The sequence below is a fragment of the Methylobacterium isbiliense genome, from assembly GCF_022179325.1.
GTDB classification, from domain to species: domain Bacteria; phylum Pseudomonadota; class Alphaproteobacteria; order Rhizobiales; family Beijerinckiaceae; genus Methylobacterium; species Methylobacterium isbiliense.
The window spans coordinates 1-48,191 of the sequence record NZ_BPQQ01000057.1 but is presented as its reverse complement, the minus strand read 5'-3'; the positions used below and the strand labels follow the sequence as shown (position 1 = coordinate 48,191).

The window sequence follows — 48,191 nt, the reverse complement described above, 5'->3', positions numbered from 1 at the left end:
CCTGCCGCCCCGCCTGCATCGCAAGCCGATCCCGCAGCGACGGTAGGCTTCGATGCGCTGTTGCAGGCAGGCATTGTACAGACCGAAGAAATCGCGCAGCATTTTGTCAAGCATCTCTGCTTGTACTTTGCTCGGCCTGAGCCGGTATTTGTAGCTGCGGACGGACGCGCGATGATTGTAGGACAGTATCCTTGTCTTGCAAGCCTCACATCACGTCTGGCCCGCATTCCCCCGCCGTCTGAAGGCGACGGCTCCCTGCCGAGGTGATTATGGAGGGGTAAATGCGGCAGCCCCACGCAATGCCCACATGGTCACGTGGAAAAATTTCGGGGCTGATGTAACGGCTCGCGCGGCAGATCCGAAATCAAGAACGGGAGCAGCAAGCTTGAACCTCACCGAAAGGATTTCATCATGAGCGGCGAGATGATCCCCGTCGTCTCCGGCATTGCCATGATCGACGGACTTGCGGGTTGCGCCCTCGCCGGGCGGTTCTACAATGTTCCGCTGCGCTTCCGACCTGGGGTGCGCCCGACGCCGCACCGCAATCTGGAAGCACCCGACACCGTCCAGAGCGCCAGGTCGGTCGACGTCGCGCCTCGCCGTCCTGCACTCGTCGGCCGGAACGGCCAGGCGCGCACTCCTGACGCGACGATCGGGACCGAGCTGAGCCGCCGGAGCCGGCTCCGGCGAGGCTGAGCGTACGAGAGCCGGGCCCGCCCGCCATCATGGTTCGAGAGAGCCGTCGCTGTGCCACGCCGTGACAACTGTCGCCCGAGAAGTATTCACAAATGTGGAGGGCTCGCCGTGCAGCTCGAATGCTCAAGACGATACATGAAATAGCCTTACAATAAGGATGAGCAGATATGAGACATCCAGTGACATCGCTCGTCGTTGCCGCAGCAATCACGGCAATAACGCCATATGCCGCCTCCGCCGGCCCGAACGGTATAGACAACATCAAGCTTTACCAGTTGAACATGGGGCATTCCGTTGCCCCGCGGCCCAACGTCAACCTGGACAGGAATTCGACGGGTTCGGTCAGCCGCATCCCTTGCAGTGAGAGCACGAAGCGTCGGGGTCGAGGCCGACAGTGATCCGGCCTCGACCGACCCCGCTTCTTGGCCGATGAACATCGGCGGTCACCATCATGGGGAACACCTCCTTGTCGGCCTCGCCTGAGTTCGGGATCCCGCCTCGCTATCTCGACGAGATCCGCCGGTTTCCGATGCTGGAGCCGACGGAGGAGTACATGCTCGCCAAGAGCTGGCGCGAGCATGGCGATCGCGACGCCGCCCACAAGCTCGTCACGTCCCACCTGCGGCTCGTGGCCAAGATCGCCATGGGCTATCGCGGCTACGGCCTGCCGATCGGCGAGGTGGTGTCCGAAGGCAATGTCGGCCTGATGCAGGCCGTCAAGCGCTTCGACCCCGACAAGGGCTTCCGCCTCGCCACCTACGCCATGTGGTGGATCAAGGCGGCGATTCAAGAATACATCCTGCGCTCGTGGTCGCTCGTGAAGATGGGCACCACCGCCAACCAGAAGAAGCTCTTCTTCAACCTGCGCAAGGCGAAGGGCCGCATCTCGGCCCTCGACGAGGGCGACCTCAAGCCCGATCAGGTCAAGCAGATCGCCACCCGCCTGGGCGTGCCCGAGCAGGACGTGATCGACATGAACCGCCGCCTCAGCGGCGACGCCTCGCTCAACGCCCCCCTGCGCGAGGAGGGCGAGGGCGAGTGGCAGGACTGGCTCGTGGACGACAGCCCGACCCAGGAGACCGTGCTCGCCCGCGAGGAGGAGGGGCAGAACCGCCTCGCCGCCCTGCGGGACGCCCTCGACGTCCTCAACCCGCGCGAGCGGCGCATCTTCGAGGCGCGGCGCCTCGCCGAGGATCCGATCACCCTGGAGGATCTGTCGAGCGAGTTCGGGGTCTCGCGCGAGCGCGTGCGCCAGATCGAGGTGCGCGCCTTCGAGAAGGTCCAGGACGCGGTGCTGGCCGAGGTGTCGCAACGCGAGGTGCTGAGGAACCGGCTGCAGATAGCCTGACTGCCGGCCTTTGGCGTGCACGAACTAGCCTCGATCCGGGTGGCCTGTCGCCTGGACGCTTGATCCGAGCCCACAAAACCGGTTCGTTCGGAGCTAGAGGCTGTTACGGACCGGCGGGTGCGCCATTTTTGGAGGGATGCAGTCGCGCCGCTCCTACCCCTCCGATGTCAGCGATGAAGAATGGGCGCTGGTCGCGCCCTACCTAACGCTGCTGCCCGAGACCGCTGCCCAGCGCGAGCACAGCTTGCGGGAGGTGTTCAACGGGCTGCGCTACGTGGTTCGCTACGGCGTGGCGTGGCGCGCCATGCCCCACGACCTGCCGCCCTGGCACGCCGTCTGTGACCAAGCTCAACGCTGGCTGCGGGCCGGCTGCTTTGACAGCCTGGTCCACGATCTGCGCGCCGTGTTGCGCCTGGCTACGGGCCGGGCCGAGGAGCCCTCCGCCGTCGTGCTCGACAGCCGCACCCTGCGCTCGACGCCCGAGAGTGGGGCTCGCGCTGCCTGGGACGGACACAAGCGCACGCGCGGCTCGAAGCTGCACGCGGCGGTCGATACGCTCGGCCAGGTGCTGGCGCTGCACGTCACGCCCGCGGATGCAGATGACCGCTCCGCCGTCGCTGTGCTGGCTGACGCCGTGCAGGAGGCGACCGGTGACAGCGTGGACCTCGCCTATGTCGATCAGGGCTACACGGGCGAGCGCGCCGCGAAGGCGGCGGCCGACCACGGCATCGCCCTGGAGGTGGTGAAGCTGCCCGAGGCCAAGCGCGGCTTTGTCCTGCTGCCACGCCGATGGGTGGTGGAGCGTGCCTTCGCCTGGATGGCGCGCTTCCGCCGCCTGGCCCGCGACTACGAACGCCTGCCCACCACCCTCGCCGGACTGCACCTCGTCGCCTTCAGCGTCCTCCTCCTCCGCAGGGCCGCAGACTTCGCTGCAGTCCGTAACAGCCTCTAGAGTTTTCCGCGCCCGAAGCCCTCGGCTGGGAGGAGCGGAAGACGATGAAGACATCCAAGTTCTCGGACGCCCAGAAGGCGTTCATCCTGAAGCAGGGTGCCGACGGCGTGCCGGTCGCGGAGATCTGCCGTAAGGCCGGCATCAGCCAGGCGACCTACTTCGGCTGGAAGAAGCGCTACGATGTTCTCGTTCCTGACGCTTGCCGACGCCGCGGAAAAGATGGAGGACTGGCTCAGGTACGACAACACGGAGCGGCCGCACGGCGCGATCGGCCATAAGGTGCCGGCCGCGTTGCTGAACCGCGGTGGCGGCCCAGCCCGCCACCCTGATCGAAGGCCGGAAACTCCAGCTTCCGGCGGTCCAGCGTTGGGGCTCGGATCACAGGATGCCGAACTCTACTCTCCGCTGGCTGAGATCACGGGGGGCACGTCAATCCCATCGCGAGGCCGACATCCGCCGCGGCGAGCGCCGGGGCGTCGTTGACGCCGTCACTGGTCATGGTGATCACCTGCCCCGCCGTCTTGTGGCGCTCGACCAGGGAGGGCTTTTGTCGGGCAATGGCTTCGCCTCGATCTCCTCGATGCCGAGCCGGTGGGGCTCCAGCGGTCCGTCGTTCGGAAACCCGGTCCCGTGAAATCTTCGTCCTCGAACGGCACCGAAGCCATGGACGCCTCCGTGGCTTCGTTTCTCTCGCCCCTGAAGACGAAATCGCCACTCCTTTGCGCGACATCGCAGCCCGACGGACCGGCCTTGTGCACCTCAGCCGGAATCGGCATAAACACCGCAATGGACTTCAGGGGTCGGCATAGCCGTCGCTTCGCGGCGCAGGAGTGGTGGGCGCTCGGTGCCCGCGCGCTCGTGCTCGCCTTGGCACTGTTCATGGTCGCCCCGGCCGCAGGAGTCGGGGAGGACCTCGCGTTCCATGCCTCCCGCCCCCACGGCCTGACCGAGATGGCGGCCCTGGACGCGACCGCACCCGCCGAGGCCGCCGGCCCGGGCCTGGCCTGCCACTTCCATTGCGGCTGCCACCAGGTGGCGCCGCTTCAGGTATCTGCCGACGTCACGCCGACGCCGGAGTTCGCAGGCCTGGTCTATGCCCGGGTCGCCGAGATTCCGACCCCCATCGCTTCCGACCGCTTGGCACGACCGCCCCGCGCGTGAGGTGACCGCGCGCCCGCTTCGGCGCGTTCGTCCGGCTGCCGAACCCGGCGCCGGGCCCGTCCCTCCACCTGAACCTACGGGATCGACTGCGGCCGCCCAGCAAGGCCGTCCGGCATCCCGGTCGAGCGGTCACCATGCGTATCCTCCTGTTCGCGGTCCTCCTGGCCGCCGGCATCGCCATCGGCGCCGCCGTCCCCGCCGTCACCGGCTTCGTGCAGGGCAGCCTTTACGCTGCCGGCCTGCCGAAAGACCTGTTCGCGTTCACCGCGGGCCCCGTTCCCGCCAAGCCCGAGCCCGCGGAGGCCGAGGCCGCGCACGACGACGACCACGGCAAGAAGCCCGAACCTTCCACGGCCGCATACGGCCGCGGGAACGGGAAGCACGGGCATGAGGCGGGCGAGGAGCACGCCGGGAAGGGAGTGATCAGGATGAGTCCCGAGCAGGTTTCGGGGCAGGACATCTCCGTCGTGAAGGTCGAGGGCGGCACGCTTGCTCGGCACCTTCTGGTACCTGGCACCATCACCCCCGACACCGACCGGATCGCCCGCGTCCCGGCCCGGGTCGTCGGCACGGTCGCGGAGATGCGCAAGAGGCTCGGAGACCGGGTCGCGAAGGACGAGGTCGTCGCCGTCCTCGAAAGCCGTGAGGTCGCCGACGCCAAGAGCGAGTACCTCACCGCCTCCGTGCGGTCCGAGCTCGAGAGGACGAACTACGACCGGCAGCAGGCGCTCTGGGACAAGCGGGTTTCGGCCGAGCAGGCTTACCTGCAGGCCAAGGCGGCCTACACGGAGGCCACCCTGCGCGTCGACCTCGCCCGCCAGAAGCTCTCCGCCCTCGGTCTGAGCGCGACCGAGGTCGCGGCCGCGCAGAAGCGCGACGAGGCGACGCCGAACCAATCCACCCTGCGCCGCTACGAACTCCGCTCGTCGCTCGCCGGCCGCATCGTCGAACGCAAGGTCGACGTCGGGACGAAGGTCGGCGGCGAGGGGGACCCTGCCGACGTCTACACCGTCGCCGACCTCTCGACCGTGTGGATCGAGCTCTCGGTGCCGACCACCGAACTCGCCAAGGTGCGTGAGGGCGCGCCGGTCGCCGTCACCCCGGCACAGGAGGGCGGGGGCCGTCACGCCGACGGCAAGGTCGTCTTCGTCAGCCCCTTCCTGAACCCGGACACCCGCTCGGCCCGGGTCATCGTCGCCCTGCCGAACCCCGATCTTGCCTGGCGCCCCGGCACCTTCGTCACCGCGGAGGTCGAGATCGCGCATGACGCGGTCGAAGTACGCGTCCCGAAGGCCGCCCTGCAGACCGTCGAGGGCAAACGGGTGGTCTTCGTGCGGACCGAGGAGGGCTTCGAGAAGCGCGAGGTCGAGCTCGGGCGCTCCGACGACGATTCCTACGAGGTCGTCTCCGGGCTGAAGCCGGGCGAGGAGATCGCGGTCGCCAACTCCTTTCTTCTCAAGGCTGAGCTCGGCAAGGGCGAAGCCGAGCACGAGCACTGAGGGGAACGGACATGATCAGCCGCATCCTCGACTTCTCGGTCCGCCAGCGCTGGCTGGTGCTGCTCCTCTCGCTGTTGGCGGCCGGCTTCGGTGGCTACGCCCTGACCAGGCTGCCCATCGACGCGGTGCCCGACATCACCAACAACCAGGTGCAGATCAACACGGTCGCGCCCTCGCTCTCGCCGGTCGACATCGAGAAGCAGGTCACCTACCCGGTCGAGACTGCGCTCGCCGGCATCAAGGGCCTGGAATACACCCGCTCGCTCTCGCGCAACGGCTTCTCGCAGGTCACCGCCGTTTTCGCGGAGAAGCTCGACATCTACTTCGCCCGCCAGCAGGTCGCCGAGCGCCTGTCCCAGGTGAAGGGCGAGTTGCCCCTCGGGGCCGAGCCGCAGATGGGCCCGATCTCGACCGGTCTCGGCGAGATCTACATGTGGTCGGTCCACTACGCCAAGCCGGGCGAGCGCAAGGTCTCCGACCGGGGCAAGCCTGGCTGGCAGCCCGACGGCAGCTACCTGACGCCCGAGGGCCAGCGGCTGCGTACCGAGCTGGAACAGACCGCCTACCTGCGCACGGTCCAGGACTGGATCATCCGGCCTCAGATCAAGACCGTCCGCGGCGTGGCCGGGGTCGACGGCATCGGCGGCTTCGAGAAGCAGTACCACGTCCAGCCGGACCCCACGAAGCTCACCGCGCTGGACCTGTCCTTCGGCGACGTCGCCCGCGCACTCCAGGCCAACAACGCCAACCAGGGCGCCCGCTACCTGGAGGACAACGGCGAGGGTTACGTCGTGCGCGCCGCCGGCCGGTTGGAGAGCATGGAGGAGATCGAGAACGTCCTCGTCACCACCCGGGGCGGCGTTCCGGTTCGCATCCGAGACATCGCCGAGGTCCGCATCGGCCGCGACCTGCGCACCGGCTCCGGCAGCGAGGACGGGCAGGAGGTCGTGGTCGGCACCGCCCTGATGCTCATCGGCGAGAACAGTCGCACCGTCTCGGCCGCGGTCGACGCCAAGATGGACCAGATCCGGCGCTCCCTTCCGCCAGGCGTCGAGGTGCAGACCGTCCTCAACCGGATGCTGCTCGTCGAGGCGACCATCCGCACGGTCGCCAAGAACCTGTCCGAGGGCGCGGCCCTCGTCATCGTCATCCTGTTCCTGCTGCTCGGCAACATCCGGGCCGCCATCATCACGGCGCTCGTCATCCCGGTCGCCATGCTGATGACCATGACGGGCATGGTCGAGGCGCGGATCTCGGCCAACCTGATGAGCCTGGGCGCCCTCGACTTCGGCCTCGTCGTCGACGGTGCGGTCATCATCACCGAGAACGCCCTGCGCCACCTCGCCGAGCGCCAGCACGCGCTCGGGCGCACGCTCGCCTTGGAGGAGCGCCTGCAGACGGTGCGGGCCTCGGCCGAGGAGATGATCAAGCCGTCGCTCTACGGGCAGGCCATCATCATCCTGGTCTACGTGCCGCTCCTCACCTTCACGGGCGTCGAGGGCAAGATGTTCGAGCCCATGGCGCTGACAGTCATCATCGCCTTGGCGGCCGCCTTCATGCTGTCGCTGACCTTCGTGCCGGCGCTCATCGCCATCGTCATCACCGGCAGGGTGACAGAGAAGGACAACCTCATCATCCGCGCCCTCAAGGCGGCCTACCGGCCGGTCCTCGCCGCCGCGGTCCGGGTGCCGTTCGCCTTCGTCGGCGCGGCCCTGCTGCTGCTGGTCGGGGCGGGCATCCTGTTCACCCGGCTCGGGACGGAGTTCATCCCGCAACTCGATGAGAAGAGCATCGCGCTCAACGCCACGCGCATTCCCTCGACCTCGCTGACGCAGTCGCAGGCCATGCAGCTCAAGGTCGAGGAGGTCGTCTCGAAGTTCCCGCAGGTGGCCTACGTCTTCTCGAAGACCGGCACCGCGGAGGTCGCCACCGACCCGATGCCGCCGAACTCGTCGGACACCTTTGTCATCCTCAAACCCCAGGAGGAGTGGCCCGACCCGGGGCTTTCGAAGGCCGAGCTCCAGGAGCAGATCGAGAAGGCGGTGGGCGAGCTCGCCGGCAACGTCTACGAGTTCTCGCAGCCCATCCAGCTGCGCTTCAACGAGTTGCTCGCCGGCACCCGCGGCGACCTCGCCGTGAAGGTCTTCGGCGAGGAGTTCGAGCCGATGCTGAAGGCCGCCAACCAGGTCGCCGCCATCCTACGCGGCATCTCGGGGGCCGAGGACGTGAAGGTCGAGCAGACCGCGGGCCTGCCCTTCCTGGAGATCGAGATCAACAAGACCGAGGCCGCCCGTCTGGGGCTCAGCACCGGGGCCATCCAGGAGGTCGTCGGGGCGGCCATCGGCGGCAAGGAGGCGGGTGTCGTCTTCGAAGGCGACCGGCGCTTCCCCATCGTGGTGCGCCTCACCGACAAGGTGCGCGAGGACCGGGAGGCTCTGGAGAACATCCCGGTACCACTGCCGCCGGGTCCGAACGGTCGGGCGAGTTCGGTGCTCCTGAAGCAGGTGGCGAGCTTCTCCGTCACCGAGGGCCCGAATCAGATCTCCCGCGAGAACGGCAGGCGCCGCGTCGTGGTCACGGCCAACGTGCGCGGCCGAGACATCGGCTCGCTCGTCGCCGAGGCTCAGGCGAAGGTCGGATCGCAGGTGCAGCTCCCGCCGGGCTACTACGTGACCTGGGGCGGGCAGTTCGAGAACCTCGCCTCGGCCAAGCGGCGGCTGATGGTCGTGGTGCCGGTCTGCTTCTTCATGATCTTCCTGCTGCTCTACTCGGCCCTGGGCTCGCCGCGGGACGCTCTCCTGGTGTTCAGCGCCGTGCCGCTGGCGCTGACCGGCGGCATCGCCGCCCTGTGGCTCCGTGACATGCCCGTCTCGGTGCCTGCCGCGGTCGGCTTCATCGCGCTCTCGGGCGTGGCGGTGCTCAACGGCCTCGTGATGCTGACCTTCATCAAGCAGCTCATGGCTGAGGGGCGGCCGCGGCGCGAGGCCATCCTGGAGGGGGCGATGACCCGGCTGCGGCCAGTGGCGATGACGGCGCTGGTTGCCTCGCTCGGCTTCGTGCCGATGGCTCTCGCGACGGAGACCGGCGCCGAGGTGCAGCGGCCCCTGGCGACCGTGGTCATCGGCGGCCTGATCAGCGCCACACTCCTGACTCTGGTGGTGCTGCCGGCCCTCTACGCCCGTTTCGGCGGGAAGGACGTCGCGGCGCCGGGTGACACGCCGTCGTCCGAGGCCGGAGGGCGCGAGCCGCTCCGGCAGGCCGCCGAGTAGCGGCAATGCCGCGGAGCATCCCGGTGGCGCTTTTCTGGCTCGGCCTCCTGTCCGCGACGACGGCGCAGGAGGCTCCCTTCGGCCTCGCGTGGGGACCGGTCGCCGTGGTGCCGCGCCCCCTCAAGGCCGAGCGCGAGGCGAACCTGACCGCGCTGTTCTATCCCCGTGGCTGGGGGCCGGCCAACGGTTCCGGAACGGCCGAAGTGTTCCTGATCGTATGCCGGGAGCAGGGGCTGCAGCAGGTGGTCTGGGTGGGCCTGCCCCTGTCCGGGGAGGCCCTGGCGAGGGCGCGCCGGGCCATACGCGAAGAAGGAGTCCGCCGTTACGGCGAGCCCGACCCGGGGCCTGCGGACGATTCCGAGGTCTGGCGCGGCGGACGGGCCCTCCTGGCGAGCCGGGATGCCGGGGACGGGCGGCGCGAGCTGGTCATGACCGCGTTCGGCCCCGGCTACGCGGCCTGCTCCGAGACCCACCGCGCCGAGACCGGTCATCCGGCTGGCGGGCACGTCGCCGACCTGATCGGCACCGGCGGCCCCTGAGGCCGCGCAACCGCCCAAGCGTCACGCCACACAGGAAGCAAATCATGGGACACGGACACTCGCACGGGAGCGGCCTCGGGCATTCGCACGGACGCGGCATCCCGACGGGTTCGGCGGCGGCCAGGAACAAGGGCCGCTTGGCCTGGGCGCTCGCACTGACGCTGGCCTACATGCTGGCGGAGATCATCGGCGGCCTCCTCACCGGCAGCCTCGCCCTGCTGGCCGACGCCGCGCACATGGTCACCGACGCCGGCGGCCTCGCGCTCTCGCTGCTCGCCATCCACTACGCGGGCAAGGCGCCGACGCCGGGCAAGAGCTTCGGCTACATGCGCTTCGAGATCCTGGCGGCGCTCGCCAACGCCGTCGTGCTGCTCGGGGTGACGGCCTACATCCTCTACGAGGCCTACCGCCGGTTCGTGGAGCCGACTGAGATCCTCGGCTGGCCGATGATGCTGGTCGCGGTGGTCGGCCTCGGCGTGAACCTCGCCAGCATGAGGCTGCTGGCCGGCGGCTCGTCCGAGAGCCTGAACGTCAGGGGCGCCTATTTCGAGGTGTTCTCCGACATGCTGGGCTCGCTCGGCGTCATCGTCGCCGCCCTCGTGGTGATGGCGACCGGGTGGCGCTGGGTCGACCCACTCGTCGGGGCCGGCATCGGCCTGTTCATCGTGCCGCGCACCTGGCGCCTGCTGAGCGAGGCGCTCCACATCCTGCTGGAGGGCACGCCCCCGGGGGTCGACCTCGGCAGGCTGAAGGCGGAGATCGAGGCGATGCCCGGCGTGCGGCGCGCCTACGACCTGCATGCCTGGACGCTGACCTCGGGCTTCGACGCGCTGAGCGGGCACGTGGTCGTGGACGACGTTTCCGCGGGCCCCGGCCTCATCCGGACGGTCCGTCGCCTGGTGAAGGAGCGCTACGGCATCGAGCACGTCACCGTCCAGGTGGAGGACGAGGCGCTCGCGGCCGAGGCCGCCCGCCTTCCGGTCTGAGGGGGCGCGGTCATGGCAGGCAAGAAGCTGGCGCGCCTGACGGAGCAGTGGGGAAGCAACCCGCGCGGCCGAAGGCGCGCCCGCCCGCATGTCAGGAGGAGGGCGGGCCGTGACCTCCTGAAGGTGGCGATGCTGGTTCTCCTGGCAATCGGGCTGCTCGTGCTCCTGGGCCGCCTCACCTGATCAGGGGCGCCGGGTCCAGCGGTCGAAATTCGATATCCTGATACCTGCCGCGAGGGGCTGCTTTCGGCCTCGCTCGGCTCTTTTCGCTGACAAGCTGCAACGACCAGAGCTGGCGACAACTCCGCCCGCTGAAGCAGGCGGCTTCCCGGTGCAGCTACGCGGCAACCCGCCCGCTGACGCACCGAAGGCCGTGTCCCGACCCGAGGCCGAAGGCCCGGTGATGCACGACCATCGCCGCCGCCACGTCGCGATCCAGCACGCACCCGCAGGCGCAGGCGTGTACTCGGGTCGAGAGCGTCTTGGCCTCGAGCGTCCCGCACTCGGGGCAGGTCTGGCTCGTTCCGCGCGGATCGACCAGCACGACCTCGGCACCGCCACTCCCAGCCATGTGTAGGCTTCGATGCGCTGTTGCAGGCAGGCGTCGTAGAGACTGCAGAAGTCGCGCGGCATTGCATCAAGGGCGGCGGTCTGCGCTCGGTTCGGTCGAAGCCGATACTTGTAGGAGCGGACCTGCATGGTCTTGGTGTGCTCGGTACGTTCCACGGGTCAAGCGAGCATCACCAGACCTCCGCATTTCTCCGTCGCCTGATGGCGACGGTCCCCTGCGAAAACCAATTTATGGAGAGTGGGGTATGCGCCCGTTCGGCAGGGCTCCTCCACCGTCCAGACATCTTCTGCTGGACGCTTCGGGGGAGCGCGCGCCGCGGCGCCGGCCGGCCCGGACAGGGCTGCGGAAGGTGGCCCCGCGCCGTTCCGGCAGGACGCCTAGTAGTCGCGCTGGCTCAGGCGTCCGGGGCCGCTTCATACCCCCCGGATGCCGCCGGCTTTCAGCCGATCCGGCCGAGCGCCGGGAAGGTCTCCAAGATGAGCGAGGCCATGTCGGTCATACGGCCGGTCACCATCAGCAGGCCCATGGCCACCATGACGCCCCCGCCGGCCACCTGAAGCGCCCGTCCGACCCAGCGCAGGATGCGAAGGCGCGCGACGAAGCCGGACAGGAACAGGGCCGCGGCCATGAACGGCACGCCGAGGCCGAGCGAGTAGACGGTGAGGAGGATGACGCCCTTGCCCGAGGCCGACGACGCCGTGACCGCCAGGATGGCACCGAGAACGGGGCCGATGCACGGGGTCCATCCGAAGGCGAACGCCGTCCCAAGGAGGTAGGCGGCGACGGGGCCCCGACCCGGCGGGTCGCCGTGCCAGCGCAGCTCGCGCTGCAGCCAGGCCGGCCGCAGCAGACCGGCCATGAACAGGCCGAACAGGATCACCAGCAAGCCGGAGGCGAGGTTCAGCGCCTCGCGGTGGGCGAGCAGGGCGAAGCCGACGGCGCTCGCTCCCGCGCCGAACGCGACGAAGACGGTCGTGAACCCGAGCACGAAGCAGAGGCTCAGGCCGAGCGTGCGCAGGCTGCCGCGCTCGCCGGCGGCGGACTGGCCGGCCACGTAGGACACGTAGCCCGGGACCAGGGGCAGCACGCAGGGTGAGAGGAAGGACGCGGCTCCGGCGGCGAAAGCCGCCAGGAGGCCGACGCTGGCGGCATCTATGGCCATCGGCGTCAGACCTGACTGGAAGGATGTAGGCCGCTCATTCCCGTCCCTCGCCGGCCGTGGCGAATGTCTTGGGAAGGCGCCGCTCCGTCTCGGCTACTGCGGGCCGTGGCGACGCCCCCGCCTTCAGCGCAGCCCCGACGCGAGTGGGCTCCCGCCTGTCGGTGGCGGCGACCGGACCGGCGGCCGGCATCGCGATCTCGCGCGGGCCTGCGGCCAGGGCCTCGGGACGGCTCACCTCGCCTAGCCCGCCTCCGGCCGCCATCAAGGTCTCGCGGAACGACCGGTGCTGTCCACCATCCTCGTACACCAGCCGGATGGCCGGCGTGCCGGCCGCCACGAGGGCGGCGACCTGCCGCTCGTCTTCCGCCTGCTTCCGGGCGACCGCGCCGGCCGTGGCGCCGTCGGCGTCCGCGTCGAACACGTAGCGGCCGCCCGCCACGCCGACGACCGGTTCGGCTTTCGTGATCTCGAACCGGTCGGACCCTTCCTTGATGTTCCTCCAGAACGCGATGTTCGGATCCTGCCGATGCCGGGCCAGGTTCTCCGGGGTCATGCGGAACGGGTAGGACTGGAACTGGACGGCGCGCTGCCCGCCCGCGAACGCCTCGCGCACCACGGCGTAGAGCTCCGAGATCGCCTCGTCCGTCATCGCGAAGCAGCCCCGCGACGAGCAGGAGCCGTGCACCATCAGGTGCGCGCCCGTGCGTCCCAGGGAGCGGTCGTAATCGTTCGGGTACCCGAGGTTGAACGAGAGGTAGAGGCTCGAATTCGGGTTCATGGACGCAGGCGTGACTGAGTAGAAGCCCTCCGGGGCCTGCCGGTCCCCTTCCCGGGTCTTGGGCCCGAGCTGGCCCGACCAGCGGCACATCGGATACGTCTTCAGGAGCGCGTACCTGCCGTCCGCGCCGCGCTTCCAGAGCTCGATCTCGGACTCCTTCTTGTAGGCGCGCATGAGGATCGGGTCGGCGGGCGACACCCCCTTGGCCGACATCAGGGCCAGGGTCGCGGGCGGAATGGGCGCCAGGTGCCGAGTCGAGGCCGCGTACTGTCCGTCCTGGCAGGCGGACAGCGCCAGGAGGAGGGCCAAGCCGAGCGTCGTCTTCTTCAGCATGTCGGCCTCGCTGGTGTCGGCGTTCGAGCCTGGACCCGAAGGGTTGATGCCATGTTGTCGTGGCTGAGGTTCGGCGGAATCTGGACTCTCATGGGACCGGCTCCCCGGCACCGGGGTGGCTCCGCCGCAGCGGAAGTCCTTCGAGGAGCAGCAGGACGACGCCCGCGGAAATCCAGACGTCCGCCAGGTTGAAGGTGAACCAGCGGATGCCGCCCGTGTGCAGGTCGAGGTAGTCGGTGACCGCCCCGTCCATGAGCCGGTCGAGGAAATTGCCCGCGGCCCCGCCCGCTATGGCGGCGAGGCCGAGGCGTTCGAGCCCGCCTTTCGCGGCCAAGGCCCAACCGACGACAAGGCAGGTGAGCGTGCCTTGGATGCCGAGGAGAAGCGCCAGGGAAGAGGGATCGTACGCCGGGAACAGGCTGAAGCTGATGCCGTGGTTGAACGACAGGCTCAGGTCGACGAAGGGCACCCGGCCCCGGACGGCACCCTCGACCAGCCACGCCTCGGCCACCGCCTTCGCGCCGAGGTCGACGGCCGCGGCGGCCCCCGCCACCGCGGCCACGGTCCCGACCCGGGCCCACCCTGACCGGGAGATCATCAGGCCCTCAGGAGACGGAGCGCGTTGGCCGTCACCAGGACGGTCGCGCCGGTGTCGGCCAGGATGGCGGGCCACAGGCCGGTGATGCCGGCGATGGTCGTCACCAGGAACACCGCCTTGAGGCCGAGCGCGATGGCAACGTTCTGACGGATGTTCCCCAACGTCGCCCGGGACAGGGCGACGAGGGCGGCCACGTCTCCCACGCGGTCGTTCAGCACCGCGGCGTCCGCCGTCTCCAGGGCCGCGTCCGTGCCGCCGCCCATCGCGATGCCGACGCTGGCGGAGGCCAGGGCAGGCGCGTCGTTGATGCCGTCGCCGACCATGGCGACCGGACCCATCTCCTTCAAGGCCGCGATCTCGGCGAGCTTGTCTTGCGGCAGGAGCTCGGCCTTCACGTCGAGGCCGAGTTCGGACGCGACCGCCTCGCCCGTGCGGCGATTGTCGCCGGTCAGCATCACGCTGCGCACGCCCAGCTTCCGCAGGGCCGCGATGCCGGCCGCCGCGTCGGCGCGGGGTTCGTCCCGGACCGCGATGGCGCCCAGCGCCTCGGTGCCGCGGACGACGATGACCACCGTCTTGCCGCCGGCCTCCAGGTCCGCGACCGCGCGGTCCGCCTGCGGGCCGAGCCGGACGCTCTCCGCGGCATGGCGCGGCGAGGCGACGAGCACCGTCTGGCCCATGACCGTGGCCTGAACCGCCTTGCCGGGGATGGCGCGGGCGTCGTGCGTCGGCCGCAGCGGCACCCCGTCCTCGTTCGCCCGGTCCAGGATGGCGCGGGCGATCGGGTGGCTGGACCCGTTCTCGACTGCGGCGGCCAACCCGAGGACCGACCGTTCGGACGCGTCCGGCGCGAGGGCCAGGATGTCGGTGACCCGCGGCCGTCCGGCCGTCAGGGTCCCCGTCTTGTCGAACGCCACCGTGCGCACCCGCCCGATGACCTCCAGCGCCGCGCCGCCCTTCACGAGTAGCCCGCGCCGGGCTCCGGCGGCCAGTCCCGATGCGATCGCGGCCGGCGTCGAGAGCACGAGGGCGCAGGGGCAGGCGATGAGGAGGAGCGCGAGCCCCCGGTAGATCCAGGTGCCCCAGTCGGCACCGAGCAGGAGTGGCGGCAGGACCGCGACCGCGGCCGAGAACGCGAAGGCGATCGGCGTATAGACCGCGCTGAACCGGTCGATGAAGCGCGCCGTGGGCGACTTCGATGCCTGCGCCTCCTCGACCAGGTGCAGGATGCGGGCGACCATGTTGTCCGCCGCCGTCCTGGTGACGCGGATCTGCAGCGCGCCGTCGGCGTTGACGCTGCCCGCGTAGACCGTGTCATCGACCTTCTTGGGCTTCGGGACCGACTCGCCGGTGATGGGGGACTCGTCGAGGCTCGACGAGCCATCCGTGATCACCCCGTCGGCGGGCACGCGGTCGCCCGGCCTCACCACGACGACCTGCCCGACCGCGAGCGACGCCGCGGGCACCTCCCGGATGCTGCCGTCGGCTTCGACGAGGCGGGCGGTCTTCGGCACCAGGGCCGCGAGCGCCTTGATGCCCGCGCGTGCCCGCCCCGCCGCCACGACCTCCAGCATCTCGCCGACCGTGAAGAGCAGCACGACGATGGCGGCCTCCTCGGCCGCGTGGATGGCGAGCGCCCCCGCGGTCGCCACCGACATCAGCATCTCAATGGAGAAGGGCGTGCCGGAGAGCGCCGCCGAGACCGCGCGGCGGCCGTAGTACGCGAGCCCCACGAGGGCGCCCGGCCAGTAGGCGTACTCGCCCGCCATGCCCGGCGCGACGCGCTCGACGAGGAAGCCGGCGACGAACAGGACGCCGATGAGGATGCCCAGCAGCGCCTTGCGGCTCCGCCAGAGCGGCGGCTCGGCATCCTCCACGGTCTCGGTCGCCAGGGCGGCACCCTCGGCCTGCGCCTTGGCCAGGTCCGCGGCCGTGGGCAGCGGCGCGACGCCGTATCCGAGGCGCTCGATGCGGCCCTCCAACTCCGCCCTCGGGGTCGCGGCCTCGTCGAGCGCCAGGTCGAGGACTTGGCTGCCGTAGTTCACGCGCACGTCCGCGACGCCCGGCAGCCGCGAGACGGCGGTCTCGATCTTCCCGGCGCAGGTCGGGCAGTCCATGCCCTTGACCTTGTAGCGAAGGACCTGGGCACCGCTCGTGGGAGAAGATGGCGCGTCCGTGGGGGCGGCTAGGTTCATGCTGCGCTCCGTCCGCCCGGCTCCTGGTCCGGACTGGGAAGGCCACCTACATGCACCCTGTAGTCACTATAGGGTCAAGGCCATGGCACGTATCTCTTCCATGACCATCGGCAGCCTCGCGGAGGCGACGGGGACGCGCGTCGAGACGGTGCGATGGTACGAGAAGATCGGGCTTCTTCCTTCGCCGGCACGGTCGAGCGGGAACTACCGGCTCTACGGTCCCGAGCACCTGCGCCGGCTGAGCTTCGTCCGGCGGAGCCGCGCCCTCGGATTCACGGTGGAGCAGATCCGGGATCTCCTCGCATTGGCCGACGACCGGGAGCGCTCCTGCGCCGAGGTCGACACCATCGCCCGCGCTCATCTCGCCGACGTGGAGCGCAAGCTGGCCGACCTGACCAGGCTCGCCTCGGAACTGCGCGAGGTCATCGGGCAGTGCGGCTGCGGGTCGGTCGCCGATTGCCGCATCATCGAGTCCCTCTCCCCTTTGGGCGGGCCAGCGTAGGGGACATGCCGCCGCTTCAGTGTGCGACGTACGGGGCCATCAGCACGCGGCTCTCGACTGCCTATTGGCCACGAACCCGCAGCACGCCACGGCGTGGATGGCGGCCGTGGCCATGACGAAGGCGCGACGCGCTGCAGCCCGGACGGCAGGCTTGACCCAGCGTCACCGCCCGGCGAACCTCTGGCCCCAGGAATGGTGTTCCGACCGCGCCATCCGGTCCCTCTCGCTCCTTGCGCCTGCGAGATCGCATCGAGGCTACCGGAAGTCGCGGTCGAGGTTGGAGCCGCCGTGGCACGGCCTGAGCCGCGCTCAGGTCTCAGGCCAACTCAGCACCGCGGTACCGGGCGAAGACGCTTCTGGTTTCCGGCCCGAAGAGGACGACGTCGTAGGTGTCGGGCTCCATGCCCTCGACCTCCATGCCGGGCGAGCCGACCGGCATGCCGGGGACCGCCAGCCCGGCGCCCTTGGGCTTCTCCGCGAGCAGGCGCTTGATCGCCCCGGCCGGCACGTGCCCTTCGACCACGTAGCCCCCAACCTGGGCCGTGTGGCAGGAGGCGAGCTCCCGCCGCACCCCGAGGCGTGCCTTGAGCGGGTTCACGGGCGCCTCGGTGACGGTCACGGTGAAGCCGGCCTCGCGCAGATGGTCGACCCACCTCTGGCAGCAGCCGCAGCTCGGGTCCTTGGTCACGGCCACTTCCGGCAGGCCGGCGGCGAACGCCTGTCGCCCCATGGCCAGCCCGGCCGCCAGCCCCGCGAGCATGGTCCGGCGCGATGGCATCCTGTCAGCCTTCATCGTTCGCTCCTGTCGGTTTCTCATTCGGCGGCCAGAGGCGTCCTCGTGGTCCCCTCGGCCACCGCGGTCGTGGGCGGCAGCCCGCGGCCCTTCACCAGGGCGTAGACTGCCGGGATCACGACCAGAGTCAGCACCGTCGAGGAGACCATCCCGCCGATCATGGGCACCGCGATCCGCTGCATGACCTCGGAACCGGCACCCGTGCTCCAGAGGATCGGGACGAGCCCGGCCATGATGGCCGTCACGGTCATGATCTTGGGGCGCACCCGCTCCACCGCGCCGACCATGATGGCCCGCCGCAGGTCCTCGCGCGCGAGCGGTCGGCCTGCACGGGCGCACCCGGCCCGGACCTCGTCGAGAGCGTGGTCGAGGTAGACCAGCATGGTCACGCCGGTCTCCGCGGCGACGCCGGCGAGCGCGATGAACCCGACCGCCACCGCGACCGACATGTTGAAGCCCATCCACCCACCGGCCTGCCGGTGCGTTTGCCGACGAGGCGCACGGCGACGATGGCCTCACCGACCTTCGCCTCCTGCTGCACGAGCTGGAACTGGTAGTCTTTGATGTCCGCCAGGGCGGGGACGGCGAACGCCGATGCCGACAGGACGGCGCCGAGCAGCGCGGCCGACACGGCGCGCGCGAAAGAGTTCTTGCTCACGGGTGTTGTCTCCTGAACACGATGGTTGGCCACGCGCGGGCGCGCAGCATCGAGCCGGCGCTCACGCCGGCGGCATCGGTTTCAGGCTCGGGGAAGGCTCAGGCAGCGGGGGCCCGTGCACGCTGGCGAAGGACGCCGCAGAGGGCCCAGGCCGGGGCGGCGCGCATGGCTGTCGGCGCTGGAACGGATACCGCAGCCGGAAGCAGGGAGGCGATGCTGGCGAGGCAAAGCACCATCAAGGGGCAGCCCGCCTTGGCGCAGTCCGGCTTCGCCGCCTTCTCGGGCGGGCAGCAGGGCATGTCGTCCATGTCCATCCCGGCCATGTCCATGCCGGTGTGGTCCATGGCGGGCATCGAATCCTGCGAGCCGTGTGCCTGCGCCGTCATGGAGGCGTGCATGCCCGCGGCGGCGGCGGAAGCGGTCGCCGGCGTAACGGCGAGGCTGAGAACCGCCAGGAGCGGAGCAACCGCCGGAGGGCGAGCCAGAACGTCACGAAGCAAGGATGCCAGTTTTCCGGGTCGTGCGGAAGGTCGATGGATGCAAGGGTGCACTTTCCCACCGCGGGAAGGTCATGGGCACACGACCTCCGAGATCGGGTTGGACGGCCTCGAACGGTCCGCCGCGGCCGTCAGTAGCCGTGATGGTGGTGGCCCCGGTCGAAGTGGACTGGGCGGTCGTAGGCGTGGCGGTGGTGCCGCTCGTAGCCGTGGCGGTGGCCGTAGCCATGATGACGATGGTCCCAGTGATGGTGGTGGCGATGGCGCGGGCCGTGCTCGTACCACTGCGCGGAGGCCGCGCCGGGGAGCAGCACGAGGGCGACGGCCATCAGACCTGCGATGGGAAGCTTCATGGGAGGACCCTCCTCGTTCGAGACGTCCCCAGACTGCGCGGGCCGCGTTGAACCGGTTCTGAAGCCGGCGCGCAGCCTCCCTTCAGCCGACGGCGCCGGTCCCGCCGGCACCGTCTTGTCGCGTGCCCCACAAAGCGCATGCCAGGCCGAGGTTCGCCAGGGCGAGCGCCACCAGGAGGCCGTACGCCGCGTCGGCGCCGCCATAGGTGAGGGCCAGGGCTCCGAGCGAGGGTGCCACCGCCTGGGCGGCGAGACCCGGCCGCGCCAAGCGTCCCACGAGCACCGGGTATCGCTCCGGCCCGAACAGGGCGAGCGGCACCGTGCCCCGGGCGATGGAGTAGATGCCGTTGCCCGCCCCGTAGAGCACCAGGGCGAGGCCGACCGCCGGCACGCCCGCGGCCAGGATGGCTAGCCCCAGGGCCACCAGCGCCATGGCCGCGGTCAGGGTCCAGAGCGGGTGATGCCTGCCCTTGTTCGCCATCTCGACGACACGGGCCCCGACCTGGGCGGGGCCGATCAAGGCGCCGTAGGACACGGCCGCGGCGAGCGCGACGCCACGGGCCTGCAGCAACGCGATCAGGTGCACCGAGACCAGCGTCATGACGGTTCCGCCCAGCACCAGGACACCGGCCATCAGCAGGAAGGCACGGCGCTCGCGGAGCGTCAGCGTCCCGTCCGCATAGTGCGCCTCGCCCCCGGCGATCTCGACGCTGGGTGCTCTCGGGATCAGACCGAGCACGAGCGGCAGCGTGACCAGCACATGCAACCCGGCGTAGGCGAAGCAAGCCGACCGCCAGCCGACCTGCTCGACGAGGAAGGCCGAGAGCGGCCAGCAGACGGTGCTGGCGAACCCGCCCCACAGCGTCAGGGTGGCGATGGCCGGGCGCGCCTCGGCACCGTAGAGCCGGCCGAGGGTGGCGAAGGCCGGGTCGTAGAGCCCGCAGCCCATCCCGAGCCCGAGCAGGAGCCAGCCGGCGAGGAAGGCCGGCAGGCCCGGCGCCAACCCCAGCACGACGTGACCCGCCGCCAGCAGCAGGGCCGCCAGGGCCAGCACCGGTCGGCCTCCGTGCCGGTGGATTGCAAGTCCCACGCGCGGCGAGGCGAAGGCTGCCACCAGGAGGCCGATGGAGAGGCCTCCGACCACCCAGGTCAGCGACCAGCCCGTGTCCGCCGCGATGGGGCCGGCAAGCACCGCGGGCAGGTAGAACGACGAGCCCCAGGCGAGGATCTCCACCACGCCCAGGGCGGAGACGACGACGAGGCGGCCGCGCGCCTCAGACCTCACGGGAAGCGGGCTTCAGGGCCGCTCCCTTGCCTGCCGCCCCGCGCTCGTACCAGCCTTGGCTGCGGTTCACGATCCATACGACCGAGAGCATGACCGGTACTTCGATCAGCACGCCGACGACGGTGGCGAGCGCCGCGCCCGAGTCGAAGCCGAACAGGCTGATGGCCGCCGCCACCGCGAGCTCGAAGAAGTTCGAGGCGCCGATCAGCGCCGAGGGACCGGCGACGCAGTGCTGCTCGCCGGTCATGCGGTTCAGGAGGTAGGCCAGCCCCGAGTTGAAGTAGACCTGGATCAGGATGGGCACCGCCAGCAGCCCGATGACCGCGGGCTGCGCCAGGATCTGCTCGCCCTGGAAGCCGAACAGCAGCATCAGCGTGGCAAGCAGGGCGAAGAGCGACGCCGGACCCAGTCTGGAGAGCAGGCGGTCGAGGGCGGCTTGGCCGCCAGATGCCAGCAGGCTGCGGCGGACCACCTGCGCGATCAAGACCGGTATGACGATGTAGAGAACGACGGAGAGGACCAGCGTGCCCCAGGGCACGGTGATGGCCGAGAGCCCGAGCAGCAGGCCGACGATGGGTGCGAAGGCCACCACCATGATCGCGTCGTTGAGCGCCACCTGGCTCAGCGTGAAGTGCGGCTCGCCCCGCGTCAGGTTCGACCACACGAACACCATCGCGGTGCAAGGGGCCGCCGCCAGGATGATGAGCCCGGCGATGTAGCTGTCGATCTGGTCGGCCGGCAGGTAGGGCCGGAACAGGTAGCCGATGAACAGCCAGCCCAGCAGCACCATCGAGAACGGCTTGACGGCCCAGTTGATGAACAGCGTCACGCCGATGCCGCGCCAGTGCCGGCCCACATGGCGCAGCGAGGCGAAATCGATCTTGAGCAGCATGGGAATGACCATGAGCCAGATCAGGGCCGCGACCGGCAGGTTCACCTTGGCGACCTCGGCCTCGCCCACGGCGTGGAAGAAGCCCGGCATGACGTGGCCGAGCGCGATGCCGGCCACGATGCAGAGGGCCACCCAGAGGGTCAGGTAGCGTTCGAAGGTGCTCATGGTGCCTCAAGCGGTGGCGACGCGGCGGCCGCTCTCGTCGACGACGCGCTCGCCGTCCTCCTTCACGAACTCACCCTGCTGCTCGGGCAGGACGTCGAGCACCACCTCGGATGGGCGGCACAGGCGCACGCCCTTCGGGCTGACCACGAACGGCCGGTTCAGCAGGATCGGGTGCGCCTCGACGGCGTCGAGGAGCTGCTCCTCGGTAAGCGCCGGGTCGCCGAGCCCAAGTTCGGCGTAGGGCGTGCCCTTCTCGCGCAGGGCGTCACGGACCGAGAGGCCGGCGCGGGCCAGGATCTGCCGGATGAGAGTTCGGCTCGGCGGCGTCTTCAGGTACTCGACCACGTGGGGCTCGACGCCGGCGTTGCGGATCATCGCGAGCGTGTTCCGGGACGTGCCGCAGGCCGGGTTGTGGTAGATGACGACGTCCATCACGCGACCTCCGGGCGGGCCGAGGTCGCGCCGGCCAACTGGCCGATTTCGCGGATCTTGGACGAGAGGGCGACCTGGTCGAGGCTGCCGAGCGGCAGGGCGACGAAGGCCGCGATGCGGTTCTTGAGGTAGCGCTGGGCGGTGACGAAGGCGCGCTTGCGCTCCATCTCGGAGCCCTCCGCCGCGGCGGGGTCCTCGATGCCCCAGTGGGCGGTCACCGGCTGGCCGGGCCAGTACGGGCAGGCCTCGCCGGCGGCGTTGTCACAGACGGTGAAGACGAAATCCATCACCGGCGCGTCGGCCCCGGCGAACTCGTCCCAGGACTTCGAGCGCAGGCCCTCGGTCGGGTAGTCGCTCTCGCGCAGGACCTGCAGCGCCAGCGGGTGCGGCTCGCCCTTCGGCTGGCTGCCGGCCGAGAAGGCGCGGAAGCGACCGCCTCCCTCCTTGTCGAGCATTGCCTCGGCCAAGATCGAGCGGGCCGAGTTGCCGGTGCAGAGGAACAGGACGTTGTAGGCGGGATCAGGCATGGAGGGCGTCCACGGTGGTGCAATCGCAAGCGGCGAGCGCAGCGGCGGCCGGATTGCACACCTCGGGGTGGCCCTGGCAGCAGTCGCGCATGAGGAACTGGACGAGGTCGGACAGGCCGGCGTAGGCGGCGTTGTAGATGACCGACTTGCCCTCGCGCCGGGAGGTGATCAGCCCGGCATGGGAGAGTTCCTTCAGGTGGAAGGACAGGTTGTTGCCAGCCACGCCGACTGTTTCGGCGAGCACGCCCGCGGCGAGGCCGTCCGGCCCGGCGGTGACCAGGGCGCGCACGACCCGGAGGCGATGCTCCTGACCGAGAGCCGCGAAGGCGGCGAGGGCTTGTCGTTCGTCCATCCAATGGCCTACATATCAACTACTGTTGAAATGTAGAGGAATGAAGCGCCTTGGACAAGCCCCAGCAGCCGTTCTTGGACGGGATGCCGAACCTGAGCGAGGCGCACTTCGAGGTGCCGAAGGCGGAGCGGGTGCAGGCGTCGACGCCGCTCGACCATGCGCCCCGCTTTCTCATCCTCTACGGCTCGCTGCGTGAGCGATCGTTCAGCCGATTCCTCGCCAACGAGGCGGCGCGGCTTCTCGAGGCGATGGGCGGGGAGGTGCGCTTCTACCACGCGCACGGCCTGCCGCTGCCCGACGACGCGGCCGCCGACCATCCGAAGGTGCAGGAGCTCCGCCAGCTCTCGCTTTGGTCCGAGGGCCAGGTATGGGTCTCGCCGGAGCGCCACGGCAACCTGACGGGCGTGATGAAGAGCCAGATCGACTGGCTGCCCCTGAGCGAGGGATCCGTGCGGCCGACGCAGGGGCGGACGCTCGCGGTGATGCAGGTCTCGGGCGGCTCGCAGAGCTTCAACGCCGTGAACAGCCTGCGCGTGCTCGGCCGCTGGATGCGGATGATCACCATCCCGAACCAGTCCTCGGTGCCGATGGCCTACAAGGAATTCGACGACGCTGGCCGCATGAAGCCGGGACTGCTCTACGACCGAGTGGTGGATGTGTGCGAGGAGCTGATGAAGTTCACCCAGCTGACCCGCGGGAGAGCGGACTACCTCGTCGACCGCTACTCCGAGCGCAAGGAGCTTGAGCCTGAGCGGCTCAGGGCAGTCGCAGCGGATGTGGGCTTCGTGAAACGCTGACTGACCGCATCGCCCGCTCCCACGGCGGTCGGCCCGACAGCACCATCCGATGGAAGTGCGCGTTCATGGCCACGGTGCCGCTCGGGCCGCCCTTCAGTGGCGAGAGGATCCTGGTGCACCGGACGCCGCCGCGTTCGGCCACGACGTCGATGACGCGTGCAGCCGTCACCTTCTGGCTGCATTCGACCAGCGAGACGCCGCCGGCCGACGGGTCGAACCTCGGGAGGTCCGGGCAGCGGCCGGCGCGGATGGCCTGCGCGACGACGGGAATGCCGGACGCCTCCGTCTGCCGCCTGATCGTCTTCAGCGCGTCCTTCGGAACGGCGGAGACCTCGACGGGAGCGTGCAGGGTGAGGCCGAACCCGATCGGCGGCAGCTGCGCCGCGTCGCCCACGAGCAGGAGTCGTCCGCTCTCCGGCATCGCCCGCAGGATCCGGTAGAAGGTCGGCAGGTCGAGCATCGAGCTCTCGTCGACGACGACCAGCGCTTCGGGCCCGATGACGATGTGTCTGGCCTCGGCTGCCTTCAGGAAGGCCGCGATCGTGGAGGCCTTCCGGCCGGTCGCCTCCGTCATCCTGACAGCGCGCCGGCGGACGCCGGACATGCCACCCATGCTGCCGGCTTCGATCCGGCGCGCGGCGGAAACAGGCCTTGGCGTCCGCCGCCCGCATTCGGAGCTTGCTCCGGGTCACGGTCCTCTGCAGGCCGCGCGTTCAGCAGGGTACGCGGTGGGTCGTCTGGGTCTGCGTCGTCGGCCGGGGCTCGTCGCCCGGCCGATCGCGGAGCCCGGAACGAGGCGAGCAGTCCGGTGCGGGGCGTGGAGCTGACACGCAATTCCACGCCACGATCCGGATAGCCTCATATTCGACGCCGAGACAGGGCGCGAACTCGGGCACGATCTGGTGGCGCAGGCGCAATCCCGCCCGGAGCGTCGAGAGGCCCGAGCCGATCCCGAGCTCGGGCATGTTCCGGACGGCGAGGTTGAACCCGACCGCCGGCTGGAGGATCGGCTGGTTGGTGATGCGCCGATAGCATTCGGCTTCCTGCCTCGCCGTTACGACGCCCTTGTCCGACAGGAACAGCGCGCCGTCGACCTCGAACCAGTATCGCGCGAGCCCGTGGACGCCGACGACGAGGTGCGTGCGCTCGGGATCGGGCCGGAAGTCGTGGCGGGCTCCGACCTGGACGTTGAGCCACGGATCGATCGCCCGGCTATGGAGCGCCTGCAGCTCGGCCGGCTCAGGGCTCTCGCCGAAGACGCTCTTTCCCCTCGGACTCGAGTCGAAGCTCTTGAGATGAACGCCTCCTGCGCCTGCCCGCACGCTTCGACTCGCAACGCCGCTGGCGGATGCCTCCCGCCGAGAGGCCGGCAAACCGCGTGTCCGCCACCCGAACCCCCAGGGTGACCCGTGTACGGCCAGTCAAGATGTGGTAGGTTGGGTTCGTGAAGTGGTTTGCTCGCCATATCTGCAGGCTCTTGGTTGCGGCCTTTATGGTCACAGCCCTGGCGTTGCCTGCTGCGGCACATGTCCAACGCGGGCATGCGCACGGCGCCAGGCAGACGACTTGGGAGCGGCTCGCCAGCACAGTCACTCGCGGCGCCGTGGCGCGGGTCCCCCACTGCGCGGGCAAGCGAGCATCGGACGCCGCCCACCGCACTGGCTGCTGCACGGGCTGCCTCTGTCACGCGCCCCTGTTGGTACCCGAGACCGAGCCGGTCTCCCAGTCCTGGCGCTACTCGCGGCCGGTCGCTTGGTCAGCGGACGACGGCCACCCAGACGCAGTCCTCGAAGCGTTGCGGAAACCTCCGAAATCCTTCGCGTAGCATGCGCTTGCGCGCTCGAAGCGGCTTCGTGCCGACGAGGGCGTGGAGTGTAGAGTGTAGACCTGCGAGGGGAAATATTGCCAAGCGCTTTCACACTGTCGCTGCGGCAGCCGCCGCGCCGATGCCGCCATGCATCCAATTCGGCGGCCCCTCGCCCATAAGCATAGCAATCATGGATGTCGTCCTGGCTCCGCCAACGCTGGTTTCGGGGCGACGGAACCTGATCCACTCGCTCGCCCCGGGCCACGCACGCCTGCGGCGCAGCTTCGACATAGGAAGATTCCATCATGGCAAGTGCACGTTCGAACGACGATGTCCTGACACTGACGGCTGAGGTCGTCTCCGCCTACGTGCGGGGCAATGCCATACGTGCGGCGGACGTCCTCGACCTGATCAGGCTCGTGGAAGGAGCCCTTCGGGCCATCGTGGCCGGCCCGGCGGCCAACCAGCCGGCTGCGTCCGCGACGGCGCCGACGCCGCCCGTCGCGATCAAGAAGACGGTGACGCCCGAATACATCGTCAGCTTGGAGGACGGCAGGCCCTACAGATCACTCAGGCGGCATCTGGGCACGCGCGGGCTGACGCCTGAGCAGTACCGTCAGAAGTGGGGCCTCCCGCCAGATTATCCGATGGTGGCGCCAAGTTACTCCGCGCGGCGCTCCGAGATCGCCCTGCGCATCGGACTCGGCAGCCGCGCTGGCCAAGAGGCGGTCGCGAAGGCTTGAGCGCATCCGTCGCACGGACGGCCTTTCCGCTGAGCCCGCCCTGGCGCCGGCCCCGACGGCCTGGGCGGGCCCAGGCGTGAGGGAGCAGCGTGCCTCCGACCCGGTTCTCCAGGCCCGCCGCTCAGGGGCTCGGAGCGTACCCGGCCTCGGGAGGAGCTGCCAGGGCCGCCTCGGCGTCCCGCCCGATGGCGATCAGGGTCCGAGGCCGCAGTTCCGAGACCAGCCACTCGAGCAGGTGGCGGGCCGCCTGCCGCTCCCGACAGGTATGGCAGCGATTGGGTAGCGGGTCGCCGGACGCGTGCGGGTGGAGCGGGAAGACGTTCCAGAGGACCGTCGGGCGTTGCAGGTCCCCTGCGGAACCTGGTGCGCGACACCGAGCGGACGGACAAGGTCCTTCTCGGGCGTGAGTGCCCCTACTGGGGCGGGTCGGGCCCGCTCGTTCCCCGGGAATTGCGGGATCTCGTCCACGGTACGCAAGGGCACCGGTACCAATTCGCACCTGACCGGGTGGACGCTTTCGTGGCTTGGCTTCGCGGCGTGCCAAGCCGTGGCTTGCTGGGACGGCCGGCGAGCTGGTGTGCCTGATATCGGATGCCGCGGCGTGGCGCCCGCCGAGAGCCATCCGCCCGCGGGCGATGGCGCGCACGGTGCGGCGGATTACCCGGCGCCCCGTAGATGAGGGTCGGCCTCACCATCACGCCGCGGTGCTGCTCGTCACCTTGGCGGCCTTCGCCCTGTGGCGCCCCATCCTCAGTGCACGATGCCGGACGGCGTCGCCTGCTGCCCGCGCCGGTGGCGGGACAGGTTTCGTACCCGTTCCTGGGGAGTAGTTCGGGACGAGGCCGTGGAAGCCATTCCGCAGGCGTTCCTGCCGCCGGCAGCGGCCCTTGTCTGTTCTCGCCTAAAGGTCGGGACAGACGCCACGTCGGCCCTGCTCGTTGTCCTCGCGATCACGCCCGTCGCGCTCGTCGGGCTGCCCTGGCAAAAGGTCGGGACGGCGCGCCACGCCACCGCGGCTCACAAGAGACGCGGACATCCCGGCGCGTGTCAGTACGTCCGCTTCGGTCCCGGGCGTGATCCGCGAGGGCCAAGCAGGCCTCTTCCTGTGAGGCCGAGGCTCATGTCAGGCCTCGGCGCCGCCGGCGAGCGCTTCCAGCGCGCACAGGAGGTGCTCGGCCGCGCCGAGCTCCCCTGGCGGCAGGCCTGCCGAAAGGCGGCGAGGATCAGGGCATCGATGACTTCCGCCCGACCTTGGAGCGGTCGCGATCTCATCGGTGTCCTCCTCCGGCCGGCGGAACCTCGGACCGGAAGAGACGGACCGCCGCCAAGGCCAGCGCCAGTTCCGCAGCCGCGAACACAGCGAGGACGGGCCCGTAGTCGAGGCGGAGCATCGACCCGAACAGCAGGCTTCCCAGTCCGAACCCGGTGAACAGGAGGCAGACGTTCAGGCCCATGGCCTGGCCTGGACGTTGGCCGCCGAGTGCAGTGACGATGCCGGCGAACAACGGTTGGGTCATGTCGTAGCCGAGGGACAGCACCGTGACCGCCACCGCCGCCAGGAGCAGGGGGCCGTCGAGGGTCAGGGCCGCCGCCGCTAGGGCACCCAGGAGCAGCCCGAGAGGCAGGAGGCGCCCGCGACCGTGCCTGTCCGCAACCCGACCGATGACCGGACCGAGCAGGAATCCGGGGATGCCATAGCCCAGGAGGGCGAGGCCGACGCCGACGGGTCCGAGGCCGTAGCGCCGCTCGAAGTACAGACCCAGCCAGGTGAACACGCCGGAGTGAAACATCGAATTCAGCAGGACGTAGGCGTAGGTGCGGCGTCCGCGGGGAGAGATCAGCAGGTCCCGATAGCCGCGGAACAGGGTGCCCAGGTCTGCTCCGGCTGCCGTAGCGCCCGGGATGATCCCGCGGGAGGGCATGAGAACGAGCAGGATCGCCGCCCCGGCCGCGCCGACCGCCAGGAAGAGGCCGCGCCATCCGATGGACGGTTCGAGCAGGCCCCCGAAGGTCGACCCGAAGGCCATGCCGCCCGCCATGGCGCCGAAGAGCCACCCGAGCGGGCGCCCGCGTCGCTCGTACGGAAAAAGCCTGCCGACGAGGACGAGACCGAGCGGCACGACTCCGCTCGCCCCGAGCCCGGTCAGCAGACGCCAGAGCGCGAGCTGCTCCACGGACCCTGCCGTGGCGGTGAGGGCCGTCAGCACGGCGAAGGCGGTCAGCGATCCCGACATGACGCGCCAGATGCCGAGCCGGTCCGCCAGAAGCCCGTAGACCAGCGTCGCCACCCCGTACGGGATCAGGTAGGCCGGCACGATCAGGCCGACCCGCTCCGGCGAGGTGCCGAACGCCTCTCCGAGTTGCGGAAGGACCGGCGCGACCATGAACGCCTGGAAGAAGATGATGAAGGTGGCGGCCGCAAGCACCCGGAGCAAGCGCTCCCGCGAGGCATCCGGCAGGTCCGGCGTCACCGGCGTCATGCCCGGACCTCGACGGTCTCGAATCCGCTGCTCGCCAGCGCCGCCCGGATTTCCACGGGTCCGGCCCGGGACGGCTCGAAGCGCACGGTGACACGCCTGCGCCAAGCGCTGGATCTCGCCTGCCGGACGCCTGGCACGGCCATCGCCGCGTTGCGGACACTCTCGGCGCAGCCGTCGCACATCATGCCTGGCACGGAGAAGGAAACTTCCGCGAGAGGAGGCGGTGTCTTGTCGCTCATGAGCTCTCCGAGGTTCAAAGTAGGTCCGCGTAGACCCGCGCGTAGTAGGCACTGACCAGCAGGAGGGTGCCGCCGCCGAGAACCTGGAGCGCGCGGCTCCACAGGCCGAGGCGCGCCAGGCGCGTGACCGCGCTCGCGGCCGCACCGGCGGCGAGGAACGGCAGGCCCCGCCCGATACCGAACGCCAGGGCGAGAAGGACGCCACGGTCGGTATCGCCGTCCGCTGCGGCGACCGTCAGCAGCAGCAGCGGGGCAACCGACGTGCCGACGCTGAAGACGAGCCCGTAGGCGAAGGCCCCGAGGATGCCGGGCCGGCGCCCGGTTGTGAGGTTGGCTGGGCGCATGCGCGGCCACCGGAAGGCCAGGAGCGCCGCGGCAAGCGAGACGACAGCCATGACAAGCGCCCAGGTCCGGCCGAACGATTCGGTCGCGAGGGCGCCGAGGTGGCCGGCGGCGCCAAGTGCGGCAAGGCTCAGGACGATGCCGGCGAAGAAGGCACCCGCGACGTGCAGCCCGGCGCGGCGCGATTCCGCCTCGGATGCGCCGGCGACGCTGGCGATGCCGAGCCCGACCGGCAGGGTGCAGGGGCAGACCGCGCTGGCCAGGACGCCGGCGAGGAACGTGATCCAGAGTGCGGCCGGGCCGCTTGCGCCGGTGGCGAGCGGCTGGATCAGGTGTTCGAGCGTCACGGCGCGATCACCGGGATGCCCGCCTTGTAGCCGAGGCCGTCGATGGTCGTCGCCACCCGGCCGAGCAGGAGGGCTCGGCCGGGAGAATAGGAGACGTGGAGGGACCGCCGCACGAAGTCGACCTCGGCGTCGGACACCCCCTCGATCTTCTTGACGGCGCGCTTGATCGACGCGGCGCAGGAGAGGCAGGCCATGCCCTCGACCGGAATGGTCGCGACCCTCAGGTCGGACGACCGCCCCGACGGGACCCGCCCATCCTCGGCAGCCCGTGCCGGGTCGAGGGACACGAGCAGGACCACGGAGGCGACGAGCGCGGCGACGACGCCCGGACGACGATGCGGTCTCATCGCAAGGCTCCCTCAGGCCGGGTTCGGTCGGGACGCCGCGGGCGGGTTGCCGACGCTCATGATCGCGCCCAGGAAGAGGCCGGGCTGCCCCCAGAGCGAGTTGAGGAAGATCGCGGTGACGCTGACCGCCATGGCGACCATGGCCCAGATCGGGTTGATCAGCCCGGTCGCGGCGACCGGGATGCCGATGCCGTTGAAGGCGAAGGCCAGCCAGACGTTCTGGAGCATCTTGGCGTAGCTGCGCCGGCTGATCCCGCGGGCGAGCGGCAGGGCGGCGAGGCGGTTCGAGAGGATGATGATGTCGGCGGCCTCGATGGCGATGTCGGTGCCGCCCCCCATGGCGACGCCGACGTTGGCCTGCATCAGCGCAGGTGCATCGTTGATGCCGTCGCCGACCATCGCGACCGGGCCGGCGGCCTGGAGCCGCCGCACGGTCTCGGCCTTGCCGTCGGGCAGCACCCCGGCATGGACCTCGTCGATGCCCGCTTCCGCGGCGATCCGGCGTGCGGCCCGCTCGTTGTCCCCGGTGAGCAGGACCGTGCGAAGGCCCTCCTTGCGCAGAGCCGCGACGGCCTGCGCGGCATCGGCCCGCAGCCTGTCGTCGAGGGCGAGCAGGCCCAGCGCGCGACCGTTGCGGCCGACGACGACGACGGTGCGCCCGGCCTCCTCCAGGGCCGCGATCCGGGCCCGGGCCGGCGAGAGGTCGATGCCTTGGCCTTCCAGGAAGGCCGGGCTGCCGACCAGGACCTCGCCGTCCGCGATCCGGGCCGTGACGCCCTTGCCGGGACTGGCCTCGAACGCGGTGACCTCCGGGGGCACGGCCCCGCGCGCGAAGGCGGCCCTGACCACGGCTTGCGCGAGCGGGTGCTCGGACGAGGCCTCCGCCGCCGCGGCCAGTGCGACGAGCTCGGCCTCGCTTCCCGAGAACACCTCGATCTCGCGAACCACGGGCCGGCCCTCGGTCAGCGTCCCGGTCTTGTCGAGGACGACCGTGTCGACGAGGCGGTAGCCCTGGAAGGCCTCGCCGGTCCGCATCAGGATGCCGTGCTCGGCCGCCTCGCCGGCGCCGCGCACGATGGAAAGCGGGGCCGAGATGCCGACGGCGCAAGGATAGCCCATGACGAGGACGCTCAGGCCCGCGAACACGGCCCGCTCGATGTCCGGCTCGCCGCCGAGGAGCCAGGAGCCGGCGAGCCAGCCCGCGAAGGCGAGCGCGGCCACCGCGAGCACGGTGGGCGTGTAGACCTGCAGCACGCGGTCGACGAGGTGGAGCAGGCCTGGCTTGAGGGCGCGGGCGTCCTCGACTTCGCGGATCACCTTCTGCAGGAAGCTGCCGGCGCCCACCGCGGTCACCCGCACGAGCAGGGTGCCGGTGCCGTTGATCGAGCCGCCGATGACGGCATCCCCGTGCGCGCGCTCGACCGGGATCGGCTCGCCGGTGACGAGGGCCTGGTCGACGGCGGAGCGGCCGCCCTCGACCGTGCCGTCGACGGGCACGCGCTCGCCGGGGCGGATGCGGACGCGGTCGCCGACCGCCACGAGTTCCAGCGGAAGGTCACGCTCCTGCCCGTCTCGGACCACGCGGGCGGTCTCGGGCTGAAGGTCGAGCAGGCGCTTCACGGCCTGGGAGCTGCGCGTCTTGACGATGAGCGAGAGCCACTCGGAGAAGATGTGGTAGGTGGCGACCATGACCGAGACGGCGAAGAACGGCGCCGTCGGGTAGTCCGGGCGGTCCAGGATCAGTCCGATGACGCCGCCCGCCATGCCGGCGAAGGCGCCGATCTCCAGCAGTACGTGCTGGTTCAGGATGCCTCGGCGCAGGGCCTGGAAGGCCATGTTCAGGATATGGCGCCCGACCCCGAACACGAGCACGACCGCGAGGGCGGCCACGAGCCAGGGGGCGGAGGTCGCAAGGTATCCCTGCAGGTTCAGGTAGAGCAGCCCGAGCGCCAAGGCGGCGAGGCCGCCGGTGCTGGCGACCGCGACCTGGAGGCTGGTCTTCCTCAGGACGAGGAACACCATGGCGCCGAGGCTGATGCAGACCAGGGCAGGCAGGTAGCCGATCCAGCCGAGCGTCGGATCTGCGATGATCGGGATGGAGGCGACGCTGAGGGCGACCGCGACGACGAAGCGGCGGCTCTCGCGCGCGAGGTCCCGCTCCTCCTCCTCGAAGGGCCTGACCTTGCGCGGGTCCGAGATCGTGTAGCCGATGTCGCGCAGGATCCCGAGCAGCGCCGCGGGTCGGGCGACGGCCGGATCGTACTCGACGAGCGCCTGCTCGTGGGTCAGGCTGACGGCGACCTTGTCGACGCCGGGCTGGCTGCCGAGCGCCTTCTCGATGGTGCCGGTGCAGAGCGAGCAGTGCAGGCCGCCGATCCGGGCGCGGATGCGGGCCCGGTCGGGTCGGCTGGCCGGCTCCTCGCTCCAAAGCGGGATATCCGTGTCGAGTGTCGCTGAGGCCATCGGGCTGTCTCCGGACTGGGCCGAACGGTCGGGTCAGGCCAGGTCGCGGGCCACGACGCGAAAGCCACGCTTCTCGACTGCCTCGACGAGGCTGTCCTCACTGGTGGTCGCCGGGTCGTAGAGGACGCGGGCGCGGCCCTCCTCGAAGGAGACGTCGGCGCCGCGGACGCCGGCATGGGCGCCGAGCAGCGAGCCGACCGAGGCGGCGCAGGAGGCGCACCGCAAGCCCTCGACCTTCAGGGTAACGGTCTTCATCGTGTCTTCCTCATCGGTTCGTCGCACCCGCACGGGGCTGACCCTCTTGGCATGTCCTCCAGGGCTTTCAGGATGGTGCAGTCCTCCAGCCCACCGCGTCCTGGGCAGGAGGCGACCACGGCCTCCAGGGCCGCTCGCACCCGGAGGAGCTCGGCAATCTTCTCGTCCACCTCGGCGATCTTGTGCCGGGCCTGTTCCCGCAGGACGGCGCAATCGGCGCCAGGCTTGGCGCGCAGGGCGAGAAGCTCCAGCGTCTCCTTCAGCGAGAACCCGATCCTCTGGGCCTGCCGGATGAAGCGGATGCGGGCGACCACCTCGGGCGAATAGGTCCGGTAGCCGGCCCCCTTGGACGGCTGCTCGATCAAGCCTTGTCGCTCGTAGAAGCGAATGGTCTCCACGCCGACGCCGGCGACCTGCGCCGCCTTTCCGATCGTCAGATCCCCCATCGTCGGTCCCAGCCTCATCGATTCCCTTCGAGCCTACAGTCCGTACCGTAGTACGGAGTCAACAGGTCCGTTGACGGCGAGCGGGAGCCCGGTGAAGGGCCGCCTTTCGCTGCCACGGATGGGACCTCCCGCGACACGGCCCCGGTCGGCAGCTGAGCAGTCGAGTGGCGTGTGCCGGGAGGGGTGAGCAAGCTCCTGCCGGCGGAGAGGCCCCAGTGTGCCGGGCCGACCGTCCCGGGCCCACCGGTGGACTCGCCGGCCAGGAGGTGGAAGGCATGGAGCCGGACACCTGCGAGGTAGTCCTTTCTGGGCCGAACGGGCGGAGCACCTGCGCGCGATATCGGGGCGGCGAGATGGCCTGAAAGGCTGTCGCCGCGGCATACTGGGCTCGCGCACCTGACGGGAGACCGGCCCATGGGCTTCTACGGCGACCGCATCCTGCCCTGGCTCGTCGACCGGGTCATGGCGAACAAGGACCTGCTCGGATACCGGACCCGGGTCGTCGGGGCGGCCCGCGGCCGCGTGCTGGAGATCGGCATCGGCTCAGGCCTCAACCTGCCGTTCTACGGTCCGGATGTGACAGACGTCCTTGGCATCGAACCCTCCCAGGGGCTCATCGACAAGGCTGCAAGCCGGGCGAGCAGGTCCCGCCGGCGCATCAGCTTCCTTCATGCCTCCGCCGAAGTGATTCCCCTGGAGACCGGAAGCGTGGACACGGTCGTGACGACGTGGACCCTTTGCTCGATCCCCGACATCGAGGGTGCCCTCAGGGAGATGCGGCGCGTGCTCAAGCCCGGGGGCGAGCTCCTGTTCGCGGAGCATGGTCAAGCGCCGGACCGCTGGGTTGCCCGATGGCAGGATTGGCTTACGCCAGGCTGGAAGCCCATTTCAGGTGGCTGTCACCTGAACCGCCCCATCGTCGGCCTCATCCAGAAAGCGGGGTTCAGAACCACGGACCTCAGGACCGGCTATGCCCCCGGTCCGCGACCCTTCACGTTCATGTACGAGGGACGAGCCGTTCCCGCCTGACTGTCAGGGGAAACCGGCCACGGTGCCTTGGCGAAGCTTTCGCACGGGACAGTCCAACGGGCTGTCGTTCGGCGTCAAGTTCCCGGCTCCGAGGAGCGAGACGGATTGCAGGCTTCGAGCAACCGGAAGCGGCACTGGTTTCGAGCGGGAGGACCAAATCCTGCGGGATGGCCGGGGGCTGCCGGGAGGATGCTTGTTCACACCCGAGCATTTCCAGGTCTCACGGGCTCAGAGAAGATCGGCCCGAAGATGGCCCCAGCGACTTCCAACGCCTCGTTCAAGGTCAAAGCGAGACCGTCGTGGCGTTGCGACCGGCCGGTGAGCCAGCGCCGAAGGTGCCCGTGCGAGCAGAAGAACGCGGTCGTCCGGCAGCACGAGGCGGCGGCTCCCCCCTCGTAAGCGAAGTCGTACCAGACGACGGCTTCGCTCGGCGTCGCGCTCCGCACCTTGCGGCCTTCGGACGTGGTGGCCACCCGAACCGGTTCCCCGCATGCACGGCAAGACGACTCGATCTCGACATCCATCCCGTACATCGCCCCCGCGCCGAGCGCGTCGATGGCGCAGAGGGCGTCGAGGGACCGGCGCCTGAGAAAAACCCGGTGGCCTGTCGCGGATTGCGAGAATGGGTACGCATATCGAATGGTCTCGGTTGCCGGCTCCAAGCCGAGGAGGTCTCGGAATTGCAGGCTCTGCAACACGGCGCGGACGGGGCCTTCGGCGATACCCGTCGTGGCGGCGATGTCGCCGGGCAACGGCGGGCACCCCTGTTCCGCGTAGAGCCGGAGGACGGACTGCCAGACTTGATCCTCGTCCCTGCTCAGAGGATGCGCCCACGCTTCGAGCAGGCCTGACCGCGCGGCCATCCGCCCGGCGAGCGCATCCCTTGCGGCCGGTGAGTTCACGCTCGACCAGTCCGGGCGGAACACGCCCGGCCTGATCTCGGCGGCAGGGTGGTCCGGCCCTGCGGTCCTGACGGCAGACATCGGCATCGACGTTTGCTCCCTGATCAACCGGCGCAGCAGGATAGTTTCTTGATGTCCCGGTCGAAGGTCTGGGCCGCGAGCTTGAGGCCCTCGACGGTGGTCAGGTACGGGAAGATCGTCTCGGAAAGGTCGTCGATGGTCAGGTCGCAGCGGATCGCCATCGCGGCCGTCTGGATGCTGTCCGCGCCCTCGGGTGCCAGGATGTGCGCGCCCAACAGCCTACGGGTGCTCCGGTCCGCCACGAGCTTGATCAGACCGCGCGTGTCGCGAGCCGCGAGCGCGCGGGGCACGTTGTCGAGCGTGAGCACCGAGGTTCGAACGTCGTGCCCGGCCGCCCGTGCCCGGGCTTCGGTCAGGCCGACACTCCCGACCTGGGGGTCGGTGAACACCACGCCCGGCATCGTCCTGTTGTCGTAGCGCAGGCTGTCCCCGTTGAGCGCGTTCCTGGCGGCCAGTCTCGCGCCGTAGGCCGCCATGTAGACGAACTGATCCCTCCCGGTCACGTCACCCGCCGCGTACACGCCCGGCCTCGACGTGCGCATGCGGTCGTCGACCGCGATGGCGCCCGTCGGCGTCTGGGCGATCCCAGCCTCCGCGAGGCCGAGCCCCTCTGTGTTGGCCGTACGCCCGGTCGCGACGAGGATCTGCTCGGCCGTGACCGTCTCATCGCGTCCGTTTCGCCGGACCGTGAGGCTCACGCCGCCCGCCGTTCGGCGCACGGCGTCGTAGGCGAGGTCGCCCAGGACGGCGATGCCCTCGTCCGCCAGGTAGCCGGCGAGCGCCTCGCCGATCTCCGGCTCCGCCTCAGGCAGGAGACGGCTGCGGAAGACGAGGGTCACGGCGACTCCGACCCGCGCGAACGTCTGCGCAAGCTCCGCACCGACATAGCCGCCGCCGAGCACGATCATCGAGCCCGGGAGCTCGGTCAGGGCGAGCGCCCCTGTGCTGTCGAGCGCTGAGATCGCCGCCATGCCCGGGATGGCCGGCATGGCCGGGCGCGTCCCCGTGGCGATGATGATGCGGTCCGCGTTGAACCGCTTCCCGCCCGCCTCGACGCCGCCCGCGACGAGGCGCGCCCGCCCCTCGTGGTGGACAACGTTGTCGTAGGCTGGCAGGAGATCTTCGTATTTCGCCTGCCGCAGGGAATCGACCAAGGCATCCTTCTGGGCGGCCTGGGCACGCCAGTCGACCACCCGCGCCTCACCCTGGATGCCCGCGAAGCGGCCAGCCGCCCCGTTGGCGTGATGCACGGCCTCCGCGGCCCGGATCAGGGCTTTCGACGGAACGCAGCCCACGTTCACGCAGGTGCCGCCGATCGTTCCGTGCCCGATCAGGGCGACCCGGGCCCCCTGCTCGGCCGCCGTGATGGTGGCCGAAAATCCGGCCGACCCGGCGCCGAGCACCACGAGGTCGAACCGCTCGTCGCCGCTTCTCGCGCGCCGGGCGCTGCAGCAATCGCTCATGAGATGACTTTCCAAGTGTGTTCGTGTGTTCGTCTGCGTCGCGGCATCCGGATGCCGCCGGACCCTTGGGTTCTCTTGGCCGATGGAGCCCGCCTGCGGCCAGGTTCACCGGAACGAGAAGCACCGGGATCAGGACGTAATCGGCCTTGACTGCCCAGGCCGCCGGCCCGACCGCCCCCGGACGGTCCCGAGGATGGCCGTCGCGCAACAGGGCGAGGCCACGACGGCGACCGCGGTGCCGGTTCGAACGAGGATGCGGTCCGTCGTCGCGATGCACCGCCTCTTCAGCGAGCCTGGGCGGTGCCGCCCGTGCCGTCCGCGGCCGCGCTCCTCACCTCCTTCACGGAGGACGGGTACCCGGCGTCGGTGGTCGCCTGGAAGAGCGCCTCGGCCGCGACCTTGTCGTCATCGAAGGTGACGGCCGCCGTGGCCACGCCACCGTGTTCGATGGCGGTTACCTGAACGACGCCGGTCAGACGCGCCAGCGTCCGTTTGACGATGGGAGCGCAGGTGACGCAGCTGACGTTCTGGACTTCGAGGATGGCCGTCCGAGGAGCGGCGAAGGCATCACCGGCCGACATCAGGACCGATGCGGCAATCGCGGTGCGTAGGAAGGTCTTCATGGGTGATCTCCCGGAGTTCGTTGCAGGTCAGAGGAACAACAGGTCTCATGACACCGAGGGATGGCGCTCATGCAGCAGAGCCCTCTCGGAGGGTGGGCGTTCGGCCCGCCTCCGGCGCCGCATGGCGCGAACGGCTCTCACGGTGGTAGGTCCGGGGTGCTCCGGAGGTGCGCGTCCAAGGCGCTTCCGAACACGAGGGGAAAGCCTTGGGACCTGTCGAGCATGGCGCACCCCGAGAGCAGCAGGCCCACGGCGACCGGGTACACGACGGCGAAGTATTCACGGTGTCGCGCGTCATGGGCCAGGACTAGCGCGGCGAAGGGGATGCTCTGGAGGGCGAGTGCGGCGGCGATGCTCATCGTCTGATACCTGGTCGGCCCTTGAGATCCCGACTCGCACGCCCCCGCTCGGCCCGCAGGGGCCGCATCCGGCCCGTTCATCCGCCCTGCCGGGCGGCCGCTTCGGCAGCCCTCACGTTGCTTCGAGGAGGGGCCTAGTCCCTCGACGCGCGAGCCCGCCGGGAGCGACCGGAGCCCGCGACCGAAAAGGAGGGATTACTCCCGAAACAGGGTCTCGCCCGCCAGCAGACCGACCGCCAGGGCTGCGAAGGCCGCCATGACGAGCAGGCCGAGCAGAACCCTGAAGAGGCCAGTGGCGCGTGCCGTGACCCTGCCGAGCGCCAGGGGACTCACGGCCGTGGCGGTCACGAGGAGGATCGCGGCGAGCCGAAGCATGTGGAGACCTCAGGTATGGTGGGCGGTGGATCAATGGCACATCCCTCCCATCATCCCGCCGGGCTTGACCTCGCCGAAGCGGGGCGGAAGAGACTTCAGGTAGACCGCCATCGCGGTCCGGTCGGCCTCTGAGAGCCGGGACGTGTTCCGCACCACCTCGCGCATGGGGCCGCCGACGTGCATGGCCCGCATTCCGCGGCCGGCCAGCAGGCCGGTGACGTCCCCGACGCTCCACCGGCCGATGCCGGTTTGGATGTCGGGCGTGATGTTCGGGACCTCGTAGCCCTCCAGGCGCTCGCGCGTGCCCGACATCGTGCGGCCCCGGTCAACGGCTCCGAGGAAATTGCGCGGCGCGTGGCAATCGGCGCAGTGCGCGACCGCATTCACGAGGTACCGACCCCGGTTCCATTCCGGGGGCCTGCCCGGCTCCGGCTTCAAGGGACCCTGGTCCAGGAAGAGGACCTTCCAGGGGGCCATTGCGAGCCGTAGGCTGTAGGGAAAGCCGAGCTCGTGAGGACGGTTCGGCTGGGACACCGGGGGTACCGAGCCGAGATAGGCCCAGAGGTCCTCGATGTCGCTGTCCGACATCCCCGTGTAGGAGGTGTAGGGGAAGACCGGATAGTAGTGGGTGTTGCTTGGCGAGACGCCGCGGCGCAGCGCGCGCTTGAAGTCGCCGAAAGTCCATCCTCCGATCCCGTGGATGGGATCCGGGGTGATATTGGGCGAGAAGAACACGCCGAAGGGAGTTGGCAGCGCCCGTCCGCCGGCGAGCTGATGCGCGCTGCCGCTCCCGGGTAGGGTGTGGCAACTGGCGCAGTTGGCAGCCGTCAGGAGGTAAGCGCCGCGCTGGACCGCCGCCGGGTCCGGCGGCTGTGCGGACTGCTTGGCCTGTGCATGGGCTGACAGAGTGCCGACCACGACGAGTGCGGCGGCACCGGGCAGCCGCCACGCCGAGCGGATCCAGGGTCCGCCCGTGCCGGACGCCCCGACACGCCCCGTCGAGTCAACGGCCGGCGCCACCTTCGATCCGGGGGGAGCCGCGGGTCCGGATATGCCCGGAAGCGCGTCGCGCGCGTCCGCAGGGGTTCGATTCCGCGCGACCGATGCGGGCCGGTCCAGCCATCGAGGGCGCGCAAAGGCGGGCTCCATCGGCGTGCGCTCCTTCGGAAGACGTGTTGAGGGCCGGTTCCCGCTCGAAGAAACCGGCAGGGATGGTCCGGCCCCGGCGGGCGTCAGGGCCGCTTCTGCTTGTCGGATCCGCCGCCCATCATCATCATCGCCCCGGCCATCAGCAGGCACGGGAGCAGGAACAACAGAATCGTCCAGCTTCCGACCTGGGTGGCGCTCGTCAGCCCTCCCCCTCCGCCGAAGAGCAGCGCACCGAGGACGACGCCGACCAGGACGGCCAACATCATGGACATCGGCCCGCCGCCCATGCCGCAGCTGATGCCGCCGCGGGAGCGGGCTGACGGAACAGGCGACGGCGGAGTCGGGCCCGGCCCTTCGTTCCGCCGGGGAGCGAGCTTCGGCCCGTCGCCAGGATGGTGAGCACTCATCTTGAACTCCTTGGTTCGCGGACGCGCCCCTCGAACGACATGCCCCGCCGGCTCCGGCGTCCTCCCGGCATGTCCAAAAAGGCCTCGACCGGCGGAGGTCAGGCCGGCCGAGGCAAGAGAGCGGGGCTGGCCGCTGGGCCAGCCCCGCGCGGAGACCTCCCGGGAAGCCTCCGTCGCGACCCGCCGGGGCGTGCCGGGCGGCGAACTCGTCTGCGGGTGCAACAAGAACGTGCAGCACTTCTGTGCCCGCTGTTCCTGGATCTCAGCCTGCCGCCGAACCAGACGGTTCAGACAGGCCTCAAGGACCTCAGCCGCGCTTGTCCGGGGAGGGCTGGCCGGGTCCGCCCTGGTTCTGCCGGTCCATTGTGGTCTGCATCATCTTGTTGCAGTTCTCCATCATCTTCGACATCTCCTGCATCATCGGCATGTTGCCGCCCTGCATCATGCCGCCCATCATACCCTTGTCCGAGTTGGTGGACGGGGACGTGTCAGTCTCGGCCGAGACGCCGGCGATGCCGGCAACAAGGGCCGCGCCGAGTACGGCGGCGGGCGCGAGCTTCGAGATCTTCGACATGGGTTCTCCTGTCGTCGGTGAATTTCGGGTGGTTCCACCCTCGCGCTACTCGCGCGCGAAGGCCTTCGGGTCGCCGTCGTCGATCCCGTAGACCGTGAACGGCTCCGTCTTCTCACCGTCCATGCCGGGCGAGCCTGGGGGCATGCCGGGCAGCGAGATGCCCTTGATGGCCGGGCGCACCGCCAGCACCGCCTCGCCCTGCTTGGCTCGTTTCCCGACGAATTCGAAGGCGTAGTCCTCGAGCGCGGCCGGCGCACCCGCCGCTTCGGGCTGCGTCCCCCCGCGCGGCAGCCAGCCGGTCGGGGCGGCCGGAAGGTGGCCGGAGATCGCGCTTGGGACCGTCCAGGTCCCGCGCCCGAGCCCGTAGCCGAAACCGAGGGCGGCCACGAGCATGATGACGAAGACAAGGATACCCACGATCCACGTGATCCGACCGCCGGAGGGGGCGGTCTCGAACTCCCCGAAGTCACGGAACGGTGTGTTCTGATGCATCATGGCACTGCCTGCAGGACGAGCCTGCGCTGGATCGGGTTCGGAAGCCCTGGGATCTTGGCCGCGAGCGTGAGCGCCCAAGCCCCCTCCATCGAGAGGTCAGCCTCGAAACGGTAGTAGCCGGGCATCGTATCGGCCTGGAGTTCCAGCGGAGCCGTCATCGCGGCCATCCCGTGAGGCGACATGTCGATGCGGCTGATGAACAGGACCGCATCCGGAACCACCTTGCCGGTCCGCTCGTCGACGAGCCGGACCAGGATGGTCGTGCCGTACCCCTGTTTCACCTCGCGCTCGACGAGCTCGAAGACGTAAGGGTCCGAAGAGCCGCGGCTGAAGGACGATGCAAGGGCGACGCCGGTGCCCACGAGAAGCAGAACCACGGCGAGAGCGCGCAAAAATCGGAGGTGCCGCCGCGCGGGTGCGGCCGCGGCGCGCGCTTCGGCCAGCGGAGGCGTGCGAGGTGGGACGCTCAAAACTCAGGCCCACCTGCAGTGCCGCCGAGGTTTTGCTGAGCCGGCAGGCGCTCCGGGAATCGGGCGTTGCCGCGTGTGCTGCTGCGGAAGTCTCGTCCCTGCAGGTCGCGCAGGCCGCGCGTGCGGTTCAGGCTGCCTGCGAGGGTTCCGGTCGTCTCCGGATCACGCAAGGCGGGAGCGGGATACGGGGCGTGGAGGCGCGGGCCAGTCCGCGACTGCCAGGTGGGCGCGGCCGATGCGGTGCCGACGAAGGCCAGCGTCGCGAGAGCGATACCGACGAGGGGCTTCATGATCTTGTCCACCGTTCTCCGAGGGAGCGCCATGGCTTCGGCGCCATTGCTCATCAGTTCGGGAGGCAAAATCCTTTCGTTACATCAGGAGGTGCGGGATGCCCGGCGCCTTCCCGTCGGCGCCGGAATGAACATCGGCACGCGCTGCCTCACCCTGGGCGGGCCCGTGCGCACCCGAACCACTCCGCTCATGTCCGGCCCGATACTGTCAGCCCTCGGCGAGAGTGCCTGGGCGGCGTTTGTCCTTTGGCGGCCCGGAGCGCGCCGGGGTCGTGACGCCCGTACCGCCCCGACGGCCAACCCGCCGCAATGCCCCTCGCGAACCGCCGGCGCCATCCGGTCCATGCTGCCTAGTTCGGAGGCGGCGAACCCTTCGTTGCAACGTGGGCTGCACGGGCAACGCCCGCTGTCCGTCACATCTCACTTAACCATCCGCGGCAAACCGGTCGCCCAGCCGGTGCACGCCCTTTCGGGGCGTCCCGCGACCTGTCATGCTGGGGCGAATGTCCTGGCTTCGGTCCCGTTCCGTCTGCGCGTGGTTCCTGACCCTCGCCTTTGTGGCCGGGTTCGCGCCGCATGGCGTCCAGGCCGCGCACATGAAAGCATCCCTGCCCGTGGCGGCGATGCAGGTGCCGATGCCCGACGGCTGCGACGGATGTGACGAGGGAGGGAAGGCCGCCGCGGCCTGCTCACTGCTGTGCGCCGGTTTCGTCGCCATCGCTCCGGCGGCGTTCGGCTCCCGGAGCGCCGGGGCCTCGTTCGGGTATGCGCTCGCGGATGTCGCGGGCGCGAGCCTGCAAGGACCGCCCGATCCCTTGCCGCCAAAGAGCTCCGTCCTGAACTAGGCGCGGCGGCCAACTGGCGCGCGCGTAGCCGCGCTTCCGGCGACGACAGCCGCGGCAGGCTTGTGCCTGGACCCCTCGGCGAGGGGCCGGCCCCTACAATCTTCCAGGACGAGATTAGATGTCATCCCACGGTGACCCGGCCCATTGCCGGCTGCCCTCGGCGCGCACCTGCGCGGTCAACCTCTCCCTTCGTGGCCCGGCGCCCGACCCGAGCCATCAGACGGTGGTCCGGGCCGGAAGCCGCCATGCCTTGGCCCCGCCGCCATCGCGCCGGCAGGCAACTGTAACCGTTCAGGCAGGCCTCCCGAACTTCCTGGGGAGTGCACGATGATTGCCAGTGAACCAGAACTCAGGGGTCTGATGAGGGCCAGCCTGGATGGCGATGCGGCCGCGTACCGGGTGGTTCTCGACCGACTCAGCCGGCATCTGCGCGCCTATTACCGTAGTAGGCTTGCCCGCATCGGGCGCAGCCAGTCCGAGGCGGAGGACCTCGTGCAGGACACGCTGATGGCGATCCATACGCGTCGGCATACCTACGACGTGGGCCAGCCGTTCACCCCGTGGGTGCAGGCCATCGCCCGCTACAAGCTGATCGACCACCTGCGCCATACGCGCGCCTCGATGGCCGACGTGCCCATCGAGGATGCAAGCGACTTCGCGGCGCAGGACGACCATACCGGTGCGGAGAGCGCGCATGACTTGGATCGGCTTCTGGCCAAGCTGCCCGAGAAGATGCGGCGCGCGATCCGCTACGTGAAGCTCGACGGGTTGAGCGTCGCCGAGGCTGCCAGCCGAACCGGCATGTCGGAATCCGCCATCAAGGTCAGCGTCCACCGTGGCCTCAAGGCCATGGCGTCCGCGATCAGCCAAGGAAGGGCACGATGAGAACGAGCGAGCTGATCGAGATGCTCAGCACGAACATCGAGCCGACCGACCGCCGTCGGCTCAAGCGCGGCCTCGGCCTCGCCGCGGCGCTCGGCGCGGGGGCGGCGCTCTGCGTCGCGCTTCTGTCGCTCGGGGTGCGGCCGGACCTCCACCATCCCGGAGTGCTCGGGTTCCTGCTCCTGAAGGTCGCCTTCGGCGCCGGCACCGTCGTCCTGGCCTGTTGGCTGTTGACGAAGGTCGCGCGCCCGGGCGGCGAGACCAGGATCCGGACCTGGGTCGCCGCGGCGCCATTCTTCGGCGTCATGCTGCTGGCCGCGCTCAGCCTGGCCTCGGCGCCGAGCTCGCACTGGGACAGGATGCTCGTCGGACACATGTGGCTGGAGTGCCTCGTGTCGATCCCGATCATCGCCGTGCTGCCCTTCGCCGCCCTGGTCTGGGCCGTCCGCCGGTTCGCCGCCCCGACCGACCTCGTGCGGACGGGCGCGCTCGCCGGGCTGGCCGCCGGGGGGATCAGCGCGATGGGGTACGCCCTTCACTGCATGGACGACTCGGTCCCGTTCGTGGCGCTCTGGTACGGCGGCACCATCGCGTTCTGCACCCTCGCCGGCGGCCTGCTCGGCCCGCGACTGCTGCGCTGGTGATCCGCGCGGCCGGACGGTCACGCGAGCGTGGGTTCGGGAACAGGGTCCTTCGACGAGGTCGCCATGGCTGATCCGGGGCCCGCGCCTGCCGACCTCTTGAGCCGTCCTGCACCGGCCGTGCGGATCACGGGCACGTTCGCCCATGCTCCCTTTTCCGGAAGGGCGGCCTGCGCGCCCGTGATCATCTCATCGGGACAGAGGCGGTTGCCCGCTCCCGCCCCGACGAAACGCCTGATCCACCGACCTGGGATGCCGTCCCTGCACCGGCATCGATGATGGAGGTTCGGATGCCGCCACGTGCGCTGTCGAGACGTTCGGCGAGGAGGGCCTTGGTCGCGGCCCCGGTGGCCGCCGTCCTCGGCCTACCCGCGCTCGCCCACGACTACAAGGTCGGGATGCTCGCCGGCGCGAGCCCTTGGGCTCGGGCGACACCGCCGGGGGGCACGGTCGGCGCCGGCCATCTCTCCATCGAGAGCCGGGGTGCGCGAGCCGAACGCCTCGTCGGAGCGACCTCGCCGGTCGCGGGGCATGTCGAGCTCCACGCCATGACGGTGGAGAACGGCGCCATGCGCATGCGTCCTCTCGACGACGGTCTGGAGGTCGCGCCGGGGGGACATGTCGAGATCAAGCCGCGAGGCTATCACCTCATGTTCGTGGACCGGAAGCAGCCGCTGCGCGAGGGCGAGCACGTGCCGCTGACGCTGGAGATCCGCAAGGCGGGCAAGGTCGACGTGGAACCCGTCGTCGAGCGGGTCGAGGCCTCGGCGCCCACCGGCCGCGGACGCCAGGCCGGCCCCGATGGGGACCGGACGCGGTGAGCGCCTTCAAGGTCATCCGCTATGGTGCCCTGGCGGTCGGGGCCGCGCTCCTGATCGGTCGTCCCGTGGAACCCCGGGTGACGGCAATCGGGCGGCCGGAGATCGGCGGCCCCTTCCGGCTGGTCGCGCACACGGGGGCGGTGTTCGAGTCGGGCGACCTGAGGGGCAAGCCCCTGGTCGTCTTCTTCGGCTTCACTCACTGTCCGGACGTCCGCCCAACGGCGCTGGCCACCTTGTCCCAGGACCTGCGGGACCTCGGGCCCGATGCGGACCTCCTGCAGGCGGTGTTCGTCACCCTGGATCCCGAGCGGGACACAGGGGAGGCGCTCGCCCAGTACATGCAGGCCTTCGACCCTCGCATCCTGGCGTTGACCGGGACGCCGGAGGAGGTCAAGGCCGTCGCGAAGGCCTACAAGGTCCATTCGGAGAAGGTGCCGACGGCCGCCGGCGACTACGCGATGAACCACACGGCCAGCGTGTTCCTGATGGGTCGCGAGCACCGCTTCAAGGGCACGATTGCCCAGGGCGAGTCCCGGGAAGCCGCGATGATGAAGCTGCGCCTCCTGCTCGGGCTGAAGGCTGCCTGAGTCGTGCGCCGTTCACGCGTGCTTGCCTTGATCGTGGTCGGTTGCCTGGGCGCCGGCCTGACCGCCTACTCCCTGTCGGGACCAGACTTGCCTCCGTCCGCGCGTCCCGGTCTTGCCGACCCTGCGGCCGTCGACGTTCCTGCAGCGACGTTCGAGCCCGACTTCAGGCCCTGCGCGCATTGCCATCAGATCGGAGCGGGAGCGCGGCACACGACGGGTCCTGCGCTGACGCATGTGTTCGGCCGCGCCGCCGGCGCGGTGCCGGGCTATCCCTTCTCGAAGGCGATGCGGCAGAGCGGTTTGGTCTGGAACGCGCCTACCCTCGCGCGCTTCCTGAAAGATCCCCAGTCCGTTGTGCCCGGCACCCGCATGGTGTTCGGCGGCATCACCGACGCCGCGCAGCTCGAACGGGCAGTCGAGTTCCTCCGGCAGGCCGGGGCCGAGGCCGGCAACGGGCGAGCGGCGCGTCCGTCCGCCGGTCGCCGGCCCTGAGCGCAATCCATCCCGGGCATTTCCGCCGGCTAGAGCATTTTCCGACGAAGTGGTCGCCGGTTCGTCTCAGAAAATGCGACCGTATCAAAGACTTAGCCCAGGATCCGATTGCAGCGCGATCGGATCCTGGTCGAGCGCCGGCGCGCGACCTTCCCGCCCCGTAACCGTCGACGTCGAAGGCTCGAGATGGCAGCGGCGCAGGTATGGGTGTGACCGGGGCGGCTCTTCGGTTCCACGCCGAGGCGATAGGCCCGTCCTACCGGGAGGGAGCCGGACAGCCGGCTGCTCCTTGAGCAGTTGGCCTGACAGCCCCGACGCCCGTCGATGTCTCGGAGCGGCAGGTGCTGCCGTAGATGGACGTGATGCCGCAGGATCCCGGCGAGCTCGAAGGACTGTTCGTTCGGGCTCTCCGCCGTACCGTCGCGGACCGGCAGATGGCCGCCGCGGCGTACCTACTGCAAGCGCTGGAGGCGCTCGATCCCGCGCTGAACGGTACCGCCTTGCAGGAGGCTTGCCGGTCGCTTCCGGACAGGGCCGAGGCCTGCCCGCGGCGGCGGCACTCGTGACATGGCCGGCATGCCTCCCGCAACGGGCCACCGGTTTGGCTATCATGGCCGGGGTGCCCGCACGCTTCCGCCTGAGCGAGCCACGCGCTATCCCGAGAGGCGGCCAGGTTGCCGATGGGGAGCCCGGTGACCGCATCCCCGGAAGTCACCCGATCCGGGCGAGTGCGGGAAAGGCGTCGAGGAGCCAAGCCGCGAGCCCGGCGAGGTCGCCCGTGAGCATCGCGGCTCCCATCGCGATCATGGTCATGCCGCTGAGGACCTGCAGGACGCGGCCGGCGACCCGGAGCGTGCGGAGCCGCGCGACGAACCCGCCCATGAACATCGCGGCCAGCACGAACGGCACGCCCAAGCCTGCCGAGTACACCGCGAGGAGTGCGATCCCGCTCGTGCTGGCCGAGGACGCCGCCAGAGCCAGGATCGTGCCAAGCACCGGGCCGATGCAGGGCGTCCAGCCGAAGGCGAAGGCCATGCCGAGCAGGAACGCCGACGCCGGGTTTCCGCCGGGCGTGCGGCCATGCCAGCGAAACTCGCGTTCGAGGATGCGCAGGCGGAACAGGCCCGTGGTGAACAGGCCGAACAGGATGACGGTGATGCCGCTTGCAAGCCCGACCTCGTAGAGGTGGGCTCGCAGCAGCGCGCTGAGGGTGTTCGCCCCCGCGCCCAGGCCGACGAACACGGTCGAGAAGCCGAGGACGAAACAGAGGCTCAGCCCGAGTGTGCGCCCGCGGTGCGAGGAGCCCGCTCCCGGCAAGGTTCTGCCCGGCCACGTACGACACGTAGCCCGGCACGAGCGGCAGAACGCATGGCGAGAGGAAGGAGATTGCGCCGGCGGCGAAGGCCGCCGCCAAACCAATTTCCGACGCGCCTGCCATCGTGGGTCGCCGTCCTGGGATGAGAGTTGCGGGGCGCCGTCGGGCGAGACGCCGCCGTCGCACTCCGGCGCGCCCGAAGGCGGCGGACGGCCGCGCCCGGCTGAAGGCGCCGGACGGGACCGTGCCGACCGGGCGGGGCAGAAAACTCGCGAGGTCGAGGCTCGCGGGTCAACGATCCGACTACTGGGGCTTGGCCGGGTTCGGCGGCTGGGTCGCGTTGAGACGCTGCTCCAGCCGGTCCACCCGGTCCTGCAGCGCGCTCATCTTCTTCATCATGCCGCAGCCGCCCTGCTTCGCGTCGCCGGGGCCCGATCCCTCCGACTTGCCGCCCATCATGTCCTTCGTCATGCCCATGCCGCCCTGCTGGCTCGGCTGGTCGCCTCCCGGGGAGGACGCCGGCCCGCCCATGCCCTGGGCGAGCGCGACGCTTGCCGTCAGCGCGAGCCCGAGCAGGGCCGAGGTCGGGATGATCGTCGAGCGTGTCATCGTTGAACTCCGATGTTTGTGCTTGGGAACGAGTGCCGCGACCCGGAAGCGGTTTACGGCAAGGGCCGGCCGCGGAAGTTTCAGTCCGAGCCAGCCTTCGGGTCACGCCAGGGCCCCTGGCGGACAGTGGCGGGAGCCCGAGGACCCCGTGAAGCCGTGCGGCGTGAACAAGACCACGCGACCGCCGGACAGGGCCCCTGCAGGTACCTGCCGTTGGGCGAGGTCTTCCTGAGTCGTGAGCGGCACGGGGCCTGCTCCGGTCGGTTCACGCAGATCGAGCTCGGCGAGTTCGGTCAGGCGGCGCAAGACCGGCGATGGGCCTCCGGGCCACTGCCCGGACGGTGGACTTCGTCCTTCCGAGGCTTTGGCGGTTCAGCGCGACGGCCGAATATTCACGATCCGCACCACACCGCCCTGATTGGCCGCCTGCACCTCCACCGCGTCCCCGGTCCTGACCTTATCGAGCAGGGCCATGTAGGCGACCGGGAAGGTCATGGTCATCGCCGGCATATCGACGGCCGGGATGGCTTCATGTGCAAGGGTCAGCTTCGCCCCGCGCGGATGCACGGCCACGATCTTGCCGGTGACCCCAGGGAGCTTGGTCCGTGGATGACCGCCGTGACTGGGCGACTCGGTTCAGCCAATCGACTGCGCTCTCGCTGGCCAAGGCAGGCGCGGCGGGCAACGCTCCTGCGAGGGAAAGTCCAAGCATTGCCACCAGCATCGGTTTCGAACGAACGGCCACCATCGCCTCCATCGTGTCTCAGTGGACAAGAGTTCGGGGCTGCGTGGATATCCGTTACATACCCGCATTCGAGACGGGGTCGGTGCAGTGACAACTCCGCCCGCTGAAGCAGGCGGCTTCCCGGTGCAGCTACGCGGCAACCCGCCCGCTGACGCACCGAAGGCCGTGTCCCGACCCGAGGCCGAAGGCCCGGTGATGCACGACCATCGCCGCCACGTCGCGATCCAG

The 48,191-nt window shown here is 70.0% G+C and carries 55 protein-coding genes and 5 pseudogenes; 22 read left to right on the top strand and 38 right to left on the bottom strand.

Annotation, left to right across the window (positions count from 1 at the left end; translation table 11 throughout):
• Window positions 1-102: hypothetical protein (locus tag MFF61_RS22470; RefSeq protein ID WP_238239021.1), on the bottom strand; the 102-nt coding region annotated here is incomplete at its 3' end.
• A gap of 309 nt (window positions 103-411) precedes the next feature.
• Here MFF61_RS22470 and MFF61_RS22465 point away from each other — a divergent pair.
• The 10 genes and pseudogenes from MFF61_RS22465 to MFF61_RS22420 all read left to right on the top strand — a co-directional run bounded on the left by MFF61_RS22465 (window position 412) and on the right by MFF61_RS22420 (window position 10,633).
• Window positions 412-696, top strand: a complete 285-nt coding sequence (locus MFF61_RS22465) for a hypothetical protein (protein WP_238239015.1) — start codon at window positions 412-414, stop codon at window positions 694-696.
• Window positions 697-1,147: 451 nt separating this feature from the next.
• On the top strand, window positions 1,148-2,044 hold the full coding sequence (gene rpoH, locus MFF61_RS22460) for an RNA polymerase sigma factor RpoH (protein WP_373324784.1): 897 nt from the start codon (window positions 1,148-1,150) through the stop codon (window positions 2,042-2,044).
• A 136-nt stretch (window positions 2,045-2,180) separates the two neighbouring features.
• A complete protein-coding gene (locus MFF61_RS22455) occupies window positions 2,181-2,996 on the top strand; it encodes an IS5 family transposase (RefSeq protein ID WP_238239013.1) in 816 nt (271 codons plus the stop codon).
• 44 nt (window positions 2,997-3,040) lie between these two features.
• Window positions 3,041-3,205, top strand: a pseudogene (locus tag MFF61_RS22450) (transposase); the annotation flags it as partial.
• Between the two features lie 577 nt (window positions 3,206-3,782).
• Window positions 3,783-4,157, top strand: coding sequence for a hypothetical protein (locus MFF61_RS22445; protein WP_238239011.1), 375 nt, complete (start codon window positions 3,783-3,785; stop codon window positions 4,155-4,157).
• A gap of 134 nt (window positions 4,158-4,291) precedes the next feature.
• Window positions 4,292-5,656: an efflux RND transporter periplasmic adaptor subunit gene (locus MFF61_RS22440; RefSeq protein ID WP_238239009.1), complete on the top strand. Its 1,365-nt coding sequence runs from the start codon at window positions 4,292-4,294 to the stop codon at window positions 5,654-5,656.
• A gap of 11 nt (window positions 5,657-5,667) precedes the next feature.
• A complete protein-coding gene (locus MFF61_RS22435) occupies window positions 5,668-8,925 on the top strand; it encodes an efflux RND transporter permease subunit (protein ID WP_238239007.1) in 3,258 nt (1,085 codons plus the stop codon).
• A gap of 5 nt (window positions 8,926-8,930) precedes the next feature.
• Complete coding sequence (locus MFF61_RS22430) at window positions 8,931-9,464, top strand: threonyl-trna synthetase (protein WP_238238987.1); 534 nt, start codon at window positions 8,931-8,933, stop codon at window positions 9,462-9,464.
• 44 nt (window positions 9,465-9,508) lie between these two features.
• Window positions 9,509-10,450 (top strand): cation diffusion facilitator family transporter, encoded by a 942-nt coding sequence (locus MFF61_RS22425; protein ID WP_238238985.1) that lies wholly within the window; start codon window positions 9,509-9,511, stop codon window positions 10,448-10,450.
• Between the two features lie 12 nt (window positions 10,451-10,462).
• Window positions 10,463-10,633, top strand: a complete 171-nt coding sequence (locus tag MFF61_RS22420; protein WP_167350692.1) for a hypothetical protein — start codon at window positions 10,463-10,465, stop codon at window positions 10,631-10,633.
• A 154-nt stretch (window positions 10,634-10,787) separates the two neighbouring features.
• On the opposite strand, the gene MFF61_RS22415 is transcribed toward MFF61_RS22420, so the two are convergent.
• From MFF61_RS22415 to MFF61_RS22395, 5 genes are all read right to left on the bottom strand, one after another.
• A complete protein-coding gene (locus MFF61_RS22415; protein ID WP_238238974.1) occupies window positions 10,788-11,021 on the bottom strand; it encodes a zinc ribbon domain-containing protein in 234 nt (77 codons plus the stop codon).
• Between the two features lie 439 nt (window positions 11,022-11,460).
• Window positions 11,461-12,183 carry a cytochrome c biogenesis CcdA family protein gene (locus MFF61_RS22410; protein ID WP_238238964.1) on the bottom strand — a complete coding sequence of 241 codons (723 nt, stop codon included), beginning with the start codon at window positions 12,181-12,183 and terminating at the stop codon, window positions 11,461-11,463.
• A gap of 34 nt (window positions 12,184-12,217) precedes the next feature.
• Window positions 12,218-13,294, bottom strand: a complete 1,077-nt coding sequence (locus MFF61_RS22405; RefSeq protein WP_048442324.1) for a L,D-transpeptidase family protein — start codon at window positions 13,292-13,294, stop codon at window positions 12,218-12,220.
• 88 nt (window positions 13,295-13,382) lie between these two features.
• Window positions 13,383-13,892, bottom strand: coding sequence for a signal peptidase II (lspA, locus tag MFF61_RS22400; RefSeq protein WP_290365900.1), 510 nt, complete (start codon window positions 13,890-13,892; stop codon window positions 13,383-13,385).
• A complete protein-coding gene (locus MFF61_RS22395) occupies window positions 13,892-16,087 on the bottom strand; it encodes a heavy metal translocating P-type ATPase (RefSeq protein WP_238238959.1) in 2,196 nt (731 codons plus the stop codon). The genes lspA and MFF61_RS22395 overlap by 1 nt, the downstream gene beginning before the upstream one ends.
• A 100-nt stretch (window positions 16,088-16,187) precedes the next feature.
• On the opposite strand from MFF61_RS22395, the gene MFF61_RS22390 reads away from it, so the two are divergent.
• A complete protein-coding gene (locus MFF61_RS22390; protein ID WP_048442327.1) occupies window positions 16,188-16,589 on the top strand; it encodes a MerR family transcriptional regulator in 402 nt (133 codons plus the stop codon).
• A 316-nt stretch (window positions 16,590-16,905) separates the two neighbouring features.
• On the opposite strand, the gene MFF61_RS22385 is transcribed toward MFF61_RS22390, so the two are convergent.
• The 10 genes and pseudogenes from MFF61_RS22385 to MFF61_RS22340 form a co-directional block, all read right to left on the bottom strand.
• Window positions 16,906-17,382 carry a DUF411 domain-containing protein gene (locus MFF61_RS22385; RefSeq protein ID WP_238238956.1) on the bottom strand — a complete coding sequence of 159 codons (477 nt, stop codon included), beginning with the start codon at window positions 17,380-17,382 and terminating at the stop codon, window positions 16,906-16,908.
• A gap of 20 nt (window positions 17,383-17,402) precedes the next feature.
• A pseudogene (locus MFF61_RS22380) lies at window positions 17,403-17,846 on the bottom strand (efflux RND transporter permease subunit); the annotation flags it as partial.
• 2 nt (window positions 17,847-17,848) lie between these two features.
• Window positions 17,849-18,040, bottom strand: a pseudogene (locus MFF61_RS22375) (FixH family protein); the annotation flags it as partial.
• A 61-nt stretch (window positions 18,041-18,101) separates the two neighbouring features.
• Window positions 18,102-18,533 (bottom strand): annotated as a pseudogene (locus tag MFF61_RS22370) (hypothetical protein).
• Window positions 18,534-18,668: 135 nt separating this feature from the next.
• Complete coding sequence (locus MFF61_RS22365) at window positions 18,669-18,890, bottom strand: hypothetical protein (protein WP_048442330.1); 222 nt, start codon at window positions 18,888-18,890, stop codon at window positions 18,669-18,671.
• 82 nt (window positions 18,891-18,972) lie between these two features.
• Window positions 18,973-20,175 (bottom strand): MFS transporter, encoded by a 1,203-nt coding sequence (locus tag MFF61_RS22360; RefSeq protein WP_238238952.1) that lies wholly within the window; start codon window positions 20,173-20,175, stop codon window positions 18,973-18,975.
• Window positions 20,165-21,232 (bottom strand): ACR3 family arsenite efflux transporter, encoded by a 1,068-nt coding sequence (gene arsB / locus MFF61_RS22355; RefSeq protein ID WP_238238941.1) that lies wholly within the window; start codon window positions 21,230-21,232, stop codon window positions 20,165-20,167. The genes MFF61_RS22360 and arsB overlap by 11 nt, the downstream gene beginning before the upstream one ends.
• A 6-nt stretch (window positions 21,233-21,238) precedes the next feature.
• On the bottom strand, window positions 21,239-21,664 hold the full coding sequence (gene arsC / locus MFF61_RS22350) for an arsenate reductase (glutaredoxin) (RefSeq protein WP_048442333.1): 426 nt from the start codon (window positions 21,662-21,664) through the stop codon (window positions 21,239-21,241).
• Complete coding sequence (locus MFF61_RS22345) at window positions 21,664-22,191, bottom strand: arsenate reductase ArsC (protein ID WP_238238931.1); 528 nt, start codon at window positions 22,189-22,191, stop codon at window positions 21,664-21,666. The genes arsC and MFF61_RS22345 overlap by 1 nt, the downstream gene beginning before the upstream one ends.
• Window positions 22,184-22,543, bottom strand: coding sequence for an ArsR/SmtB family transcription factor (locus tag MFF61_RS22340; protein ID WP_048442335.1), 360 nt, complete (start codon window positions 22,541-22,543; stop codon window positions 22,184-22,186). The genes MFF61_RS22345 and MFF61_RS22340 overlap by 8 nt, the downstream gene beginning before the upstream one ends.
• Before the next feature lie 50 nt (window positions 22,544-22,593).
• On the opposite strand from MFF61_RS22340, the gene arsH reads away from it, so the two are divergent.
• Complete coding sequence (arsH, locus tag MFF61_RS22335; protein WP_238238928.1) at window positions 22,594-23,340, top strand: arsenical resistance protein ArsH; 747 nt, start codon at window positions 22,594-22,596, stop codon at window positions 23,338-23,340.
• Here arsH and MFF61_RS22330 read toward each other — a convergent pair.
• Window positions 23,300-23,944, bottom strand: a complete 645-nt coding sequence (locus tag MFF61_RS22330; RefSeq protein ID WP_048442337.1) for an AAA family ATPase — start codon at window positions 23,942-23,944, stop codon at window positions 23,300-23,302. The genes arsH and MFF61_RS22330 overlap by 41 nt on opposite strands.
• Before the next feature lie 109 nt (window positions 23,945-24,053).
• A complete protein-coding gene (locus MFF61_RS22325; protein WP_238238908.1) occupies window positions 24,054-24,662 on the bottom strand; it encodes a copper resistance protein B in 609 nt (202 codons plus the stop codon).
• A 790-nt stretch (window positions 24,663-25,452) separates the two neighbouring features.
• Between MFF61_RS22325 and MFF61_RS22320 the strand changes: the two genes are divergently transcribed.
• Together MFF61_RS22320 and MFF61_RS22315 are read left to right on the top strand one after the other, a co-directional pair.
• Window positions 25,453-25,890, top strand: a complete 438-nt coding sequence (locus MFF61_RS22320; protein WP_238238905.1) for a Ros/MucR family transcriptional regulator — start codon at window positions 25,453-25,455, stop codon at window positions 25,888-25,890.
• 363 nt (window positions 25,891-26,253) lie between these two features.
• A complete protein-coding gene (locus MFF61_RS22315) occupies window positions 26,254-26,475 on the top strand; it encodes an Nmad2 family putative nucleotide modification protein (RefSeq protein ID WP_238238901.1) in 222 nt (73 codons plus the stop codon).
• Between the two features lie 683 nt (window positions 26,476-27,158).
• On the opposite strand, the gene MFF61_RS22310 is transcribed toward MFF61_RS22315, so the two are convergent.
• The 7 genes from MFF61_RS22310 to MFF61_RS22285 are packed head-to-tail and all read right to left on the bottom strand — an operon-like array spanning window position 27,159 to window position 32,827.
• Window positions 27,159-28,370 (bottom strand): MFS transporter, encoded by a 1,212-nt coding sequence (locus tag MFF61_RS22310; protein WP_238238899.1) that lies wholly within the window; start codon window positions 28,368-28,370, stop codon window positions 27,159-27,161.
• Window positions 28,367-28,609 (bottom strand): heavy-metal-associated domain-containing protein, encoded by a 243-nt coding sequence (locus tag MFF61_RS34065; RefSeq protein WP_353960062.1) that lies wholly within the window; start codon window positions 28,607-28,609, stop codon window positions 28,367-28,369. Before MFF61_RS34065 ends, MFF61_RS22310 begins: the two co-directional genes overlap by 4 nt.
• 14 nt (window positions 28,610-28,623) lie before the next feature.
• Entirely contained in the window at window positions 28,624-29,298 is a 675-nt protein-coding gene (locus MFF61_RS22305) for a cytochrome c biogenesis CcdA family protein (RefSeq protein WP_238238897.1), read from the bottom strand.
• The gene (locus tag MFF61_RS22300) at window positions 29,295-29,645 is read right to left on the bottom strand and encodes a heavy-metal-associated domain-containing protein (protein WP_238238895.1); all 351 of its coding nucleotides are present in this window, start codon (window positions 29,643-29,645) and stop codon (window positions 29,295-29,297) included. Before MFF61_RS22300 ends, MFF61_RS22305 begins: the two co-directional genes overlap by 4 nt.
• 12 nt (window positions 29,646-29,657) lie before the next feature.
• Window positions 29,658-32,108, bottom strand: coding sequence for a heavy metal translocating P-type ATPase (locus tag MFF61_RS22295; RefSeq protein WP_238238893.1), 2,451 nt, complete (start codon window positions 32,106-32,108; stop codon window positions 29,658-29,660).
• 33 nt (window positions 32,109-32,141) lie between these two features.
• Window positions 32,142-32,363, bottom strand: a complete 222-nt coding sequence (locus MFF61_RS22290; protein ID WP_238238891.1) for a heavy-metal-associated domain-containing protein — start codon at window positions 32,361-32,363, stop codon at window positions 32,142-32,144.
• The gene (locus tag MFF61_RS22285; protein ID WP_238238888.1) at window positions 32,360-32,827 is read right to left on the bottom strand and encodes a MerR family transcriptional regulator; all 468 of its coding nucleotides are present in this window, start codon (window positions 32,825-32,827) and stop codon (window positions 32,360-32,362) included. The genes MFF61_RS22290 and MFF61_RS22285 overlap by 4 nt, the downstream gene beginning before the upstream one ends.
• Before the next feature lie 396 nt (window positions 32,828-33,223).
• Here MFF61_RS22285 and MFF61_RS22280 point away from each other — a divergent pair, with 396 nt between their 5' ends.
• Window positions 33,224-33,838, top strand: coding sequence for a class I SAM-dependent methyltransferase (locus MFF61_RS22280; RefSeq protein ID WP_238238885.1), 615 nt, complete (start codon window positions 33,224-33,226; stop codon window positions 33,836-33,838).
• Between the two features lie 197 nt (window positions 33,839-34,035).
• Here the strand turns inward: MFF61_RS22280 and merB are convergent, their stop codons facing one another.
• The 10 genes from merB to MFF61_RS22230 form a co-directional block, all read right to left on the bottom strand.
• Window positions 34,036-34,827, bottom strand: a complete 792-nt coding sequence (gene merB / locus MFF61_RS22275) for an organomercurial lyase (RefSeq protein WP_238238883.1) — start codon at window positions 34,825-34,827, stop codon at window positions 34,036-34,038.
• A 17-nt stretch (window positions 34,828-34,844) separates the two neighbouring features.
• Window positions 34,845-36,284, bottom strand: a complete 1,440-nt coding sequence (gene merA, locus MFF61_RS22270; RefSeq protein ID WP_283206025.1) for a mercury(II) reductase — start codon at window positions 36,282-36,284, stop codon at window positions 34,845-34,847.
• Between the two features lie 284 nt (window positions 36,285-36,568).
• Window positions 36,569-36,907 (bottom strand): heavy-metal-associated domain-containing protein, encoded by a 339-nt coding sequence (locus MFF61_RS22265; RefSeq protein ID WP_238238881.1) that lies wholly within the window; start codon window positions 36,905-36,907, stop codon window positions 36,569-36,571.
• Window positions 36,908-37,461: 554 nt separating this feature from the next.
• Window positions 37,462-37,641 (bottom strand): hypothetical protein, encoded by a 180-nt coding sequence (locus tag MFF61_RS22260; protein ID WP_238238879.1) that lies wholly within the window; start codon window positions 37,639-37,641, stop codon window positions 37,462-37,464.
• 30 nt (window positions 37,642-37,671) lie between these two features.
• On the bottom strand, window positions 37,672-38,661 hold the full coding sequence (locus MFF61_RS22255; protein ID WP_238238875.1) for a c-type cytochrome: 990 nt from the start codon (window positions 38,659-38,661) through the stop codon (window positions 37,672-37,674).
• 212 nt (window positions 38,662-38,873) lie between these two features.
• The gene (locus MFF61_RS22250) at window positions 38,874-39,197 is read right to left on the bottom strand and encodes a hypothetical protein (protein WP_238238872.1); all 324 of its coding nucleotides are present in this window, start codon (window positions 39,195-39,197) and stop codon (window positions 38,874-38,876) included.
• Window positions 39,198-39,504: 307 nt separating this feature from the next.
• Window positions 39,505-39,771, bottom strand: a complete 267-nt coding sequence (locus MFF61_RS22245) for a hypothetical protein (protein WP_238238870.1) — start codon at window positions 39,769-39,771, stop codon at window positions 39,505-39,507.
• 45 nt (window positions 39,772-39,816) lie between these two features.
• Window positions 39,817-40,188, bottom strand: a complete 372-nt coding sequence (locus MFF61_RS22240) for a DUF411 domain-containing protein (protein ID WP_306423411.1) — start codon at window positions 40,186-40,188, stop codon at window positions 39,817-39,819.
• A gap of 74 nt (window positions 40,189-40,262) precedes the next feature.
• Window positions 40,263-40,628, bottom strand: a complete 366-nt coding sequence (locus MFF61_RS22235; RefSeq protein ID WP_238238864.1) for a FixH family protein — start codon at window positions 40,626-40,628, stop codon at window positions 40,263-40,265.
• 104 nt (window positions 40,629-40,732) lie between these two features.
• Window positions 40,733-41,038 carry a hypothetical protein gene (locus MFF61_RS22230; RefSeq protein ID WP_238238862.1) on the bottom strand — a complete coding sequence of 102 codons (306 nt, stop codon included), beginning with the start codon at window positions 41,036-41,038 and terminating at the stop codon, window positions 40,733-40,735.
• A gap of 479 nt (window positions 41,039-41,517) precedes the next feature.
• On the opposite strand from MFF61_RS22230, the gene MFF61_RS22225 reads away from it, so the two are divergent.
• The 7 genes from MFF61_RS22225 to MFF61_RS22195 all read left to right on the top strand — a co-directional run bounded on the left by MFF61_RS22225 (window position 41,518) and on the right by MFF61_RS22195 (window position 45,860).
• Window positions 41,518-41,871: a hypothetical protein gene (locus MFF61_RS22225; protein WP_238238860.1), complete on the top strand. Its 354-nt coding sequence runs from the start codon at window positions 41,518-41,520 to the stop codon at window positions 41,869-41,871.
• Window positions 41,872-42,198: 327 nt separating this feature from the next.
• Entirely contained in the window at window positions 42,199-42,756 is a 558-nt protein-coding gene (locus MFF61_RS22220; RefSeq protein WP_238238849.1) for a sigma-70 family RNA polymerase sigma factor, read from the top strand.
• Entirely contained in the window at window positions 42,753-43,397 is a 645-nt protein-coding gene (locus tag MFF61_RS22215; protein ID WP_048442364.1) for an NrsF family protein, read from the top strand. The genes MFF61_RS22220 and MFF61_RS22215 overlap by 4 nt, the downstream gene beginning before the upstream one ends.
• Window positions 43,398-43,726: 329 nt before the next feature.
• On the top strand, window positions 43,727-44,215 hold the full coding sequence (locus tag MFF61_RS22210; RefSeq protein WP_238238846.1) for a copper chaperone PCu(A)C: 489 nt from the start codon (window positions 43,727-43,729) through the stop codon (window positions 44,213-44,215).
• Window positions 44,212-44,802 (top strand): SCO family protein, encoded by a 591-nt coding sequence (locus tag MFF61_RS22205; protein WP_238238844.1) that lies wholly within the window; start codon window positions 44,212-44,214, stop codon window positions 44,800-44,802. The genes MFF61_RS22210 and MFF61_RS22205 overlap by 4 nt, the downstream gene beginning before the upstream one ends.
• An 18-nt stretch (window positions 44,803-44,820) precedes the next feature.
• The gene (locus MFF61_RS22200; RefSeq protein WP_238238841.1) at window positions 44,821-45,294 is read left to right on the top strand and encodes a c-type cytochrome; all 474 of its coding nucleotides are present in this window, start codon (window positions 44,821-44,823) and stop codon (window positions 45,292-45,294) included.
• Window positions 45,295-45,647: 353 nt separating this feature from the next.
• The gene (locus tag MFF61_RS22195; protein WP_238238830.1) at window positions 45,648-45,860 is read left to right on the top strand and encodes a hypothetical protein; all 213 of its coding nucleotides are present in this window, start codon (window positions 45,648-45,650) and stop codon (window positions 45,858-45,860) included.
• A 145-nt stretch (window positions 45,861-46,005) separates the two neighbouring features.
• Here the strand turns inward: MFF61_RS22195 and MFF61_RS22190 are convergent.
• From MFF61_RS22190 to MFF61_RS22180, 3 genes and pseudogenes are all read right to left on the bottom strand, one after another.
• A pseudogene (locus MFF61_RS22190) lies at window positions 46,006-46,732 on the bottom strand (cytochrome c biogenesis CcdA family protein).
• A gap of 180 nt (window positions 46,733-46,912) precedes the next feature.
• Complete coding sequence (locus tag MFF61_RS22185) at window positions 46,913-47,218, bottom strand: hypothetical protein (protein WP_238238828.1); 306 nt, start codon at window positions 47,216-47,218, stop codon at window positions 46,913-46,915.
• Between the two features lie 372 nt (window positions 47,219-47,590).
• On the bottom strand, window positions 47,591-47,794 hold the full coding sequence (locus tag MFF61_RS22180; RefSeq protein WP_435404809.1) for a copper-binding protein: 204 nt from the start codon (window positions 47,792-47,794) through the stop codon (window positions 47,591-47,593).
• Between the last annotated feature and the right edge of the window lie 397 nt (window positions 47,795-48,191).

Bases quoted from the DNA above. Each gene is read 5' to 3' on its own strand.
- MFF61_RS22465 (WP_238239015.1), top strand. From the start codon at position 412: ATGAGCGGCGAGATGATCCCCGTCGTCTCCGGCATTGCCATGATCGAC.
- rpoH (WP_373324784.1), top strand. From the start codon at position 1,148: ATGGGGAACACCTCCTTGTCGGCCTCGCCTGAGTTCGGGATCCCGCCT.
- MFF61_RS22455 (WP_238239013.1), top strand. From the start codon at position 2,181: ATGCAGTCGCGCCGCTCCTACCCCTCCGATGTCAGCGATGAAGAATGG.
- MFF61_RS22445 (WP_238239011.1), top strand. From the start codon at position 3,783: ATGGACTTCAGGGGTCGGCATAGCCGTCGCTTCGCGGCGCAGGAGTGG.
- MFF61_RS22440 (WP_238239009.1), top strand. From the start codon at position 4,292: ATGCGTATCCTCCTGTTCGCGGTCCTCCTGGCCGCCGGCATCGCCATC.
- MFF61_RS22435 (WP_238239007.1), top strand. From the start codon at position 5,668: ATGATCAGCCGCATCCTCGACTTCTCGGTCCGCCAGCGCTGGCTGGTG.
- MFF61_RS22430 (WP_238238987.1), top strand. From the start codon at position 8,931: ATGCCGCGGAGCATCCCGGTGGCGCTTTTCTGGCTCGGCCTCCTGTCC.
- MFF61_RS22425 (WP_238238985.1), top strand. From the start codon at position 9,509: ATGGGACACGGACACTCGCACGGGAGCGGCCTCGGGCATTCGCACGGA.
- MFF61_RS22420 (WP_167350692.1), top strand. From the start codon at position 10,463: ATGGCAGGCAAGAAGCTGGCGCGCCTGACGGAGCAGTGGGGAAGCAAC.
- MFF61_RS22415 (WP_238238974.1), bottom strand. From the start codon at position 11,021: ATGGCTGGGAGTGGCGGTGCCGAGGTCGTGCTGGTCGATCCGCGCGGA.
- MFF61_RS22410 (WP_238238964.1), bottom strand. From the start codon at position 12,183: ATGGCCATAGATGCCGCCAGCGTCGGCCTCCTGGCGGCTTTCGCCGCC.
- MFF61_RS22405 (WP_048442324.1), bottom strand. From the start codon at position 13,294: ATGCTGAAGAAGACGACGCTCGGCTTGGCCCTCCTCCTGGCGCTGTCC.
- lspA (WP_290365900.1), bottom strand. From the start codon at position 13,892: ATGATCTCCCGGTCAGGGTGGGCCCGGGTCGGGACCGTGGCCGCGGTG.
- MFF61_RS22395 (WP_238238959.1), bottom strand. From the start codon at position 16,087: ATGAACCTAGCCGCCCCCACGGACGCGCCATCTTCTCCCACGAGCGGT.
- MFF61_RS22390 (WP_048442327.1), top strand. From the start codon at position 16,188: ATGACCATCGGCAGCCTCGCGGAGGCGACGGGGACGCGCGTCGAGACG.
- MFF61_RS22385 (WP_238238956.1), bottom strand. From the start codon at position 17,382: ATGAAGGCTGACAGGATGCCATCGCGCCGGACCATGCTCGCGGGGCTG.
- MFF61_RS22365 (WP_048442330.1), bottom strand. From the start codon at position 18,890: ATGAAGCTTCCCATCGCAGGTCTGATGGCCGTCGCCCTCGTGCTGCTC.
- arsB (WP_238238941.1), bottom strand. From the start codon at position 21,232: ATGAGCACCTTCGAACGCTACCTGACCCTCTGGGTGGCCCTCTGCATC.
- arsC (WP_048442333.1), bottom strand. From the start codon at position 21,664: ATGGACGTCGTCATCTACCACAACCCGGCCTGCGGCACGTCCCGGAAC.
- MFF61_RS22345 (WP_238238931.1), bottom strand. From the start codon at position 22,191: ATGCCTGATCCCGCCTACAACGTCCTGTTCCTCTGCACCGGCAACTCG.
- MFF61_RS22340 (WP_048442335.1), bottom strand. From the start codon at position 22,543: ATGGACGAACGACAAGCCCTCGCCGCCTTCGCGGCTCTCGGTCAGGAG.
- MFF61_RS22330 (WP_048442337.1), bottom strand. From the start codon at position 23,944: ATGTCCGGCGTCCGCCGGCGCGCTGTCAGGATGACGGAGGCGACCGGC.
- MFF61_RS22320 (WP_238238905.1), top strand. From the start codon at position 25,453: ATGGCAAGTGCACGTTCGAACGACGATGTCCTGACACTGACGGCTGAG.
- MFF61_RS22310 (WP_238238899.1), bottom strand. From the start codon at position 28,370: ATGACGCCGGTGACGCCGGACCTGCCGGATGCCTCGCGGGAGCGCTTG.
- MFF61_RS34065 (WP_353960062.1), bottom strand. From the start codon at position 28,609: ATGAGCGACAAGACACCGCCTCCTCTCGCGGAAGTTTCCTTCTCCGTG.
- MFF61_RS22300 (WP_238238895.1), bottom strand. From the start codon at position 29,645: ATGAGACCGCATCGTCGTCCGGGCGTCGTCGCCGCGCTCGTCGCCTCC.
- MFF61_RS22295 (WP_238238893.1), bottom strand. From the start codon at position 32,108: ATGGCCTCAGCGACACTCGACACGGATATCCCGCTTTGGAGCGAGGAG.
- MFF61_RS22290 (WP_238238891.1), bottom strand. From the start codon at position 32,363: ATGAAGACCGTTACCCTGAAGGTCGAGGGCTTGCGGTGCGCCTCCTGC.
- MFF61_RS22285 (WP_238238888.1), bottom strand. From the start codon at position 32,827: ATGAGGCTGGGACCGACGATGGGGGATCTGACGATCGGAAAGGCGGCG.
- MFF61_RS22280 (WP_238238885.1), top strand. From the start codon at position 33,224: ATGGGCTTCTACGGCGACCGCATCCTGCCCTGGCTCGTCGACCGGGTC.
- merB (WP_238238883.1), bottom strand. From the start codon at position 34,827: ATGCCGATGTCTGCCGTCAGGACCGCAGGGCCGGACCACCCTGCCGCC.
- merA (WP_283206025.1), bottom strand. From the start codon at position 36,284: ATGAGCGATTGCTGCAGCGCCCGGCGCGCGAGAAGCGGCGACGAGCGG.
- MFF61_RS22265 (WP_238238881.1), bottom strand. From the start codon at position 36,907: ATGAAGACCTTCCTACGCACCGCGATTGCCGCATCGGTCCTGATGTCG.
- MFF61_RS22260 (WP_238238879.1), bottom strand. From the start codon at position 37,641: ATGCTTCGGCTCGCCGCGATCCTCCTCGTGACCGCCACGGCCGTGAGT.
- MFF61_RS22250 (WP_238238872.1), bottom strand. From the start codon at position 39,197: ATGAGTGCTCACCATCCTGGCGACGGGCCGAAGCTCGCTCCCCGGCGG.
- MFF61_RS22245 (WP_238238870.1), bottom strand. From the start codon at position 39,771: ATGTCGAAGATCTCGAAGCTCGCGCCCGCCGCCGTACTCGGCGCGGCC.
- MFF61_RS22225 (WP_238238860.1), top strand. From the start codon at position 41,518: ATGCTGGGGCGAATGTCCTGGCTTCGGTCCCGTTCCGTCTGCGCGTGG.
- MFF61_RS22220 (WP_238238849.1), top strand. From the start codon at position 42,199: ATGATTGCCAGTGAACCAGAACTCAGGGGTCTGATGAGGGCCAGCCTG.
- MFF61_RS22215 (WP_048442364.1), top strand. From the start codon at position 42,753: ATGAGAACGAGCGAGCTGATCGAGATGCTCAGCACGAACATCGAGCCG.
- MFF61_RS22195 (WP_238238830.1), top strand. From the start codon at position 45,648: ATGGACGTGATGCCGCAGGATCCCGGCGAGCTCGAAGGACTGTTCGTT.
- MFF61_RS22185 (WP_238238828.1), bottom strand. From the start codon at position 47,218: ATGACACGCTCGACGATCATCCCGACCTCGGCCCTGCTCGGGCTCGCG.